The 57,671-nt window shown below is 70.0% G+C and carries 33 protein-coding genes (1 of these 33 running past the window's edge); 11 read left to right on the top strand and 22 right to left on the bottom strand.

Going from position 1 to position 57,671, the window contains the following annotated elements; genetic code table 11:
- From D7X32_RS02085 to serC, 6 genes are all read right to left on the bottom strand, one after another.
- Window positions 1-836: the 5' portion of a C45 family autoproteolytic acyltransferase/hydrolase gene (locus tag D7X32_RS02085; RefSeq protein WP_147449988.1), read on the bottom strand. Its footprint begins 268 nt before the window's first position; 836 of the gene's 1,104 nt are visible here — the first part of the coding sequence; it begins with the start codon at window positions 834-836; its stop codon lies off the left edge, out of view.
- On the bottom strand, window positions 830-1,444 hold the full coding sequence (locus D7X32_RS02080; RefSeq protein ID WP_120600804.1) for a GNAT family N-acetyltransferase: 615 nt from the start codon (window positions 1,442-1,444) through the stop codon (window positions 830-832). The genes D7X32_RS02085 and D7X32_RS02080 overlap by 7 nt, the downstream gene beginning before the upstream one ends.
- Before the next feature lie 4 nt (window positions 1,445-1,448).
- Window positions 1,449-1,691, bottom strand: a complete 243-nt coding sequence (locus D7X32_RS02075) for a phosphopantetheine-binding protein (RefSeq protein ID WP_120600803.1) — start codon at window positions 1,689-1,691, stop codon at window positions 1,449-1,451.
- Window positions 1,692-1,739: 48 nt separating this feature from the next.
- The gene (locus D7X32_RS02070; RefSeq protein ID WP_120600802.1) at window positions 1,740-3,209 is read right to left on the bottom strand and encodes an AMP-binding protein; all 1,470 of its coding nucleotides are present in this window, start codon (window positions 3,207-3,209) and stop codon (window positions 1,740-1,742) included.
- A 228-nt stretch (window positions 3,210-3,437) separates the two neighbouring features.
- Complete coding sequence (locus D7X32_RS02065) at window positions 3,438-4,610, bottom strand: MFS transporter (protein WP_120600801.1); 1,173 nt, start codon at window positions 4,608-4,610, stop codon at window positions 3,438-3,440.
- Between the two features lie 73 nt (window positions 4,611-4,683).
- Window positions 4,684-5,772 carry a 3-phosphoserine/phosphohydroxythreonine transaminase gene (serC, locus tag D7X32_RS02060; RefSeq protein WP_120600800.1) on the bottom strand — a complete coding sequence of 363 codons (1,089 nt, stop codon included), beginning with the start codon at window positions 5,770-5,772 and terminating at the stop codon, window positions 4,684-4,686.
- A 94-nt stretch (window positions 5,773-5,866) separates the two neighbouring features.
- Here serC and D7X32_RS02055 point away from each other — a divergent pair, with 94 nt between their 5' ends.
- The 6 genes from D7X32_RS02055 to D7X32_RS02030 all read left to right on the top strand — a co-directional run bounded on the left by D7X32_RS02055 (window position 5,867) and on the right by D7X32_RS02030 (window position 13,113).
- Window positions 5,867-6,982, top strand: coding sequence for a hypothetical protein (locus D7X32_RS02055; protein ID WP_147449987.1), 1,116 nt, complete (start codon window positions 5,867-5,869; stop codon window positions 6,980-6,982).
- 172 nt (window positions 6,983-7,154) lie between these two features.
- Entirely contained in the window at window positions 7,155-7,496 is a 342-nt protein-coding gene (trxA, locus tag D7X32_RS02050; RefSeq protein ID WP_120600798.1) for a thioredoxin, read from the top strand.
- 71 nt (window positions 7,497-7,567) lie between these two features.
- Window positions 7,568-8,473, top strand: a complete 906-nt coding sequence (locus tag D7X32_RS02045; RefSeq protein WP_158625584.1) for a sigma-70 family RNA polymerase sigma factor — start codon at window positions 7,568-7,570, stop codon at window positions 8,471-8,473.
- Between the two features lie 77 nt (window positions 8,474-8,550).
- A complete protein-coding gene (locus tag D7X32_RS02040) occupies window positions 8,551-9,513 on the top strand; it encodes an SMP-30/gluconolactonase/LRE family protein (RefSeq protein WP_120600796.1) in 963 nt (320 codons plus the stop codon).
- 62 nt (window positions 9,514-9,575) lie between these two features.
- On the top strand, window positions 9,576-10,310 hold the full coding sequence (locus D7X32_RS02035) for a lysophospholipid acyltransferase family protein (protein ID WP_167506426.1): 735 nt from the start codon (window positions 9,576-9,578) through the stop codon (window positions 10,308-10,310).
- Between the two features lie 64 nt (window positions 10,311-10,374).
- A complete protein-coding gene (locus tag D7X32_RS02030) occupies window positions 10,375-13,113 on the top strand; it encodes a serine/threonine-protein kinase (protein ID WP_120600794.1) in 2,739 nt (912 codons plus the stop codon).
- 12 nt (window positions 13,114-13,125) lie between these two features.
- Here D7X32_RS02030 and D7X32_RS46150 read toward each other — a convergent pair whose 3' ends face one another.
- The 3 genes from D7X32_RS46150 to D7X32_RS02015 form a co-directional block, all read right to left on the bottom strand.
- A complete protein-coding gene (locus D7X32_RS46150) occupies window positions 13,126-16,371 on the bottom strand; it encodes a hypothetical protein (protein WP_208752282.1) in 3,246 nt (1,081 codons plus the stop codon).
- Between the two features lie 285 nt (window positions 16,372-16,656).
- Window positions 16,657-17,235, bottom strand: a complete 579-nt coding sequence (locus tag D7X32_RS02020; RefSeq protein ID WP_120600793.1) for a superoxide dismutase — start codon at window positions 17,233-17,235, stop codon at window positions 16,657-16,659.
- Between the two features lie 45 nt (window positions 17,236-17,280).
- The gene (locus D7X32_RS02015; protein ID WP_120600792.1) at window positions 17,281-17,781 is read right to left on the bottom strand and encodes a flavin reductase family protein; all 501 of its coding nucleotides are present in this window, start codon (window positions 17,779-17,781) and stop codon (window positions 17,281-17,283) included.
- Between the two features lie 146 nt (window positions 17,782-17,927).
- On the opposite strand from D7X32_RS02015, the gene D7X32_RS02010 reads away from it, so the two are divergent.
- The 5 genes from D7X32_RS02010 (at window position 17,928) to D7X32_RS47400 (ending at window position 31,289) form a co-directional block, all read left to right on the top strand.
- On the top strand, window positions 17,928-20,285 hold the full coding sequence (locus tag D7X32_RS02010; protein WP_120600791.1) for an AAA family ATPase: 2,358 nt from the start codon (window positions 17,928-17,930) through the stop codon (window positions 20,283-20,285).
- 332 nt (window positions 20,286-20,617) lie between these two features.
- A complete protein-coding gene (locus tag D7X32_RS02005; protein ID WP_147449986.1) occupies window positions 20,618-28,399 on the top strand; it encodes a hypothetical protein in 7,782 nt (2,593 codons plus the stop codon).
- A 12-nt stretch (window positions 28,400-28,411) separates the two neighbouring features.
- On the top strand, window positions 28,412-28,939 hold the full coding sequence (locus D7X32_RS02000; protein WP_147449985.1) for a hypothetical protein: 528 nt from the start codon (window positions 28,412-28,414) through the stop codon (window positions 28,937-28,939).
- Window positions 28,936-29,715 carry a hypothetical protein gene (locus D7X32_RS01995; protein ID WP_120600788.1) on the top strand — a complete coding sequence of 260 codons (780 nt, stop codon included), beginning with the start codon at window positions 28,936-28,938 and terminating at the stop codon, window positions 29,713-29,715. The genes D7X32_RS02000 and D7X32_RS01995 overlap by 4 nt, the downstream gene beginning before the upstream one ends.
- On the top strand, window positions 29,715-31,289 hold the full coding sequence (locus D7X32_RS47400; RefSeq protein WP_120600787.1) for a formylglycine-generating enzyme family protein: 1,575 nt from the start codon (window positions 29,715-29,717) through the stop codon (window positions 31,287-31,289). The genes D7X32_RS01995 and D7X32_RS47400 overlap by 1 nt, the downstream gene beginning before the upstream one ends.
- A 44-nt stretch (window positions 31,290-31,333) precedes the next feature.
- Here D7X32_RS47400 and D7X32_RS44820 read toward each other — a convergent pair whose 3' ends face one another.
- From D7X32_RS44820 to D7X32_RS01925, 13 genes are all read right to left on the bottom strand, one after another.
- On the bottom strand, window positions 31,334-32,401 hold the full coding sequence (locus tag D7X32_RS44820) for an alpha/beta fold hydrolase (RefSeq protein ID WP_147449984.1): 1,068 nt from the start codon (window positions 32,399-32,401) through the stop codon (window positions 31,334-31,336).
- 279 nt (window positions 32,402-32,680) lie between these two features.
- Window positions 32,681-32,902, bottom strand: coding sequence for a hypothetical protein (locus tag D7X32_RS01985; protein WP_120600786.1), 222 nt, complete (start codon window positions 32,900-32,902; stop codon window positions 32,681-32,683).
- Window positions 32,899-33,630 carry a hypothetical protein gene (locus D7X32_RS01980; protein WP_147449983.1) on the bottom strand — a complete coding sequence of 244 codons (732 nt, stop codon included), beginning with the start codon at window positions 33,628-33,630 and terminating at the stop codon, window positions 32,899-32,901. Before D7X32_RS01980 ends, D7X32_RS01985 begins: the two co-directional genes overlap by 4 nt.
- A gap of 1,219 nt (window positions 33,631-34,849) precedes the next feature.
- Window positions 34,850-37,021, bottom strand: coding sequence for a hypothetical protein (locus tag D7X32_RS46145; RefSeq protein WP_120600784.1), 2,172 nt, complete (start codon window positions 37,019-37,021; stop codon window positions 34,850-34,852).
- The gene (locus D7X32_RS01970) at window positions 37,018-38,628 is read right to left on the bottom strand and encodes a hypothetical protein (protein ID WP_147449982.1); all 1,611 of its coding nucleotides are present in this window, start codon (window positions 38,626-38,628) and stop codon (window positions 37,018-37,020) included. The genes D7X32_RS46145 and D7X32_RS01970 overlap by 4 nt, the downstream gene beginning before the upstream one ends.
- Window positions 38,597-38,791, bottom strand: coding sequence for a hypothetical protein (locus tag D7X32_RS45260; protein WP_158625583.1), 195 nt, complete (start codon window positions 38,789-38,791; stop codon window positions 38,597-38,599). Before D7X32_RS45260 ends, D7X32_RS01970 begins: the two co-directional genes overlap by 32 nt.
- A gap of 4 nt (window positions 38,792-38,795) precedes the next feature.
- A complete protein-coding gene (locus tag D7X32_RS01960; RefSeq protein WP_120600782.1) occupies window positions 38,796-39,983 on the bottom strand; it encodes a phage baseplate assembly protein V in 1,188 nt (395 codons plus the stop codon).
- Window positions 39,980-40,189 (bottom strand): hypothetical protein, encoded by a 210-nt coding sequence (locus D7X32_RS01955; RefSeq protein WP_120600781.1) that lies wholly within the window; start codon window positions 40,187-40,189, stop codon window positions 39,980-39,982. Before D7X32_RS01955 ends, D7X32_RS01960 begins: the two co-directional genes overlap by 4 nt.
- Complete coding sequence (locus D7X32_RS01950) at window positions 40,189-40,530, bottom strand: hypothetical protein (protein ID WP_120600780.1); 342 nt, start codon at window positions 40,528-40,530, stop codon at window positions 40,189-40,191. The genes D7X32_RS01955 and D7X32_RS01950 overlap by 1 nt, the downstream gene beginning before the upstream one ends.
- A 30-nt stretch (window positions 40,531-40,560) precedes the next feature.
- Window positions 40,561-48,180 (bottom strand): right-handed parallel beta-helix repeat-containing protein, encoded by a 7,620-nt coding sequence (locus D7X32_RS01945; RefSeq protein ID WP_120600779.1) that lies wholly within the window; start codon window positions 48,178-48,180, stop codon window positions 40,561-40,563.
- A complete protein-coding gene (locus tag D7X32_RS01940; RefSeq protein WP_120600778.1) occupies window positions 48,177-51,818 on the bottom strand; it encodes a phage tail protein in 3,642 nt (1,213 codons plus the stop codon). Before D7X32_RS01940 ends, D7X32_RS01945 begins: the two co-directional genes overlap by 4 nt.
- Before the next feature lie 727 nt (window positions 51,819-52,545).
- Complete coding sequence (locus D7X32_RS46140; protein WP_158625582.1) at window positions 52,546-55,071, bottom strand: baseplate J/gp47 family protein; 2,526 nt, start codon at window positions 55,069-55,071, stop codon at window positions 52,546-52,548.
- Window positions 55,068-57,671 (bottom strand): baseplate J/gp47 family protein (locus D7X32_RS01925; protein WP_147449980.1); only part of this gene is annotated, 2,604 nt, incomplete at its 5' end. The genes D7X32_RS46140 and D7X32_RS01925, both read right to left, overlap by 4 nt.

Below are 57,671 nucleotides of genomic sequence, written 5' to 3'. Positions count from 1 at the left end.
TTGAGCAGCTCCAGGCGCTTGCGGGAGCCGTTCCGGCTGAAGATGTTGAGCCGGTCGTGCGGCACCAGCTCTTCGTGGAGGAAGTGGTTCGTCCGCAGGAAGGAGTGGGCCTGCCACACGCGGAGGCGGCTGGGAGTGAACTCGCAGCAGGTGACGCCCTGCGCGTCGAAGAGCGTGAGCGCCCGGGCGCTCGCGCGGCGCAGCGCCCCCAGCCGGTCCACGGCGGACGCGGCGTCGGGCCGTGTCAGGGCCTCGCGGACGAGCAGGTACGGCGGCACGCCGGGCCCTTCCATGTCCGACGTCAGCAGGTTGATGGAGACGCCGAGCCCGAAGCTGTTGAGGCCCAGGTAGCCCAGCAGGCCCGCGAAGGTGAACATCAACACCTCCGGCGCGCCGTCGTGCTCCGGAAGGATGCGCAGGACGATGCCCAGGTCCGCGATGAGGCCGTCCTGGTCCACGGTCTGCGCCATCCGCCGTCCCTGCGCGTCGCGGACCGCGAGCGTGCTGCAGTCCCCACCCGCGGGACCGGCCGGAGCGCCAATCAGCTCACGGCGCAGCTGGAGCAGGAGCGCTTCCTCGTAGCGGATGTCCGCGCCCCGAGCGAGCCCCTGGACCTCCCGGGCCAGCTCCGGCACCTCCGCTTCCAGGACCTGGCGGTGCTCGTCGACGATGCGCCAGATCCGGGCCGCTGAGAGCGGCGCATGGCGGATCCGGTTCACGCGAGCGAAGTCGTCCCGCACGAAGTCCTGGATCTCCTTGCGCAGCGCCTCACCATGCTGCGCGCCCCGCGTCAGGGCATCCCCCGACACGGTCACCTCACGAAGGGGCGTCAACATGGTCCGCCGCCTCCGGTCTTGATGAGGTCGCTCAGGCGCTGCTTCACCCCCGGCCACTCGCCCGCGAGGACCGAGTAGTAGATGGTGTCCCGCCGCCGCCCGCCGGGCATGAGCGTGTGCGAGCGCAGGACGCCCTCTTCCGTGCAGCCGACCTTCAGCAGCGCGCGGCGCGCCGGCTGGTTCAGGACGTCCGTCTTGAACTCCGTGCGCTGCACGCCCTGCTGTTCGAAGGCGTACGCCATCAGCAGCTGCTTGCAGCGGGTGTTGGTGCCCGTGCCCTGGAACTTCCGCCCGAGCCAGGTCCAGCCCACCTCGACGCGCTGGTCGCGGGCGGACAGGTTGCCGAACCGCGTGCTGCCCACGACGGCGCCCGACGCCTTGTCCACCACGGTGAAGGCCAGCGCGGTGCCGGCGCGGGTGGACTCCACGCCTTCGTCCACGAAGCGCTGGAGGTCGTCGCGGGTCTGGATGGAGGCGACGAAGAACTTCCAGATGGCGGGATCGAACGCGACCTCCGCGAGCGCGTCGACGTCCGCCGCGACCAGGGGCCGCAGGCGCACGCGCTCGTCCTCCAGGACGACGTTCCGGTCCGCGAAGAACGCGCTCATGGCCCTAGTTCCCCCGCACGCGGGTGAAGAGGCTGACCAGGTCCCCGACCGTGTCGAGCTTCGCCAGGTCCGCGTCCGTGAGGGTCAGCATGTCGACGTTGAAGCTCTCGCACAGCTGCGTGAGCAGGGAGACGAGGGCCAGCGACGACAGGCCCAGCACGTTCCTCAAGTCCGTCTCCTGCCCGAAGGTCGCTCCCGCCGCGACCTGGTTGAGTTGACGGGTGACTTCCTGAACCACGTTGTCCATGGATGGAGACCGTTCGGCGTCGAGGGTGGGGATGACGGTGGGGAGCGCTCAGGCGCCGTAGAGCGCGAGGAGCTCGCGCTCGTACCGGGCCCAGACGGCGTTCCTGCGGACCTTGAACTGCGACGTGAGCAGGCCGTTCTCACGGGTGAGCGGTTCGGGGGCGAGGAGGAACTTGCGGATCCGTTCGTCCTCCGGGAGCCGCGCATTCACTCCAGCGACGACCGCTTCGACGTCGCCGTGCGCGGTGCCGGGGACGGCGGAGATGACCGCCGCGAGGTGGCTCTGCCCGCTGCCGAAGACGACCGCCTTGTCGATGCACGCGGCTTCCTCGAGCCGGTTCTCCAGCGGGATGGGGCTGACCTTGCGGCCGCTGGACAGCACGACGATGTCCTTCACGCGGCCCGTCACGTACAGGTAGCCGTCCGCGTCCAGGTGGCCCAGGTCGCCCGTCGCCACGTACCCGTCCGGGCGGAACGTCAGGGCGCTCACGTCGGCCGGGACGTTGGCGTAGCGCACGTTCACCTCGTGGGTGCTCTTCACGAGGATCTGGCCTTCGTCGTCGAACCGGACGCTCTTGCTCGGCACGACCTTCCCCACGCTCCCAAGCCGGTCCTGGCCCGGGTGGTTCTTGGAGATGATGCAGGTCTCGTTCATGCCGTAGCCCTGGAAGAGCGGCATGCCCATGGCTTCGTAGGCCTTCAGCGTCGACAGGCTGATGGGCGCCGAGCCCGTCCACAGGTAGCGGATGTTGCCGCCCATCAGCTCGCGGAAGCGCTCCTTCTGCTCCGGGACCGCGGGGTCGAACCCCTTGATGAGGCTGGTGAAGAACTCCGGCACGCCCATGACGACGGTGGGCCGCTCCCGGCGGAGCGCCATCACCGCAAGCCGGTACTGCACCACCACGGCGTCATGGTCGAAGAGGAGCGACGAGTAGATCCAGAACCGCTGCTGGTTGAGGTACAGCGGCAGGAAGAGCAGGAACTTGTCACCCGGGCCGTGGTGAAACATGCCCTGCACGTTGGTCAGCGTGTCATCCACGCTCTTGCGCTTCAGCTCGATGGCCTTGGTCTCACCCGTCGAGCCCGACGTGAACTTCATCCCGATGATGTCATCGGGACCGAACGCGTGCCCCTGGAGCAGTCCCGCGTCGTCCGCGTCTTCCGGAGGCGCGCCCAAGACCTGCCAGGGGGTGGCGCCGTCCGGAATCTCATACGTCCGGCGCAATCCCAGCTCCGACTGGAGTTCCTTCCACCGGTGATGGATGGGATCAAACCCAACAGATACGAAACCACAAGCCAGACATGCCAGGTCGAGCAGGATCCACGCGTAGCTGTTGGCGCCGACAATCCCGATGCGGTCGCCGCGTTGTAGACCCTCGCGCCGCAACAGGGTGACAGCCTTCCGGAGGTCGGACTGGAGCTCCGCCGCACGGCGAACCACCGGACGCCCGCCCTCGTAGAAGAGGAAAGTCCCCTTCCACTCCGGAATCCGTCCGATGACACGGTTCACATGGGGCATGAGCTGCCCCGCGATGTGGCTTGAAGAATCCAGTCTTCCCCCTCTTCCGGCGCTCTCAGCGCTTTCCGAGGGTGTTATGTAGTCGACTCATTCACGGCGAGTCAAGGACTCAACCACGGCGCGGCTTGTCACGAAATGACGCAAAGCGTGACCGAAGAGAAAAGCCATCCAACCCAATACGTCTCATGCACGGCGGCGGCATGTGAGGTCCCACGGCGGATCAGCGCATCACGCGGCGAGTGACGCCGTGCGCCGTTGGACGGCCAGGTAGACGAGGGCCACGGCCAGCGCGCCCATGGGCACCAGCGAGCCCCAGTTCAGGTACTCCCAACCCCGCGTGGTGATCAGCGCGCCCGACGCGAAGGACGTGATGGCCATGGTGGAGTAGATGCAGAAGTCCATCGTGGACTGCACGGTGGTCTTCTCCTCCGCCCGGTAGGCTTCGGTGAAGAGCGTGGTGCCGCCGATGAAGAGGAAGTTCCAGCCCACGCCCAGCAGCACCAGGGCCACCAGGAACTGCATCACGGCGACGCCCGACAGCGCGATGACGATGCAGGCGAGGTTGGCCGCCAGGCCCACCCACATGACCCTCAACACGCCGAAGCGCTTGATGAGCTGGCCGGTGAAGAAGCTGGGCGTGAACATGGCCAGGACGTGCCACTCGATGACCAGCGCGGCGTGGTCGAACGAGTGATGCATCTGCGTCATGGCGATGGGCGTGGCGGACATCAGCAGGTTCATCACGCCGTAGCCCAACGCCGAGGCGGCCACGGCCACGACGAACACCGGCTGGCGGGCAATCTCCCGCAGCGAGCGCCCAGGACGCGCGGGGTCGGGCCGGGGCAGCGCCGGGAACGAGATGAAGCTCATCACCGCCAGCGCCACCAGGGCGAAGGCGACCAGCATCGCGTACGCGCCCGTGAACGGCGTGCCCAGCAGGTCCTTGGTGTAGCGGGCCAGGTTGGGGCCGGTCACCGCGCCCAGGATGCCGCCCGCCAGCACCCAGGAGATGGAGCGCTCTTTATAGGCGGGGCCGACGAGCTCCATGGCCACGAAGCGGTACAGCGCGGCGTTCGCGTTGTAGTAGCCGGCCAGCATCGTGGCGAGCACCAGCAGCCAGAACCGGCCCGTCGCCGCGGCGAAGGCACACAGGCCGGAGGAGGCGATGCCCACCAGCAGCCCCAGCTGGAAGGAGCGCTTGCGCCCCCAGGCGCGCTGGCTGCGGGCCACGAGCGTGGTGGCGAGCGCGCTGCCCACGACGTAGCCCGTCACCGGAAGCGTGGCCATCCAGGGGACGGGCGCCAATGCCAGGCCCACCAACCCGTTCACGAACGTGAACGTGATGTTGTTCAACATGAAGAAGCACTGGCACAGCGTCAGCAGCCAAAAGTTGCGGTTCAAGTAAACCCCCACGGAGTGTGAAGTGTTTCAGGAATCACACTCCGGGCGCAAAGCCTTTTGGCGGCGCGGGGTGCTACCCGTGCTTCTTCACGAAGTCATCCATGAAGGAGACCAGCGTCTTCACGTGGTCCACGGTCACCGCGTTGTACAAAGACACGCGGATGCCGCCCGTGATGCGGTGGCCCTTCATTCCAACCATGCCGGCCTTGGCCGCCTCCGCCACGAAGGCCTCTTCCTTCTTTTCGTCCGGCAGGCGGAACACGACGTTCATGTACGAGCGCGACGCCTTCTCCACGGGAGCCCGGTAGAAGCCCGCGTTGCGGTCGAGGGCGGCGTACAGCAGGTCACCCTTCTCCCGGTTCCACGCCTCCACCTGCTTCAGGCCACCCACGCCCTTGATCCACGACAGCACGTTGCGGCAGAGGTAGATGGAGAAGGTGGACGGCGTGTTGTAGAGCGAGTTGTTCTCCGCGTAGGTCGTGTAGCGGAAGATCTTCGGGATGTCCTTGCGGCCCCGCGCCATGAACTCCTTGTCCACCAGCACGACGACGATGCCCGACGGTCCGATGTTCTTCTGCGCGCCCGCGTAGATGAGCGCGAAGCGGCTCACGTCGATGGGCTTCCACAGGATGTCGGAGCTCATGTCCGCCACCAGCGGCACCCGGCCCACGTCCGGGAACGTGTGCCACTGCGTGCCGAAGAGCGTGTTGTTGCTCGTCATGTGGACGTAGGTGGCCTTCGGGTCCAGTTGGAGCTCGGCCTGGGTGGGCACGCGCGTGAAGCGCTTGTCCTTGTCGAGGGTGTTCGCGGCGATGCGCGGCGTGCCGTAGAAGCGCGCCTCGTCCACCGCCTTCTCACTCCAGCCGCCCGTCACCAGGTAGTCCGCGGAGGCGTCCTGGGTGAGGTAGTTCATGGGCACCTGCGCGAACTGCTGCGAGGCGCCGCCCTGGAGGAAGAGGATCTGGTGGGTGTCCGGGACGGCCAGCAGCTCCTGGATGAGGGCGATGGCCTCGTTGTGGACGGCCTCGAACGCCTTGCCCCGGTGGCTGTGCTCGATGATCGACATGCCCGTCCCCTGGAAGTCGAGCAGCTCGGCCTGGGCCCGCTCCAGCGCTGCCGCGGGGAGACCGGCGGGGCCGGGATTGAAGTTGATGACGCGCATGGCAGAGTCCTCGGGGAAGTGAACCGCGCCGCCATTCTCTCCCGCGGAACTCCGGGGGGCCACCAGCAATGTGGGCGGTCAGGAGCAAGCCCCCATGCCCCGAATCATGTCCCTCCGTCCCTGGTGCGCCGCCGCGACCGCGTTGGCGCTGGCCGCCTGTGGGAACTCCAACGAACCGTCTCCGCAGGCGTCGGAGCTCGTCTCCTGCCATGAGCGCATCCGGGTGCTGTCGGCGCATGATCGGCAGCTTGCTTCCCGGGCAGACCACAAGTCGCAAGCCGCGCGGGAAGCTCCAGATGCGGAGCGGTTCGTCACCGCGATGAGGGCGTCACGGGAGGACGGGACCGCGTTCGCCTGCGGATTGACCCGCGCCTGGGTCACGGAGGTCTTCGAGGGCCTGGAGCGGCAGTACCCTGAATACAGACATGACGACGGCATCGACGGTTCGCGGGCCGGTTACACGGTCGTGCACGGCGATGAGCTCGCCGGGTTCTTCCAGGCCCGTGCGGGGCGCGACGCGACGACCGTCTACCACGTGCGCCATACCGGCACGGAGGACCATGTCTTCACCGTCGAACAGCTTCCGGCGGGCTCCGGCTATCGCATCTATCAAAGCTATGTCAGCGCCTACAGCTTGAAGGCCTGGCTCTCCGAGAGCACGTCGGGGCTCTTCGAGGCGGACACCGGCGAGCTCATGATCTGGCGGGGGCTGCAGTCCGCCGTCAACAGCCAGCTCGCGCGGGTCAGCGGTGGGGCTGCTTCGCTCGACAACCTGGACGCCGTCCCCGCCGGGTTCGCGTTCGCCCGGCCCTATTACGAATACGTGCGCGACTACGACGAGGCGGCGGTGCTGGCGAACTTCGAGCGGGCCTGGACCCGGTACGGCCAGGGACGTGTCCTGTCTGCTGAGACGTTCTTCGGGGACTACCTCCTCAAGCTGGCCCGGCTGGAGACGTACTTCCGCCAGAACGACCACCTGGGGACTGCGTTCCCGGAGGAGATCTGGAGCACGTGGATCGAGCTGTACGCTTCTCCCAACCCGCTCCACTTCCCGGAGCTCCCGAACAACTTCATCACCGACCTGCTGCTCGCGGATCGCGACTACCGGCTGGAGGTGTTGGAGGTGGTGCTGCCCGGTGATGCACAGGCCGTGAGCGCTGCGTGCGCGGAGAATGCTCGCGTCCTGGAGGCATCCCTCCAGGAGCCGTGAGACCTCTCAGGGGCGTGGACTGAGACCCGGAGGGGGCCGTCTTCCACTCTCCGACATTGGTGCCTGGGGTGAGCCTCCAAAACCGTGCTTTTTGGCCGCCTGCCCCTTAGGTTGCGGATCAGGCTGATCGCCGCCCCCACGGGGGCTCGAGCGCAAGGTTCCAGGAGGAAACATGGCGGGCAATGACGTACTCGAACTTGGGGATGCCAATTTCAAGAAGGAAGTCTTGGAGTCGGATGTCCCCGTGCTGGTGGACTTCACGGCCGCCTGGTGCGCTCCGTGCCGAGCCATCGCGCCCGCCGTCGCGGAGCTGGCGTCGCGCTACAAGGGCCAGATGAAGGTCGCCAAGGTCGACGTCGACGCCAACCAGGACACGTCGCAGGAGTACGGCATCCGTTCGCTGCCGACCCTGCTGGTGTTCAAGGGCGGCAAGATCGTCGAGCAGATCGTCGGCGCGGTGCCCAAGAGCCGCCTCGAGGGCGCCATCACGAAGGCCCTGTCACCCCAGGCGTGATTTCGGGGAGCCTCGGGCGCGTTGGCCCCGGGCTCCTTCTTCCTCGGGATGAGGGTGGTAGCGTTCCGGGCGTGTCCCCTGCCCCCACCCCACTGGCCTCCGCCTTCCTCGCGGCCTCTGGCTGCGCGTCGGCTTCGCTTCCGGAGCCCACGCGGCTGGAGGGCCTGCTCCTCGCCTCGGTCGACCGCGCACGGTCCCGCTGGCCCGGGCTGGTGGTGGTGCTGGAGCCCTTCGTCGCGTTCGTCGCGGAGCGGCTGACGTCTCCGACAGCGCTCCTGGAGGCGCTCGCGGGGGACGCGCCTGCCTTCTCCGAGCTGTACCTGGCCTTCGGGTGCCTGCGGCACGACCGCGCCGCGCTCCAGCTCTTCGAGGATGGCTACCTCCGCGACGTCGGTGCGTTCGTGTCCGGAGTGGACCGCTCGCCCGCGTTCGTGGCGGAGGTGCGGCAGCTGCTCCGCGAGAAACTGTTCACGGCCGCGCCGGGCTCCGAGCCGAAGATCGCGGAGTTCACCGGCAGCGGCGCGCTGGGTGGCTGGGTGCGCGTGGCGGCGCTGCGCATCGCGCTCAACCTCAAGCGCTCCGAGGCGCGGGCGGACACCGCGGCGCAGGACTCCGTCGAGTCCGCGTTCGGTGAGCAGCTGGGGCCGGAGCTCGAACACCTGCGCTCGCGGTACCGCGAGGCCTTCACGGAGGCCGTGCGCGCGGCGTTGGGCCAGCTGTCCGACAGGGATCGCACCCTGATGCGCCTCTATCACGTGGAGGCGCTGTCCCTGGAGGCCATCGCGGCGCTCTACCGAGTGCACCTGTCCACGGTTTCGCGCTGGCTCAGCCGCGCCCGTGAACAGGTGGCGGAGACCACGACGCGGCAGCTCTGCGAACGCCTGGGGGTGGGCGCGTCGTCGGTGGACAGCATCGCGGCGCTGGTCGTGAGCCAGGTGGACCTCAGCCTCACGCGCCTGCTGGGCCCGGGGGGCTGAACTTTCGCTGCAAGGGTTTTTCCGGCCGGTGTCAGGGCGTCGAAGGGCCCCTTCCGGGCCTCACCGAGGAAAACCCCATGCGCATCCATCCCTGGCTGTCCGTCGTCACCCTCACCGCCGCTGTCTCCGCGTGTGAGCCCTTCCCGGAGGCCCCCGGCTCCGCCCTGACGGAAGTGCAGCTGCCCGGCGAGGACTTCTATCCCGAGGGCATGGCGTCCTCGAAGGACGGCACGCTCTATGTGGGCAGCCTGGGTACGGGCGCCATCGCCCGCGCCCGGCCGGGAGCGTTGGGTGCCGAGGTCTTCGTCCCGGGCCGTCCCGCCTTCGGCGTCTACGGGCTCGCGGTGGACGAAGCGCGCGACACGCTCTGGGCCTGCACCTACGACGACACACTTCCTCCCGCCCAGCCCTCGCACCTCGCCGCGTATGTCCTTTCCACGGGCGCGCCGAAGGCCAGCCATCCCATGCCCGGTGCGAGTGGCTTCTGCAACGACGTGACCGTCGACGCCGCGGGCAACGTGTACGCGACGGACTCGTTCGCGAACACCGTGGTCCGGCTGGCGGCCGGTGGGACGGCGCCCACGACGTGGGCCGCGGATGACGCGTTCGCGCCCACGGAGCCAGGGGCCTTCACGCTCAATGGCATCGCCTACGACGGCGCGGGCAGGCTCTACGTCGTGAAGAGCGACTCGGGCACGTTGTTCTCCATCGACATCCAACCGGATGGGAGCGCGGCGGCGCCGGTGATCATCCCGGTGACACCGGCGCTGGAGACGCCGGATGGGCTGGAGTGGGTGGATTCGCAGCGGCTGCTCGTGGTGGAGAACACGGCGGGCCAGGCCTCCATGGTGGTGCTCGGGGAAGGCGCCGGTGCGAAGGAGGTGCTCGCCAACGGATTCGGCGAGCCGACCGCCGCCGCGCTCACCGAGGACGGCGCGTGGGTGCTGGAATCGCAGATGGGATTCCTCTTCGGCGCGCCGGGGACTCCGTCCCTGCCCTTCCGCATGTACCGGGTGGTGGTGCCCCCGCTCCTGCCCTGAGCGCGCATGCGTCCGGCCGGTGCCGGTAGGGAGTTCCCTGCATCCATGACACAGTGGGGATTATCCGAATCCTCCTCTCGATCGCGTTCTGGACCTTCCTCGCGCTGTCCAGCGCGGTGCTGTTCCTTGGAGCAGTCCTGCTGTGGGCGCTCACCCGCCCGTTCGACGCGAATGGGCGCGTGCTTCACCTGTACTCGTGCTTCTGGGCGCAGCTGTATTTCTACGTGAACCCGATGTGGCACCTGCGGGTGGAGGGCCGCGAACGCCTGCCCTGGAAGGGCGCGGCGGTGCTGGTGGCCAACCACGAGTCGCTGGGGGACATCCTGGTCCTCTTCGGCCTCTACCGGCCGTTCAAGTGGGTCTCCAAGGCGGAGAACTTCAAGCTGCCGCTCATTGGCTGGAACATGCACCTCAACCGCTACGTGCCGCTCATCCGCGGAGACCGCGCGAGCATCATCCAGATGATGGCCGGCTGTGAGCGCTGGCTGTCTCGCGGTGTGCCCATCCTGATGTTTCCCGAAGGCACCCGCTCCCATGACGGCGAGGTGAAGGCCTTCAAGGACGGCGCCTTCACGCTGTCCATCCAGCAGCGCTGTCCCATCATCCCCGTGGTCCTCACCGGCACCGCGCGGACCATGCCGAAGCACGGGCTCGTCATCCAGCAGGCGGTCCACGCCCGGGTGCGCGTGCTGGAGCCCATCGACCCGGCGGGCTTCGCCGGAGACGTACACGCCCTGCGCGACCACGTGCGCCAGATCATCGTCAACGAGAAGGCGCGCATGGAAGCCGAACGCTGAACGTCACGCGCCAGGCCGCCCTCCGCGCAGCCCTCTCCAACCGCTTGTTAGAGTCTCGTCCACCATGACGGGATGTCCTTCCGAGGAAACGATTCTCGCCTTCGTGGAGGACCGGCTGCCCTCCGAGCAGCGCGCCTTCGCCGAGGCCCATCTCTCACGCTGTGACTCGTGCGGCCCGCTGCTCGCGGCCGTCGCGGCGACGTGGCATGCGGAGGGCCGGCTCGTGGAGGCGGTCCCTCCTCCCCGCGCGTTCGCTCCAGGGGAACAGGTGGGGCCGTACGTCATCGTTGGCCATGCCGGCAGTGGCGCGATGGGTGACGTCTACCGGGCGCGGGATGGCCGGCTGGGACGGGACGTAGCGCTGAAGGTGCTCCCGCCTCGGTTCGCCCAGGACCCGGAGCGCCTGGGCCGCTTCCGGCAGGAGGCTCGCGCGGCGGGAGCGCTGTCCCATCCGCACCTGCTCACCCTGTTCGATGTGGGGACCCACGAGGACGTGCCGTACCTCGTCACCGAGTGGCTGGAGGGCGTCACCCTTCGGACGCAGCTGATGCGCGGTCCCATGCCATTGGAGCAGGCGCTGCGGCTGGGCATCCAGTTGTCACAGGGGCTCGCGGCCGCGCACGCTCGTGGCGTCATCCACCGCGACCTCAAGCCCGCGAACATCTTCCTCTGTGAGAGCGGCGGCGCGCGGATCCTCGACTTCGGACTGGCGCGGCTCACCGAGCGCATCGAGGACGCCGCGCTGACCCAGAGCGGCGCGGTGGTGGGCACCGCCGGGTACATGGCGCCGGAGCAGATCCGCGGTCAGGGCGTGGATGCCCGCGCGGACGTGTTCTCGCTGGGTGCGGTGCTCCATGAGGCCGTGAGCGGCCGTGCGCCCTTTGGCGGTGACAGCCCCGTGGAGCGGATGAGCGCCGCGCTCCGCGATGAGCCAGCCGTGCTGCCGGGGGAACTGGGGATGGTGATTGCCCGCTGTCTGGCGAAGGCGCCGGGCGACCGGTTCCAGTCCGCGCAGGACCTGGCCTTCGCCCTGGAGTCCATCGCGGCTCGCGGCTCGCCCCTCGCCGTGCGGCGCCGCACATTGCCTCGCCCTGCCCTGTTCGCGGTCGCGGCGGCCGTGCCGCTGTGCGTGGCCATCGGGTTCCTGGCGTTCGGCGACAGGCAGGCGGCCCCGGTAACTCAAACAGTGCAGGCGTCCCGCCCGACGTACCGTCCCGTCACGTTCCGCCGGGGCCACGTGCTCAACGCACGGTTCTCCGCGGATGGGCACACGTTGCTCTATGGCGCGGCGTGGGAGGGAGGACGCGCGGAGCTCTACAGCGCGCGCACGGAACGTCCGCTGTCCCAGCCGCTGGGGCAACACGCGGACGTGCTGGCCGCGTCGTCGCGCGGAGAGCTGGCGGTGTTGCTCGAGCCCCGGTTCTTCGACGCGGACCATGGCAGCGGGACGTTGGGCTTGATGCCGCTGGCCGGTGGCGCGCCCAGGGCCGTGCTCGACGGCGTCCTGGAGGCGGACTGGGGGAGCGGCGACGGACCGCTCGCGGTGGTGCGCCGCGTGGGCGACACCTTCCGGCTGGAGCAGCCGCCCGGCACGGTGCGCTTCGAGTCCCAGGGGTGGATCAGCCACGCGCGCGTCTCCCCTGACGGGGCGCGGATCGCGTTCCTGTTCCACGCGCATCCGAAGGACGACCGGGGCGGGGTCTGGGTGCTGGAGAAGGACGGTCCGCCCCGTGAGCTCTCCGCGGACTGGGCGAGCACCCGGGGGCTGGCGTGGGCTCCGGACGGACGCGAGGTGTGGTTCACCGCCTCGCGCACGGGGGCGGACTCCGAGCTGTTCGCGGTCGACCTGCGCGGCACGCTGCGGCCGGTGGATCGGATCGCCGGACGGATGGTGTTGCATGACATCTCCCACGAGGGCGCGGTCCTGGTGGATCATCCGGTGATCCGCACGGGGCTGGCGTTCGGGGACGCGGGGGCGGAGCGGGACCTGGCGTGGTCGGACTCGTCGTTCATGACCGGCCTGTCCCGCGACGGCCGGACGCTGATCTTCGCGGAGGGTGCGGAGGTGGAAGGCCCCACCTACGGAGCCTATCTGCGCACCACCGACGGCGCCCCACCGGTCCGGCTGGGCGACGGCATTCCCATGGCGCTGTCCCCGGACGGCAAGCAGGTGCTGACGGTGCGCTACGGCGAGCCGATGGAGTTCCTGCTGCTGCCCACGGGCGCGGGGGAGCCGCGTCCCCTGTCGCTCGCTCCGGTCGCCACGGTGCTGTCGGCGCGCTGGTTCCCTGACGGGAAGCGGTTGCTGCTGCGCGCGCACGAAGAGGGACGTCCCGCCCGCCTGTGGGTGTTCGAACCCGGCGCCGGTGCACCCCGCCCCATCACGGCGGAAGGCACGGGGTTCGACACGGCCATCTCCCCGGACGGCGCACGGCTCGCGGCGGTGGACGCGGCGGGAAGCCTTCGCCTGTTCTCCGCGACGGGTGAGGCGCAGGGAACGGTCCCCGGCCAGTTCACGGATCAGTGGGTGGTGGGCTGGGACGCGAGCGGCGCGGCCCTCTACCTGCGCAGCGTCTCCCTCCCCGTCCAGGTGTCACGCGTCGACGTGAAGACCGGCGCGAGCACGCCGCACCTGACCATTCCCGCGCGAGGAACCCCGCCGGGGCTCATCTCGGTGATGACGCTGGCGCTCTCCGCGGACGGGAGCACCTATGCGTACAGCTACAACGAGGCGCTCTCGCGGCTGTTCATCGTGGAGGGGCTCGCCGGAGCGCGCCCCGGCCCGGCGTCCCGCGCCCCCTGACGGGCCCTGGCTTCACGCCGCCTGCTGGAGTGGGACCTCGGCCGGCTGGAGTTCGGGACTCCATTCGAGCAAGACCTGGAGCTCCTCGTCCGCCGGTGCGGCCTTCGCGTCGACCACCTTTGCCGTCGAGACCTCACGGAACCCAGCGGCGAGGTAGAGCTGGGCTTCGTCCGCGGACGCCTTCCGGGCCGCCGCCGAGGCCCCCCTCTTCGTACAGATGCGCACCCGGAAGGACGTCACCGGCTCCGTGAACAGCGTGGCGCTGTTCACGAGGAGCTTTCGCAGGAACCGCTCGCCCAGGCCCACCCCCCAGAGGCCTGGCGGGACGTAGAAATCGCACGCATCCCAGCTGAGCCGCGGGCCCTCCTTTTTCACGACGACCTGGGCGACCTGGAGCGTGCTGCATGGGGTGTTTCCGTAGCGGAGATCCAACTCATAGGAGAGCAGATGTCTGGCGCCGCCCACCTCGGCCTGGCGATGTCCGGCATCCAGGTCCCAGCAATGCTTCGCGAAGCCGTCTCCGCCATGACTGATCCGCTCCGCGCCTGCCTCCGACAACGCCATTCCCGAGGGCAGGCCGAAGCGGCTCTCCATGAAGCGCGCGAACTGCCGGGGATGGAGCGTCTGGAGGACGGGCCACCACATCCGGAACAGCGGCGCGTAGGCCCACCGTGAGAAGTAGTTGAGCACGCCCAGGTACAGGGGATGGTTGTAGTGCCGCGCCAGGTCCTCGGAGACGAACAACTCCTCCATCAGCCGGAGGGCCTGACGGAGCACGGGCAGGGCCGCCCCGTGATTCACGGGTGGGGTGGGAAGGGCTTGCTCCAAGGGCACAAGCTCCTTGAACACCTCCGCCCTCAGGCCGTCGCATCCCGGCTGCTGCAACATCTCCTCGACCTCCAACATGCGCTTGGCGTTGCGTTCCAGCCGGGAGTCGAAGCCCGAGGGGAGCGGCAGCCACTCCCTCCGGGCCCGGGCGAACAGCTCGGGTGCCCAGGGCGAGACATCCACCTTCGTCTCCGGCATCTCCCGGACGAGTTCCTCCGCGCCCAGGATCTGGAACGCGGAGAACGCCGCGTGGGCACCGAGCCGGCGATACGACTCCCACTGCGCCTCGTCGTAGAACTGGTTGATCGTGGTGTCATGTGGGAAGGCCGGATTGGCCGTCTTGTATTGGGTGATGTCGGGAGGCTCGGTGCCGACCAGCGAGGGCTTGAAGAGCAGCAGCACACCTGACGTCCCGTCCGGATAGCGCAGGTCGCCCGCGACCATCGGCTGACGTGCGCAGCCCCCCGCGCCGGGCCGCAGGGGTGACAGGTCGATCTCGATCTGGACGCCGAAGTCCTCGCGCACGCGCCGGACCGCGTTGCCAAAGTCCTCGAAGGCCACCGTCGGATCCATGCCGCAGTCGGAGACGACGATGTAGCGGCAGCGCCGGCGGATCAGCTCATAGAGCCCGAGGTTCTCGAAGTGGCCGCCGTCCGACAGGAGCACCTCCTGCCCCTCTGAACGCGACGCGCCGACCAGCTCCTGCACGAAGGGCCATCCCACCAGGACCTTCCTCCACAGCGGTGCTCCGGAGCTATCTGGCGGCCGAGGGCGGGCCAACCACAGGCCCAGCCGGACGTTGAGCGTGGTGAGCAGGAAGGTCACCGCCGGCCCCAGCCGCCGCGACATCGCTCCCATGTGGGCGTTCAGTGCCGCGCCGGAGGCCGTCAGCGCGGACCCCAGCGATGGCGCCTTTTCCTCGCCCCAGGGGGCCCACGTCTTCCCCACGGAGAAGGCCACGCCTGACAGCACGGCGCTGTCCGCCCAGCGGTGGAGGCTGCCAATGGGGTTGCTCGGGTTCAGGTCATTGGCCGCGCAGCAGATGAGGTGGAAGGGACGCTGGACCTTGCCGAGTGCGTCCAGAGGCAGGTCGTCGTCGTCCTGCTCCTCCGTGAGGCGCTGGCCGGTCTGCGCTCCCCGGATCCAAGAAGCGCCCAGGAAGGCCCGAACGATCCGTGAGCGATAGAAGGAGTGGAGCCCCACCTGGTTGGGCGCGAAGAGCAGCAGCGAGAACAGCAGCATCCCGGCGGCACCGAAGATCACCCGGTGATGATGGTCCGCCGGCATCGCCGAGAGCACCGCGCCGCAACCCGCCATGAGCAGGAAGACCACCACCGGAGCCAGGATCCGGACCATGCGCAGGTTCATCCGGTCCCGCAGGGGGCCATCCTGGCCGGCCTGCTGGGGCTGCTGTTGGGCCAGCCTGTTGACGGCCCTGGCGAAGAGCGCGGACAGGAACCCCGTCACGCTGAGGTAGGTCGCCCGAGCCAGGTCATCCTTCGCCTTGAAGGGATTGGGCAGGGTGTTGCTGGCCAGCAGGCCGGCCACGTACATCAGGAGCACGAAGGCGCTCCAGACGCCGGCCATCAACAACAGCCGGCTGATGACGCGATCCATGGCCAGCGTGAGTTGCCGGAGGTTCATCCCCCGGTCGTGCTTCGTGGGAGGCACGACGGGCTGAGCTCCGCGTGAGGCCATCCAGCGGAGGACGACCAGCACCGCCACGGTGCCAAGCCAGGCCAGCGCGGGTGCGAACAGATACACCTTCGAGCCCCAGGCCGCGCCCTTGAAAGCCGGCAGCTGCCACCCCGGGGCCGTGAAGACGGCCATGCCCGAGGGCTTGAAGCAGGCCCACCCCGAGCACGCCACCACCACGGCGAGCAGGCATGACAGCACATAGGGAGTGCGCCGGACCCCCGTCTCGTGCAGCCGCCAGATCCACTCCAGGCCGGACAGCACGCCAGCGGAGAGCACGCACAGCGTGGACAGCGAAAGCCATGGAATGGCGTTGGCCGAGGGAGGACCCAGGAGGAGCCAGGACAGCGTTCCCCAGGCGGCGATCGTCAGGAGGATCAGCGACAGGACCGTCAGGAGCGAGGGAATGACAGCTGCAAGCACGGCGGTGACGAGCCGGCCCGTGTCCACGCTCAGCAATCCCAGCCGGGGGCTCAGGAAGTTGCTGAATTCCCGCAGCCGGCGGATGGCCCCCGGCTCTGGCGACTTGCTGTCCTCCTGCCGTGGGAACAGGGCAGCGCGGGCGTTGGGGTCCTCCGCGCGGCTGCGCCAGGCACTCCAGAAGCCGCCGACGTAGCCCCCTCCAGAGACGGTGGCGAGATAGTCGAAGCAGCCCAGGATGCCCAGGTCATGCAGGCCTTGCAGCAGTCCCAGGTTGAAGGTGGCGCTGCGGATGCCGCCTCCGGAGAGGGCCAACCCGATGCGGCTCCTCCCGGGTTCAGGAGCGGGCTGAAGCTCCTGCTCGACAAGGCATTCGATGCAGGTCCGAGCAGCCTCTTCCGAATGCCCATCGCGCGCGGGCTTTCTCTCAGCCCCGGCAGGCACTGCGGTGTCCTGGATTTTCACGACCGCCCCCCGGCGTGGTTCGCCGCGAGACTAATGCCAAACACCCTGTCGTGAAAACCCACCCTGCCACGGAGAACCGCGCCGCTCCGGACCGTGCCGAGCCGGGCCGCGCGGTTCCCGTTGCTTCAACAGCGACTACTTGAAGTTCGCGTTCACGAAGTCCCAGTTCACGAGGCTGGTGATGAAGGTCTCGATGAACTTGGGGCGCGCGTTGCGGTAGTCGATGTAGTAGGCGTGCTCCCAGACGTCGATGGTGAGCAGCGCCTTCTTGCCGTGCTTCATCGGCAGGTCCGCGTTGGACGTCTTCATGATGGCCAGCTTGCTGCCGTCCTTCACCAGCCACGCCCAGCCAGAGCCGAACTGCGTGGCGGCGGCGTCGGAGAACTGCCTCTTGAACTCGTCGTAGGAGCCGAAGTCGCGGTTGATGGCCTCCGCGATCTCACCCGTCGGCTTGCCACCGCCGCTCGGCTTCATGCAGTTCCAGAAGAAGGTGTGGTTCCACACCTGGGCCGCGTTGTTGAACACGGGGCCGTCGCTGCTGAGGATGACCTCCTCCAGCGACTTGGCGGCCTCGGGCTTGCCCGCGGTCAGCTCGTTCAGCTTGTTCACGTACGTCGCGTGGTGCTTGTCGTGGTGGAACTCCAGCGTCTCCGCGCTCATGTGAGGGGCCAGCGCGTCCTTCTTGTACGGAAGCTCGGGCAGCGTGAAGGGCATCGGGTACGTCCTTTCTGGGTTCAGTGAGGTGCTGCTGTTCGTTCGCTACTTCGGGGCGGGCCCTGGCTCCGGGTGCGCCGTCAGCGCGCGATACGCCCGGTTCCAGTAGAGCAACGGTTCTCCGTCCACTCCCCGCTGGATGCGCTCCACGCGGCCCACCAGCAACAGGTGATCGCCGTAACGGTGCACATCCAACAGAGCGCACGCCAGACCCACCAGGCTGTCCTGCACGAAGGACTCTTCGTCGAACACCAGGCCTTCGGCCTCCCCCTTCGCGCAGCGGATCGACACGTCGCGTTGGGTGGTGGACAACACACTCACACTGAAGCGACGGGCAGCCTCCACACGCTTGAGCGTGCGGGAGGACTGCTGCAGCGCCAGGACGATCAGCGGAGGTGTCAGGGAGAGGGAACTGAAGGAGCTGACCGTCGTCGCCGCGACCCCGTCCGCATCACGGACGGAGACCACCGCCACCCCGCTCGCCCACCGGGACATCGCCTCCCGGAACTCCAGGGCCGATACCCCTTCAGTACCACTCTGAGTCATGTGCCGGTCTCTACCACCCGCCCCGCCACCGGGTCAGCACTTCCTCCAATCCATTGGCGGAATACCAACGCAGTGGCACCTGCCCTCCGGGGCCCTCGATGGCCTGCTCCACCCACCCTCCCTATGCTGGCCGGCTGGAGGCGCCCATGGATCCGTTGTGGGGGGAGACGCTGAGGCGTCTGGATGCGCTGCTCGTCCAAGTGTGTGACCTGGAGGAGGCCCGCGCGTCGAAGCTCCGGGGGGAGCAGGAGAGTGGCTGGGATGCAGTGCGCACCACCGTGCGCCCCTCCACCGCGGAACTCGCCTTCAGCACCGCGCTCGCGGAGACGCCGCTGCTGGGGGCTTCGCCTCCCCTTCCCTTCGCCCGGCTGCGGGCTTCGCTGCGCGTGGACCCCGTGGAGGAGGAGGCACTGCTGCTGCTGCTCGCGACGTACCTGGAGCCGCGCTACCCGCGCCTGTTCGCCGTGCTTCAGGACGAGACCGCGCAGGGCTGGAACGTGGAGCGGTTGCTCCTCACCGTCCTGGGCCGCACGCCCGCTCGCGCGCAGTGCTTGCTGGCGTCGCTGACCGACAGCGGGCTGCTCGTGGGGGGTGGATTGTTGCAGACGGGCTCCGGTGCCTTTCCTCCCATGCTCCGGCCCGTGGACCTGGCTCCCGAAGTCCGTGAGGCCCTGCTGGAGTTGCCCCGTCCCTCCGTGCTGGGGGACCTGCCGCTGGAGTGGCATGGCGTTGAGTCCCTGCCCTCTGGCGGCCGTGCATCCCCGGGCTCCTTCGCCGTCGTGCATGGCGAAGGTGAACGGCTGGGTGTGGCGTTGGGGCTCGCCGCCGAGGCGGGGATGCCGCTGGTCGTCGCCCGGTGGGCGGGGGCTCCGGAGCCGGTCTCCATGGCGCGGGCCCTGTGGCGCCTGGCGTCCGTGCGCGGCGCCTTGCTGGCCGTGGACATGTCCGGCTGCGAGCGGGGGCTGGCGCTCTCCGTCACGGAGACGCTGTCTGGCCTGTGTCAGCGCTTCGGAGGACGCGGTCTGGTGCTCGCGGACTCCGCGCAGCCTGTCGCCGTGCCACACCACGAGGCCCCGGCGCCAGGCTTCGTCCAGCGGCGGACCCTGTGGCTGGAGGAGGCCCAATCCCGGAGTCTGTCATTGACGGCGGCGGACGCGGGTCGGCTGGCGTCTGGCTTTCGAGGCGGGCTCCAGGAGATCCGCCGCGTATTCGATTCGGCTCCAGGCTGCGATGCGGACGCGCTTCGTGCCGCTGCCTCGCGGCTCGTCCAGGTGCCGCTGCGCCATGGCTACCGGCTGGAGGCATCCCGGACGTTCGCGGACCTCGTGGTGCGTGACACCACTCGCGAAGCCCTGGAGCGACTGTTGTTCTACGTGGCCCAGCGCGACCGAGTCGCCGAGGAGCGGGGCCTGTCACGCCGCTTCCGGTTGAACACGGGCCCGGTGGCCCTGTTCTCCGGACGCTCCGGCACCGGGAAGACGCTGGCCGCGGAGGTCATCGCGCATGCGGTGGGCCGGCCGCTGTACGTCGTCGACCTGTCGCGGCTCGTCAGCAAGTACGTGGGCGAGACCGAGAAGAACATCGACGAGGTGCTGTCCCAGGGCGAGCGCGCTGGCGCCGTGCTGTTCTTCGACGAGGCGGACTCGCTGTTCTCCGCGCGCACGGAGGTCAGCAACGCCAATGATCGCTTCGCCAACCTGGAGGTCGGCTTCCTCCTCCAGCGCATCGAGCGCCACGACGGCTTGATCATCCTCGCCACCAACCTCCAGACCGCCATCGACGAAGCGTTCCTGCGCCGCTTCCACGCGCGCATCGAGTTCCCCTTCCCCGAGGTCGAGGAGCGACGCCGCATCTGGGAGCTGATGCTTCCGGAGGGTGTGCCACGCGCGGAGACGCTCGACCTGGCGGGCCTTGCCCAGCGGCACCGGCTGGCGGGCGGCGACATCCGCAACGCCGCCCTCAAGGCCATCTTCCTCGCGGAACAGGCCGGGGCGCCGTTGGCCCAGGAACATCTGGAGCGCGCGGTCGCGCTGGAGCTGTACGAGCTGGGCCGGCTCTCACGGCGTCCAGAAGCGGATGCTCCCTCGGACGCGGGGACACGCCTGCGCCGCGTGGCGGAGGTGTTCCAGGAGGCACTGGACTCGCAGTTGAGACAACACTTCCTCAAGGAGATCCACATCCTCCACGGCTCTCCCACCCGGGAGGCGCTCGCGGGGAAGCGGCCCGCCGTGTCGCTCGCGCTCTACCGGCTGGCCGTCACCCAGAACGGTGCCCTGCGGCTGGGGCTCATCGTCTCCGCGTGGTCCAACCGAGCGGAGGAGGAACATGAGCTGCTCGGCGTGCTCCATGGGCTGCTCACACGTGGCCTTCCGCACGAGTTGGATGGCCGCAAGCTCACACCTCGCGTCCAGGAGAGTTACGACTTCGACCTGCTCCACCGCTTCTGGAGCAGTCATGGACATCCCATCCGGGCCTCCCTGGTTCTGGACGTGGAGATGACCTAGCGTCCTTTTCACAGATGGTGCGGGGGGGAACCGTGCGCATCCGTGATCAGGGCTCGAAGGCCTCAGCCAAGGCCACGATCCGGAAGAACTCCGGGCGCACTCCCTCGTCCTCCGCGACCCTTCCCCGTGCGCCAGGAGTCGTACCCCGGGGCCCTTCTTCGTCCAATCCCGCACGCGAGCTGGCGGCCCGGCTCGCGTCGCTGAAGGGTGCGAGCCCTGCCCTCCACGGGCCCGTGCTTCGCGATGCGGCACACGACCAGGAGCGCCGCTGGAGCGACCCTGCGTGGCGGACGCTGGGCGGGCCCCGCTCCCATCTCTTCGACCCGTGCCCCGTGCACCCACCCGAGGTCGCACTGCTCTCCACGCCCGGTGCCGTGGAGGCGGAGCTGGGCATCCACGGGCTCGCGCCGCAACCGAACACCGGGCTCGCGCAGGCGGCGGGCGCGTCCCAGCCCGCGACCCTCGCGCAGCAGGAAGAGGATGCCCGGCGGCGTGCGGCGGCGCGCATGGCGGTCCTGCCCCCAGGCTCCGCCGAACAGCTCGGAGACACCGCCGCGCGGCTGGCGGAAGCGCGCGCTTTTGACCTCACGCCCGCCGTGATCCCCATGGAGAGCGGGCTGGGGGGCAGCACGTCACCCACTCCCGAGTGGATTCAAGACACCCCCATCGATGCGCCCAGCGCGGGCGGCGAAGCAGCCACGCCGGATCAAACACCCGAGCCCGCCGCCATCCCCGCGGGGACGGCCCCCGGCGGCATGGACGACGCCGCGCGCATCGACACCCTCGTGTCCGCGCTGTCGGGCCAGGGCGACGTCCCCATCGTCATCCGCCCGGCCTCCAGTGGCATGGGGCCCGGAGCCTCCGCCGCGCAGCCTCCTCCCATCCAGACGGATGCCACGGTCGATGCGGGACATCCCGAGGAACACCCTCCGGTGCCCGTGCCTCCGGGGGCGATGGAATGGCAGAAGCAGCTGGCCACGGCTCACGCGCAGGGCGTCCAGGGCATCAAGCGGGGCCTCGAAACAGCACCGGATCCAACGGGCGCCATCACGGTGGAGCCGCCCTCTCCGCTTCCTGCTCCGCCTGCCGCTCCCGCCGTGGAAGCGCCGGTCTCCACGGGCCCCATCCCCGCCCCTCCGGCGACGAGCCCGGAGGCGGATCCGGTCGCCGCATGGAAGGGCCGCATCGCCAGCACCACGGCGAAGGTCCCGGAGCCCCACCTTCCTCCCGCGCCCCGCTACACGTTCAAGATCACCCAGGCCGCCGTGGATCCCAACGCGGTCCGCGCCGCGCGCCTCAAGCAACTGGAGGACGAGGGCAAGAAGGCCATCACCCCCGCGCAGCAACCGAAGGACCTGCCGGCCATCCCGGACGATCCCACCGGCAAGGCGTCCTCGCTGGTGGATGCGAAGTGCGAGCGGAAGCTGGAGGTCCGCACCGCCAAGCTCCCCGACCTGCGGAAGAGCCCGTTGGGACACGTGCCGGAGATTGGCGCACAGCTCATGCGCGACGACGGCGGGCACATGCTCATCAAGGGACCGCTCGGCGACATCGTCTACAAGCCCGGCGGCCCCAAGCCCACCGACCCGGAGAAGCTCAAGGACTGGACGCTCCTCCAGAAGAAGATCACCGCCGCGGCCGACAAGCAGAAGAAGGCCAAGGTCCAGCCCAAGGAGCCCGCGAAGGGCATCACCGTCCTCGAACAGGCCGCGCCCGCGCCCATCAACGTCCCCGACTTCGCGCGCGTGGACATTGGCGACGTGCTGGCACGGCTGCTCGCCGCTCCGGACAAGTACGCGGATGCCTCCGTCCAGAAGGCCCGCGAGGCCTACGTCCCGGGCGGCCTGGACGCGTCCTGGGGCGTCGCGCTCATCGCCGCTGAGCGCCCCCTCTTCGCCGCCGAGCTCCAGCGCGTCGCGGACGCCGCGCAGCTCAAGAAGGAGGACCTGGACGCGAAGGTGGAGGCCCGCCGCAAGCAACTGGTGGACTCGCACACCGCCACCACCGGCACGCTCAGCAAGGCCCACGAGGACGCGAAGAAGAGCCTGGAGGAGAGTGGCAAGACATTCGCCGACTCCCTGTCGCGCATGCGGGCCTCGCTCGACGCGCAGTCCGAGGCGAAGGCCGCCGCCATCAAGGGCGGCGTCGACCTGACCGAGGCCCGCCGCAAGCGCGATGCCCTCATCGCCGCCGTCGACACCAAGGTGAGCAACTGGGTCGTCCGGTACGACCAGAACGGCAAGCGCTTCAAGGAAGCCTTCGCGAAGGCCGCGAGCGACCAGATGCGCGCCTACGAGCTGGCCGCGCTCCAGGACGAATGGGAGCTCAAGAAGGACGCCGGCGATGATCCGGTGAAGCTCAAGGCCGCCACGGAGGCGTACCGCCCCACCAAGAAGTGGCTGGACGACCGCCGCAAGGAGATTGGCGATGTCGTCGCGAAGGCGAAGCGCGACATCGACCAGGGCGTGGAGCGCTACCAGCAGGAGCTGCGCGACGCCGGCAAGGAGGCCCGGGAGGTCATCCGCGACTGGCACGCGAAGCAGATCGGCTACGAGCGCGGCTTCTGGGACCGGCTGCTCGGGTGGATCATCGACTGGCTGGCCGCCGCCCACGACGAGAGCCGCGCGTGGGAGGCCGCGCGCGCGGCGGAGAACAAGACGTCGCTGGATAAGAACATGCTCTTCCTCGCGGAGGTGCGCCTGCGCCAGGGCGAGGAGCTGGACGCGGAGTCCATCAAGGGCAACAGCGCCCTCAGCGAGGAGCAGAAGGCCATCCTGCTCTCCTACTACGGCAAGGGCGGCAAGGACCCCGTGCAGGCGCTCGCGGAGGGCCTGGCCGTGCGCATCACCGGCCAGCGCAAGAAGCCGCTCCTGGAGGCCCTGGAGAAGGAGCTGCTCGCCTCCACCGACCTGGAGCGTCTGAAGACCGTCGTCGACCAGCAGGAGCCCCTCTTCAGCAACCGCGCGCGCAACATCAGCCTGAAGGTCTGGGAGGGCGTGGACCAGTGGGGCACGGACGAGAAGAAGATCTTCGACGCGCTCGCCAACCTCAATCCGTTGCAGGGCCACTACATCGAGCTCCTCTACAAGAGCGAGCACAACGAGGACCTGCGCGAGCGGCTCAAGAGCGAGCTGGACGACTTCTTCAGCACGACCACGCACGACTGGGACAAGGCCGAAGCGCTGCTCTCCGGCAACGCCTCCAAGGCCGCCGCCGTGGAGCTGAACGACGCCATGGAGGGCACCTTCTTCGGCCTCGGCTGGGGCACGGATGAGGACGCCATCCTCACCCTGCTGCGCGGCAAGACGCCGGAGCAGATCGAAGCCATCAAGAAGGCCTATCAGGCGAAGTACGGCAAGGAGCTCGTCGCCCAGATGGACGACGAGCTGCGCAGCGGCGCGCTCAAGACCCACGACGTGGACGAGATGCACGCCCTGGTGGAGGGCCGCACCGAGGACGCGCGCGCCATCGAGATGGACCGCGCCATGCGCGGGGGGTGGTTCTTCGGCCTGGGCACCGACCGCAAGGCCATGGAGGGCGTCTACGACCGAATCCGCAAGGAGACGGAGGCCGACGCGCAGCAGTACGGCTGGGACTCCAAGACGTTCCGCGCGGAGCTGCTCAAGCGCAACCAGGCCATCGACGCGTCCTACGAGAAGCAATACGGCACGGACTGGACCGAGCGCACCGCCGGGGAGAGCGCGCTCAGCGCCGCGTTCCACGACGAGATGCAGGGCGCCGACCTCAAGCTCATCGAGGGCCTGCGCGACGACAAGGGGCTCCAGGTGGATGCGGCGCGCATCCGCATCGAGCACACCAGCGTCTTCTACGCGGACGACAAGGTCATCCGCGACGCCATGTCCGCGGAGGGCAAGCGGCAGATCGCCGACGCGCGCCGCGATGGCTACCTGGACATCCAGGAGCGGTTGGACATCGAGCGCACGCTGGACGAGGCGAAGGTCAAGCCCGCCAGCGAAGGCCCCCTCACGGAGGAGGACCGCCGCAAGGGCCGCATCAGCGAGGTGGAGTTCCTGGACAAGTGGAGCCCGGAGAAGGTCCAGGCCCGCATCGCGAAGGAACGCAAGGAGGTGGACGGCAAGGCGAAGGCCCAGGCCCAGGCCGACGCCCAGGCGAACATGAAGGCGCTGGCGGCCGAGTACGACAGCGCCTACGTGGAGGGCACGCACCTTCAGGCGACCTTCGAGCAGGCCGTCCTGATGGACACGTCCGGCGCGGACCGGGACGCCGTCGCTTCACTCCTGAAGAAGGGCTACCTCACCGACGCCGAAATCGTTCAGTACGCCGTGCAGGGCGTGGGCACGGACGAGGACGCGCTCAAGGAGGTCTTCGCCGGGAAGACAAAGGCGGAGATCCAGGCCATGGCCGAGGAATGGGCCAAGGACCACCCCGCCGACCCTGGCGACACGCGCACGCCCTTCGAGCGCTTCCGCGCGCGCATCGACGAGGAGCTGAGCGGGCGCGAGGCCTTCGACATCCTGGACATGGTGGACTACGGCGAGCCCGTCACGCCCCGCGAGAAGGCGGACCGGGCCTGGCGCCGCGTGCACTTCGAGGCGCGCTCCACCAACGGCATGGCGTCCTCGGAGTACCAGCTGGTGCTGGACCAGGCGTCCGCGCTGGATGCCGAGGTGTCCGCCCTGGAGCTGCACGAGCGGATGCGCCCCAAGCCCGGGGACAAGAACTACACCGCCGACGGGCTGCGCAAGTGGCAGGACGACTGGGAGAAGAAGGCCGAGCGCGTGACGATCCAGGCGGACCACGCCGACGAGTCGGTGAAGATGCACCGCGAGCAGGTGGACTTCGTCACCGACCGGCTGGTGACGGTCCTCTCCGCGGTGGTGATGGCGGTGGTGGTCATCATCGGCGTCATCGTCAGCATCTTCGCTCCGCCCGTGGGCGCGGGGTTCTGGGCGGCCTTCGGCGCATTCATGGCCAGCACGCCGGTGTTGGTGGGCATGGCGGTGGCGACGGCCGCGGTGACGATGCTGACCAAGGCCGCCCTGAAGGGCAGCGCCTACGGCTGGGAGGAGGCCGCCACCGACGCGGGCGTTGGCGCCGTGGACGCCCTCGCCTCCGCCGCGACCGCGGGCATGGGCACGAAGCTGCTCAAGCTGGGGTTCCTGGCGCGCATGGCGGAGGAAGGCGGCGTGCTGGCGCGCATGACGGCGCACGGCCTGGCCCAGGGCGCGGAAGGCCTGGTGCAGACCGTGCCCTCCGCGTTCCTGGGCAACGTCCTCAACGACGAGAACTACAAGGGCGGCAACGCGCTCTTCAACGTGCTGGCCGGCACCGCGATGCAGGCCGCTCCGGGCGCGGTGATGTCCGGGGGCCTTGGCGCGCTGGGTGGCATCTCCAAGCCCCACGTGCCGCCGCGCACCCAGGACCTGCTGAACTTCCGGGGCACGCCCAAGGAGCGGCTGACCCTCTTCAAGAAGTGGAAGGCGGAGAACCCCGCCGGGAACATGAAGGAGTTCCTGCGCGAGTTCGACGACGGCCTGCTCAAGCAGCTGTCGGGCGACTTCGACCGGAAGCAGCTCCAGCGCGCGATGCGCATGGAGCTGCTGGAGCACATCCCGCCCGCGCAGCGAAAGGCGTTCGCGAACACGCCCATCGAGCTGCTCTCCGAGGCGGACTTCGAGGCGCTCACCGGCAGCAAGTCCGCCCAGGCCGTCACGATGTTCCGGCGCGGCAAGCCCACCATCCTCGTCAAGGCGGGCGCGGACCTGTCGGAGCTGGGCGAGGAAGGCCTGCACCTGCTCCAGCGCCACGACAAGGCCACGCGCGAGCTGGTCCGGTCGCTGGACGAAACGGCCCTGCGGCACTGGGACAAGCTGCCCATCGAGAAGCAGTTCGAGCTCTACCGCAAGAAGCTGCGCCTGGAGATGGCTGCGCAGGAGTCGCTGCTGGCCTCGCTGGAGGGCAAGCGCGGCGTGTCCATGGATCCGGCGGTGGCCACCCGCCGCATCGAGCAGGGCGAGAAGACGCTGGCGAACCTGCGCCAACGGATGAAGGAGGTGGATGCCTTCACGCCGGTGGAGATGGCGGAGTTTGGCCAGGGCGTGCGCTCGAAGCCGCAGTACCTGAACGAACCGCCGCGGCTGTTCAGCAAGAAGGAGCTGCCCGTCCCTCCACCGGCTCCGGAGGGAAAGCCACTGGAGGTGGAGGGACCCAAGCAACTGGAGCTGGAGTTCCCCGCGGCAAAGCCGCCGGAGGTGGTGGTCCCGGAGACGAAGCCACCCGCGGTGGAGGCGCCCAAGCCGACCGGCGAACCCAAGGGGTCCAAGGGGAACCTGGCCGAGGGCGACTGGCCGCAGACGTCCCACGTCCATCCGAACGAGGACGTGGGCCCGTACTCGCTCCAGCGGCCCGATCTGGATGACCCGAAGATCGGCTTGATCGAGCGCACTCCGCTGACGGAGGCGCAGCTCAAGCGCACCACCCAGAAGCTGGAGCCGGGGGAGACGCTGGCCCAGGTGGGGCCGGCCTGGGAGGAGCTGAAGTTCGTCAAGAAGCGCCGCGTGTACGAGCGGCGCTACTACCGCCTCGTCGAGAAGACCGACGCGAACGGAGAGAAGCACCTCTTCGAGGAGATCCTCTCCGCCCGCTCGGGAAACCGCTGGGAGACGCGCGGAGACTTCCTCCGGCGGGAGGGCAACGAGCTGGAGAAGGGCGCCTCCCTCCGGTTGACCGAGGAGAACCTGGGCGACCGGCTGGGGCCGGGCAAGGAGTTCCAGCGCGTCACCTTCAAGCCCAAGGGGGAGCAGGACAGCGGCTTCGACGAGCTGCTCTTCCAGTTCGACGATGGCGTCAACCCCACCAAGGCGGACATCCACATCGTGGAGGTCAAGGGGGGCAAGGACGAGCCCCGGTTCCGCAAGTTCACCTCCACCGGCGAGAACCTGCCCCGCAACTTCGAACTGCTGCGCGAGGCGCTGGACAACGAAGCCTGGACGCAAGCCCACAAGCTGGGGCCAGAGCACATCGCGGCGGTCAAGGCCGCGCTGGATGAGTGGCGCGTGAGAATCGAGCTGCGCGTCGGGCCCAAGACGAAGATGCCCCCCCAGGCGCTGGCCAATCGCGTCGAGCGGGTGGCGAGTGCCTGGCGCGAGCTGGATCTGCTCACGCAGCACCTGCCGCCGGGCGCAGAGGACCTGGCGCTCGTCAAGCAGCTCCAGAAGGACCTGAAGGCGGCCCTCAAGACGAAGAACGTCGACATCGCGGAGGCGGCGCTCAAGAAGGTCGAGGCCGCCGTGAACGGCGCGGAACCCGGTGCCGGACTCTTCGCGAAGCATGGGCTCGAACCCGGTCCCCGCCCTCCCCTGGTGCGCGGTCTGGATCCCAACGAGGTCGCGGGCACCATCGTCCGGATCGACGAGCGGTTCATGCCCCCTCCGCCCGTCGAGCCCGCCACGGTGGAGAACGTGCTGGACGCCGTCACGGGGCTGGACGAAACCAAACGGGTCCGCACCCGGGCGCCGGGCGGCCGGGTGCAGGGATGGGGAGGCTTCGACATCACCGAGTCCCTCCAATGGAAGACACGGAAGTTCCAGGCCTTCGAGCGCGCGCAGTTGCGCGACATCCGGGACCGGCTCGTCCAGATTCCTGAACTCGACCCGCGGCGCTTCAACGCGCTGCCCCCCTTGGAAAAGGAGCTGGCGCTGCGCGAGGCGGCGGAGGCCACCTTCGAGGCGCTGGGCATCCCGAAGTCACGGCGGCCGGACGTCCTCTTCAAGCGCCTGCGCGGAGACTATGGCTACATGAGCTGGAACTTCCGGCGCCTCAAGGGCGGACGGCTGAAGCCGTACCGGAAGCGGGGCCAGCTGGTCATCGCGAAGGGGCTGACGGTGGGCGAAGCGGTGGGCACCATCGTCCATGAGAGCCGGCACTACTATCAGGCCTATCAGGCGTATCAGCAGTCGCTCGGGCGGCGCAGTGCGCATCCGCTCTCGGCGCTGTGGGCGGGCAACCTTCCTGGCTCCGGCGGCGCGTACCACATCGCGGGCCCGCGCTACTATTCACAACCCATCGAGGTGGACGCGGAGACCTTCGGCCGCCGTCTCATCGATCTGCTCCCGGGGCGGTGGCCCCCATGAGGAAGAGAAGCCATGCGTGGTGCTCCGTCGAGGACAGTCACCTGCTACGTGTGCGGTTCGAAGTTCACCGTGCACCAGAAGCTGGTGGTCACGAAGCGCGACACGGTCGTGCAGCCCGACCCGGACGCGTGCCCGTTCTGCGACACGCCCCTCAAGACGATTGGCCCGTTGGGCGAGGGCGAGGCCAAGGGACTGGTGCTGCTCGCCGCGGGCTTTCCGGACGAGGTCAAGGCCTACGGGAAGCCCGAGGACTACCTGGAGGAGTTCACGCTGACGGAGAAGGACGTCGACACACTGGTGGAGCTGGCGGAGGGCTTGGACTTCGCGGCGTGGGCGCAGGACAACGCGGAGCGGCTGGCGCGGCGAAAGAATCCGCGTGTGCAGGCCGTGTCGCGCTTCCTGCCCAAGCTCCAGACGCAGATGGAGAACGGAGCGCTTCCCGCGCGGTTGCGGCAGGCCGCGGAGCACGTCAAAGATGTGTACCGCGCACGGCGGAAGCGCCACCTCGCGATCTTCGAGAAGCGCCAGAAGCAGCAATGACGGGCGACGGAGGACGCATGGCGGAGCAGCCGGACATCAACCCCTGGAGCCCGCTCTTCGCGGACGGCCGTGAGGGCGCGGAGGCGAAGAAGACGCTGACGCTCCTGACGCCTTCCGCATTGAGAAAGGTGAATACCCCCGCGCAGGAGGCGGGGCCCCTGAGCAACACGCTCAGCCGGGCGCTGGTGTTGTGCGGCCCCACGGAAGGCCGGGCGCTGGCGGAACCGCTGTCCCGGATGGCCGGACCCGCGCTCCAGCAGGTCGCGAAGGATTTCGACCAGCTGCGGCCCGAAATGATCATCAACGTGCTGTCGTTCGTGAACGCGCTGGAGTGCGTGGGCGTGGTGGAGGGGCTGCTGGCGGGCTCGCCCGTGGAGGCGTGGTTGGAGGCGCTGATGAAGGCGCGCGGCACGCTGCACGAGCAACTGGCGTACCGGTGTGGATTGGTGGCGCTGGCGCTGGGGCCTCCGGAGCTGGCGGCCCGGTTCGTGGGGGGCGGGAAGCTGACGGAGGACTTCACGCCGGGGCGGACGTTCGGATTCAACGTCCAGGGCTTCGTGCGCTACCTGGCGACGGCGCGGCTGCGGAAGGCCCCGGCCGAGGACGTGCGCCCGGCGTGGGAGGCATTCGTGGAGGCCTTTCCCCTGAAGCGGGCGGCGGACACGCTGGACTGGAAGGACCTCTGCTGGGCGGCGCGGACCTGCGAAGCCGGGTTCGAGCATCATCCGGTCGCGGAGGTCATCGGGCGCCTGCACGCGCGCGTGAAGCCGGCCTGATGCACTCGCCCACCCTCGTCGCTCGGCCGGAGGTTTCGTTCGAGATGCTGGACCGGGTGCTGGAGGCGATGGGCTGGTTCCTCCAGTCCGAAAGCCAGACGCCTCCGCTCCTTCCGGGCGAGCCGGAGCTCGCGGTGTACGTGCACCGCGGGACGGACTCGGCGATCCATTACACGTTCAACCCGGTGCTCCGGCTGCGGGTGCTCGAGTTCTCCGGACGCAACGCGGTGGGGGAATGGGCGGCCGTGCGCAAGGTGGTGCCGGTGATGGAGGCCCCGGCGCTCGCGGCGCTGCTGACGTCGTCGGAGACTCGGGAGGTGCTGCTGGGGTTGCTGGCCACGGAGGCGCTGCGCGAGCGCGCGTCGCTGGAGCGGGTGGCGGCGCTGCGCTTCCATCCGGAGTTCAGCGTGTCGCGGACCGCGGAGCGCGTGCTGGCGTCGCTGGTGCCTGACGGGACGGAAGAGGCATTCGAGCAGCTGAAGGCGGAGAAGGCGGCGCATCCGGACCGCTCCGTGCTGTTCGCGCACCTGCCGGGTGAGGAGCAGCGGCGGCAGGTGCTGCGCTGGCTCATCCACGATTACGCGGCGTCGAATCCAGACATCGACGCGGTGCTGAACTCGGCGCTGGTGGACGCGGACGCGGAGGTGCGGGTGACGGCGGTGATGGCCGCGGCGCGGCTTCAGGCCCGGGCGGTGCTGCCGGCACTGCGCACGGCGCGGATGCCCACGTCCACGCGAGAAGGCGCGGATCCGAGGGACCGGCAGTTCTACTCGAACCTTCGGGACCTGGTGGCCCAGGTGCTCTCGGGACGGCCGTTGCCACCGGAGGGTTCATCGAAGCGCGAGCGGATGGCGCCGTTGCTGCGCGCGCTGTCAGGGCCAGCGGACGTGCGGGACGACCCCACCCTGTTGCTGCATGCGCTCACGACCCCTGTGGATCCGGGACCGCGTCCTGGGGCGCTGCCGGAGGCGCTGGTGGAACGGGAAGGCACGTACCGGTTGCGCCGCTCCGGGTTGGAGGCGCGCTGGGTGCCTCCGGTGGAGCACTGGCTGGGGACGGGGCCGACGCTGCGGCGCGTGACGTCAGCGGGGTACTTCGTCGCTCGGGTGCCCGTGAGCCGGGCCGCGGCAGCATGGGCGCTGGCGGCTTCGCAGGGGCCGGTGGGTTCGGCGGGCCCGGACGCGGAGGAACCGTTGCCTTGCACGCGTACGGAGGCGGAGCAGGTGTGCTCGGCGCTGTCTCGCATTGAAGGCGTGGCGCTGCGGCTGCCTTCCAGTGAGGAATGGGAGATGGCGGCCCGTGGACCGGATGGGCGTCTGTTCCCCTGGGGCAATTCGATGCGGGACGACGGGGCCTCGCGCGCTTCGCCTTGGGGCGTGGAGAAGCTGGTGGCTTCGCTTCCGCAGTGGGCTCACGGAGGCCTGCTGTGCGGAGGGCGGGAACAGCCGCTGTGCTCTTCACGTCGCGAGGTTGCGTCGGAAGATGCGGTGACGATCGGGGCCTTGCGGTGGATGGTGGGCGGAAGCCCTTCGCAAGGGGCCGTCTCCCCACGCGAAGCAAATTCTAATTCATGAGGTGCAAGCCGACGCGGCTTCAGCCTCGTCAAACGAGCCTTGGATTAGTTGAAACGGCCTTCGCGTGCGGCGCTGAACGGAACGCGATTCTTGAGGTACACGTCAACAATGGAGTGGGTGCTCTCAAGGCTGAGGTCAAGCTTACTGCCTTCCCGGAAGTGGTGCACAACCGCGCCCTTGCCAGGGTCTTGGTCCGTGTTCTTTCCCAAGCCGAAATTGGACGCGACCGGATCCGCATCATTAACGTAATGCACATACACAGGACCACTCGGATAGGATTTCGCCGCCCCACCAAAAGTTTCCACTTTCAACTGGGCCATCTTCTTATTCACCTCGAACGACGACAGCCCATCCTCAATTCTCAATCGGCGAGCAACATCCCGTAGCGCACGACTGGTGATGATGGCGCCTTGGCTGTGCGCCATCAGATGCACCGATCGACCAGCCTTCAACTCTGCATGGACGGTGTCCGCCAGAGTGTCCACAGCAGGATTCCTGCCCCTGCCTAGCTTGTCAGCAATTGACTGACCGAGGTCAGGCACAATGCCCCGGGTTGAATTATGAATGCCAACAGCCTTCAAATTCGTTGTATCCGCAAGGCTCTGCAGTGTGCGAATCTGCCCGTTCCGGTCATTAAGGATGCCGTTGACGTAAATGACGGTTCCCGATGGATTCGGATTTTTGCGAGGCATGACTCCCGGAACATCCTTCAAAGGGATGCCCGGTGGAAATGACTGTCCGCGCGCACCAACAAAGTGCCCGTCAAACTTGATGTCCGGCTGATTTCCGAGCCCCAAATGCTGCGGGATGAGCTTGGCCTTGTCAGGGGCTGATCGAATAAATTGATCAAGCCCCTGACCGAACTGCTTGCCGCCTTCCACCATCATATTGCTGTAGGCGCCAGCCGCTTTGACCATTGGGGTCCGTATCTTCTCAGGGGTTGAGCGTACGAACTCATCAACCTCCTGGCCGAACCGCTTGCCACCTTCGACCATTGGTTTGCTGTAGGTGCCAGCCACTTTGCCAACCGCGTTCTGCACCTTGTCGGCCACGACATTGCCATTCGCACGGACTGGCTTGAAGAAGGTCAGGCTGCGCTCAATGAGCTTCATGAAGGGCCTTTGATTCTTTGATGGGCACTGCATCCCTATTATCGCGGAATTCGCTCTGAATCGCGCCCCCAAGGCTTCTTTCATGGACCGTGCGTGTCCCCCACCTCACAAATCCATGCAGGTGCAGCGCGAGTTCGAACAGCTTCATTGTGAAGCGCGTACAGATGAAAGTGCTTGCCATTCCACACCGCCAGAGAACCCCAGGTGGCTTGCTCAGGGCGGCGGTGGATTTGAAGGGTTCCCCGTCCTTGCCTCAAAGGAAGAGGCCAGACTTGAGAGCTATTTCTTCGGCATCCGGATGCTGGGGTTCGACGGGACGCGGGGCGCGCTCTTCGCCTTGAAGCTGCCTCCGGCCGCGGCCTTCATCGTGGGCCCCGTGGCCGCGCTTCCCAACTGGCCGCGGGGCGTGTCGGTCTTGGGCTGCTGCGAGGGCGCGATGGATTTGTTCATCGTGGGTTTGCGCTCGGGCGTCTTCCGCGTCTGGGGCGTCATCGTCTTCATGGCTTGCCTCCTGAAATGCGTCCGGCGGGGATTCCTTCCAGCTTGAGTGACACACCGGACGGCGCTGGGACTTCCAATTCCACCAGGCCTCCAGGGCCGGTGAGATGGACTTCCGAGCCGATCTCCAGCCGGCAGCCCACGGCAGGACGCCCCGACTGATCCTGGGCCAGCAGCCTGCGCCGGTCATCGCTCACCACGACCACGGGTCGCCTCAGCGCGATCTGCACCTGGGCGATGAAGACGCCGCGTTCTCCCTTCACGCTTGCTCGGACCTGGGCCCGGACCCGGGCGACTTCGGGGGCCTTGCCTTCGGGCGGCTTCGCGAGAAGCGTGGCCTTGGAGGACGGCGGGCCCGGGAGCACCGCGCCTTCCCAGAGCGCTTCGAACCCTTCATCCAAGCCCACCGCCGCGAGCGACAACATCAGCCGCACGGGCTCCGCTCCGATCCAGAGTTCTTCGGGCGCGACGATGGCCACTTCGGGATCCAGTTCGACGTTGGCGATCTGGGACCAGCGCTCGGTCAGCAGGTCCGCGAGCCAACCGGCCTCTTCGGGCGACATGCGCTCCAGGGCGTTCTTCACGTGGCCCGGGTCCGCCAACCGTTGGAGCGCCGTGGCGCCGTCCTTGAACCGGGCGTTCTCCAACAGTCCGTCGAGCTGGCTGGGGAGAAACTTCGAGAGGGAGCGCACCAGGTGCTCCAATCGCTGTCTGGGTGGAAGGCCGCTCATCCGCGTCTCCTCCACAGGGAACGGCCGGACATCCGGCGCCGCAGCCGCTGCTCTGCCTGCTGGAGTACTTCGAGGTCCCTGGCCGTGACGCGGCGACCGTTCACGAAGAAGGCTCGCGCGCCGGTGTCTGTTTCGAGCGCAGGTGCTTCGGCCCACAGGGATTCTTCATCCTGTGCATCCGGTTGGGGGGCTGCTTCGACTCGCGGCGGAGGAAGCAGCGTCTTCACTTCGATGTGCACCGGCCCAGGTGAGTGGCGCCCTGCCCTTCGTGCCGGAGGCCGAGCGGGTTCCACCTGCGTGTCCCGTTCCGCCGGTATGACACTCGGTGCCGAGCGCTCTTGGGGTCGGACGAATTCTTCGTGACGACGTGGCTTGAGTTCGTCGCGAAGCGGTGGGGCCTTTCGAGTGTCCGGTGTCAGCGGGCGGTCTGGAGTGTGGAGTGGCCGTCTCCATGGCGGTATCCGTGCAGGCGGGACCGTGGGCTCTACAGATGAAGTCAGTGGCGCTTGCGCGATGGCTCGTGCGACGCGATGGCGGCGCGTGGAGGGCTCCGGGACCCGTGCGCTGACTCGTGGGCGTTCGGTGCTCCTCTCCGGAGAAGGTCTCGGCACCCGAGTCCTTCGAGAGACGGGTGCCTCCCTTGGCGCTTCGACAGTGGCGGGCGCTTCAGGGGCCTCGTGTCTCGTGGGCGTGGTCCAGTTGCCGTCCTGTGAAGAAACCGCCTGCGCGGCCTGGATGAGCGGCCGGGACGGGCGTGGCTCCGCGACCTCTGTGTGGCGCGAAGGAGTGCTGTCGACAATGGGGACGGCGAGCGTGGGACGCGGGCTCACATCCTGGGTTCGCGTCACGGTTTCGGCCGTTGGCCTTGTCTTCGGAGTCTCTACCGACATGCCTTCGGGCCTGGGAACGCGACGGCGGATGGGCGCGATGGGTTCCGTTACAGCGGGGGCTACGGCCTGAGCAGGCGGCCTGAACGCTTGTGGCACCACTTCTCCAGGCTCCGTGAATCCCATGGACCTGGGCCCCGACGTGGGCGACGCGGTCTTCACCCCGCGGCCTGGCTCCCCTCCCCGCCTCTGCGCACCTGGAGTCGGCAGTGACGGCGGCAGGGGCGGATCCACCTTGAAGTCCCCTGCCTCCCCTCGCTCCAGCGGATGGAGCACCCGGTCCAGCTCCGCGAGCAGCGCGGCCACCGCGAAGAGGTCGTCTCTTGCTTCGCTCATGTCGCGACTCCCAGCCAGGACTTGAGGACCGTGGTCGCGGCCCGCAGCTCCGGATCCCTCAGCACCGTCTTCGTCACGCCGCTGTCCTGCACCGTGATGTTCGCCGTGCCCGGATCCAGCTCGATGGGCAACATCACGCCCGTGGCGAGGCAGGGGCCTCCGAAGCCCTTGAAGTCGCGCCGCAGCGTCACGTCGCGCACCAGCGCCTTCGGCATCTGGAGGTCGCGCAGCGTGATGACCACGACCTCTTCATCGTCCTCGCAGCACAGCGGCGTGGGCGTCGTCGTCACCTCGTCGTCCGCTCTCGCCGCCGCGCCTGTGCGCACGTCCACCGTGTCCACCTGGGCCACGCCCTGCCACCAGGTGCCTTCGTCGTCCGCTCCTCGCACCAGCAGCAGCTCGCCCGGCCTCGCGACCTGCACCGGCTTGCTTGAACCGGAAGTGCTCGCCAGGGGCACCCCGTCCAGGAACAGCCGCGTCGCGCCCACCTCCACCGGCGGCAACAGGTTGAACGTCTGGCCTGGATACGGCTCCGCCACCACCGGAGGCACCAGCCCCAGCGCGCCACCACCCTGCCCCAGGATCAGGTTCAGCTTCGCGCCCAGTGCAATGGCCTCCTGCACCACGCCGTCTGATTGCGGCCCGGCAGCCGCGTGCCCGTCCAGCAGTTCCTGCGTGGAGATGAACACGGCGCTTCCAGTCACGGGCGCGCCACTCCTCACCAGCCCGGCGACTCCCGGCAGCTTCGCGTCCGTCGCGATGGAGACGTTGAGTGGCGCGATGAGCAAGCGCTTCTCTCCTGGCGTGCCGCCCTTCACCTCCCAGCCCAGCACCAGCGCCAGCGTGGGCCGGTCCCCTCCCACGTTCGCCACATGCCCCGCCTGCACCAGCCCCAGGTCCACCGTGGGCGTCACCGACAGCGCTGTTGCCTGCGTCGGCGTGTCCTTCACCAGGGCCACCGGCCCCACCAGCGGAATCCCCGTGGACTGCCCTGCGAGCACCCGCGTCAGGCTGTCGCAGAACGGCTTCAACACCTGCCGAAGCAATGGCGCCAGCGCGGCCCGGTTGCGCGCGTCGAACCACTTCTGGCGGAACACCCAGTGGAAGCGCAGCGACCACTCCAGCGTCCGGAGCATCCGCAGCGAGCCGTCCGGATACGCGAGCCGTGCCGCCACCGCTTCGTCCATTCCCTTCCCCGCCTCGATGTCCAGCGTCGTCAACTCGTTGGACAGCTGTCCGGGGATGCCTGGTGAGTCCGCCCTCCGCAGCGTGGTCTTCAGCGACGCCAGCCCTGACACGGACGCAATCACGGTGCGCGGCGGCTGGAGCGCCGTGGCCACCGCGCCGTAGTCCGTCGCCGAGGCCTGCAACGAATCCGCTGCGCGCTGGAGCGCATCCGTCAGCTCGGGGGTCGCGCCCTGCTCCCCCACCTTGGTCTTCGCATCAAGCAACACGCTCCGGTCCGCCAGGCACTCGCTCTGCCGGATCGCGGCGCCGGAGGCCACCGGGTCGAAGGCGCTCGACGCCGACGAGACGCTCAGCCCATCCAGCACGCTGCTGAGGGACACCGTCTCCGACGTCGTCGTCAGCTCCGCTCGCCTCGCGCTGCGCAGGCCCGTCCAGGTCCCCAGCTCCGCGACGCCGCTCTCCGCGGCATCCTTCCGCTGGTCCGTGGTGAAGAGCCCCGCGTCGATGGCGTCCTCCACGGTGCCGCTCACCGTCAGTGGCCCGAAGTCATACGTGGGCACTCGCACCGCCACCTCACCGCCGTGCTTCTCGTCGCGGAACGCGAACAACGTCACCGTGCCCGCGAGCAACGCCGCGCCCGTGAGCTTCCCGTCGCTGTCCGTGCCGATGGTGCCCGCCGCGAACTCCAGCTCCTCCACTCCCGGCAGCCGGCTCTCACTTCCCACGAGAGACCCGACGGACACCGAAGGCAGTCCTTCGCCCCGGGGCGCACTGGCCAGCGCTGGCGCCAGCGCGATGCCCACCGCGCGACGGCGGGCCCGCTCGATGACGTTGAACACAGGCAGCAGCGCGCACACCGTCTGGACGTGCGGCGCGTCCTGCTCCGCCACGCCGTCCATGCGGTCCAGGAACGCCTCCAGCTGCTTCCAGGCCGCCTGCCAGGCGTCCAGCTCCATGCTCAGGCGCTTCACCGCGCTCACGGGCCGGTTCCTTTCTTCGGCGTGCCCGGTGTCGGCGTGGATGTATCCGGTGCGGGCGGCTGCGGCCCCGCCGGGCGCTCCGACGCTCCAGGTCCGCCAAACCCCATCGCCAGCGAACGTCCTCCCCGGCGCTGGGCATGCTTCGTGGAGAGCATGCCCTCCGCGATCTCCTTCTGTTCCTCCACGTGCGCCTTCGATTGATCCAGCACCTCCACCAGCGTGGAGCGGCTCCGCTCGGCGGCGGCCTTCAGTTCCTCTGGCGTGCGGCCCACCGCGGCCACGAAGTCCGCGGGCGCGTTCTCCACGGCGTCCACGAACTTGTCCGCCTTCTTCTGGGCCTTCGTCTTCAGGTTGCCCCAGGCGTCCTTCACCTCGTCCGCGCTCGCCTCCAGCACCTGCGCCGCCTTGCTCTCCTCCAGCGACTTCTTCACGTCCTGGAGCGTGAGGTCTCCCGACGCCAGCTCCATCGCGGCGGACAGGCCCAGCAGCTCCCAGAGCATCGCGGCCTTCGCCAGGTTGGGGCCCGCCGCCAGCAGGCAGATGCCGCCCACGTAGCCGCCCGGCGGCCGGTTCGTCGCCGTGAGGAAGGCCTGCTTCAGCCCCGCCACCCCGCCCGTCGTGGACACCGGCAGCGCGTACATGCCCGCGGACTTGAGCGCGTTCAGCAGGTCGATGATGGCCTGCACCGCCTGCGCCAGCTTCATCAACACCTGCACCTTGTCCTGCATCGCGGCGGCGAGGCCGCGGAGGAGCGCCGCCAGGTTGTCCACCGCCAGCAGCAGCGACTTGAGCGCCTCCGGGAGGATGAGCAGCTTCTCCAGGTCCGGGAACAGGTCGCGCATGCGCGCGGACTTCCAGTCCGGCTTCACCGGCCTGCCACGCGCCCGGCTGCGGCGCGGATCCAGCGCACCCTTGGGATACTTCTCGAACGCCTTCTTGAACGCGCTGATGTTGAGCAGCTTGCCCAGCAGGTACAGCGCCTGCCGGAGCGCATCCAGCGACGGCGCCGCCATCACGATGAACACCGCCTGCACCGGCGCTCCGTCCGTCACCGTCGGGCGCGAGTCGTCCCCGGGATCATCGAACGACGCGACGAACCGCCCCGCCCAGCGCGCGAAGCCGTCCGGCGTCACCGGCGGACGCTCCAGCGCGAAGCCCGCCTTGAAGTCCTTGGGGAGGTTCGGGATGAAGCCCGTCTCCGCCAGGTTCGTCTCCGTGGGGCCAATGCCCGGTGCGTCCGCGTAGAGGTACGCCCCCGCGTTGAGCAGGTCGTTGATGATGTCCTTGAGCAGCGCGTAGGCCGCGAGGATGAGGGCCCGGAACGGATCCGGCAGCCCCAGGAGGATGGCCGCCAGCGCCTGGAGCAATGCCTGCACGAACTGGAGCACCGCGATGATGATCTGGAGCGGCGGTTTGACGATGCCCACCAGCTGCTCCAGCCCCGGTGGCACACCGATCACCAGGGGCCGCCACGCGGGCCCGGCTCCGGCCTCGGCGCCGGTGGGGCCGGTGCCTTCCGCTTCCTCCAGCGCCTTCGCCAGCTCCTCGCAGCAGACCTCCAGCGCGCCGTGGAGCTCAGCGATAGCGGCGTCGTTGAACTCGGCCACGCGCGTCCTCCCGGGTGCGTTGTTCCAGCTCCATCAGCTTCTCCAGCCGCTCGGCGTCCTGGGCCACGCCCACCGCCGCCGCCTGGAGCAGCAGGGCCTTCACCTCTTCCAGCCGCTCGCGCAGCACCGACGCCTCCAGCGGACTCCAGCCGGGCTCCTTCATCGCGTCACCCCACCGGCATGCGCTTGACGAAGCCGAAGTAGGACCAGTCCAGCATCGGCGTCATCGCGGCCCAGACGTCCAGGAGCGGCCCGTACGCGGCCACCGTCATCGGGTTCACCGCCTTGAGGATCTGCGCCAGCATCGTGAAGTGGATGGCCAGCCCGTCCCCCAGCACCATCGGCGAGATGGCGGTGATGCCGCCCACCTGGCACACGCCCAGCATCGTGTTGATGGACACGTTGCCCATCAGCGCGTCGATGGAGACGGCGTTGACCGACGGGCCCGGCATGTCCGGCATCGCCGCGGCCACCTTCACCGCCTTGCCCGCGGCGATGCTCACGTTGCCGCCGGACGTGACGCCGAAGCCGCCCACCGCCGTCTCCTGCGACGCGCCGGACACGATGCGCGTGTGGCCGCCCTGGATACGGTCCTCGCGCGGGCCGCCCACGATCTCCTTCAGGCCGCTGCCGCCCACCGTGCGCGAGTAGCCCGCCACATCCACCTTCTCCGTCAGCGATCCCGTCACGTGCAGCGACACGTCCCCGCCCACGGCGCGGGTGTGGCTGCCGTCCACCGTCTCGTCCTGCGCGCCGCCCACTTCCAACCGGTCGTCGCCGTCCACCTCCGCGGAGCGGTTGCCTTCGTTCACCGTGCGCTCGTTGCTGATGAGCCGGTCCAGGCCTTCCGCGGACAGGATGACGCGGTTGCCCTGCCGGTCGTGGATCTCCACGCGCGCGGACTCCGGCCGGTCGTCCAGGACGATGTAGTGGCCCGTGGCGGACTTGAGCATCCGCACACCCGGCACCGCGGACTGGGGCGGATAGTCGTGCTTCGGGACCTCGCTGACGTCCGGAGCCACTCGCGCGGTGGAGTCCGGCTGGCCCAGGTCCGCGAGCGCCGGCTGTCCCCACCACATGCCGCTCCAGATGGGTTGGGACAGGTCACCGCCCTCGAACTCCACCCAGACGCCCGCGCCCACGTCCGGCACCACGAAGAGGCCCTGGTCAGGGCCCGCGTAGGGCGTGCACGGCATGGCCCAGCCCGTGGCCACGTCCCCCATCAAGCGCGGCACCACGCACTGGATGCGCCCCAGGTTGAGGGGATCCGAGACGTTCGTCACGTAGCCTCGGTACTTGCCGAAGTAGCGGCTCTCCGTGCGTTCGATGAGCTGCTGCAGCAGTTGTTCGATCATCGCGCGCTCCCCAGGTCGTTGTCCTCGTCGTACTGGCGCACGCCGGAGACGTCGGACAGGTTGATGTAGACGGGTGTGATGCCGTCCGGCCCTGTGAGGTGGACGACGTCGTCGATGAGCTCCACCACCAGGCCTACGTACACCTGGCCCAGCGTGGTGAAGAGGTAGCAGCGCTGCCCCATGCTGGCTTCGAGCAGCTTGCGCATCACTCCTCCAACTTCTGCACCAGCCGCGTGGCCAGCTTCACGCGCGTGTCCACCCAGATGCCCACGTCGCGTTGGCGCTCGGAGGCGAGCTTGCGGCGCGCGGCGCGCACCAGGTCCTGGAGCGTCGCGGGCACCGTGGGCACCGGCGGCAGGCGGGAGATGCGCACGTCCAGGGCCTTGAGCACGGCGGCGTCCAGGTCCAGCTTCGCGCGCATGCCGTCCAGGTTCGCGAGCGTCGCGGCCTTCGCGTCGGGCGCGTCCGGCGTGGCGGAGAGGGTGACTTCGGGCAGCGCGGTGCGCTGGAGGGCGACACGGCCACTGAGAGCGAAGGGGTCGGGCATGGGGGTGTCCTCGTGAAAGGGCTTCCAGCGCTACGGGTTGAGCTCCACCACCGCGTCGGCTTCCTGGACGTGCACGCCGGAGGTGGTCGCGTTGCCGACGGCCGCCACGCGCGAGCCGCCCAGGATGACGACGGAGTGGGCATACGGATCCGGCGGTGGCTCCAGTGGCAGGGGCTGCACGCCCGCGTCCTGCACGGGCTTGGGGCCCTTCACGCCGCCCGAGTAGAACGAGTCCGCCAGCACCTCGTGCAGCACGGACACGTTGAGGATGCTCTCCTTCACGGTGGACGCCGCCGAGTCGATGCCGAGCACGCTCTTGTCCACCAATTGGAGGGCCTTCTTCGGGTCGCCCTCCGACGCGGCCAGCACGGAGCGCACCTGGCCCTGCACGTCCTCGGGCTTCTCCGCGTGCATCGCGACGCGGTCCACCAGGTCGCGCAGCGCGCTCGTGGGCGAGTCGTCCGTTGGCACCGCGATGCCGTAGAGCGTCCGGGCGCCCAGGCGCACGTCCATGGTCGCGGGCAGCTTCGAGCGGATGTCCTCCACGGTGGGCGGGTTCAGCACGGCCTTGGTGGGGATCTCCGCGCGGGCCTGCGGCTGGGGCGTGGGCGCGGGCGTGGTGACGAGCTCCGCGAGCAGCGTGGAGAAGGCGTCGCTCGCCACGTCGCGGCGGCGCTGGAGGCCGCCCAGGAGCAGCTCCTGGTCCAGGGGCACGCCCAGGGTGGAGCCGCCGCCCACTGGAATCTGGAGCGTCAGCTTGTCGGCGGGCATCGTCCACTGGGGGCGCACCACCGGCCGGGGCGGCGTCACCGTCTCCGCGCCCAGCACCACGTTGCCGGTGAACGTCACCGGCGCCTTCTCCACGCGCAGGACGACGACGTTCACCGCGTCCAGGCACTGGCACCGGTTGCCGCTGAAGACGGTGGAGTCCGCGCGGCGCAGGTACACCGCGCCCACGCCCCCCTCGCTGCGCAGCTCGTTGCCGGACACGGCGGCGGAGATGACCGCCCCGCCGTTCCCCAACAGCAGCAGGGCGGGCCCTCGAGCGGTGATGTCATTGCCCTCCACCTGCACGCCCCGCTTCGCCTTCACCAGCGGGCGCGGGAGGATGGGGATGGGCTTGACGAGGAAGTCCACCAGCGCGGGCCGCACCAGCGCCGCCGACGCCGTGAGATAGCGCGAGGCCGCCGCGCTGGCGCTCAGGGCGGGCGCGAAGTCCGCGGCCGTCACCGCGAGCGCGCGGTTGAGCACCGGCCCCGAAGCGAAACGCTGCTTCAGCGAGCCGATCTGCACCAGGTCCTCCACGCGCGGCACCGAAGCGAGCGTGGCCACGGCGGACGGCGCGGGCTTACCGGGGACGGTGCGGCCGTCCGAGCCCGGCTTGGGCACCGGATCCGTGGCGAGGAAGGGCACGCGCGACAGCTTCGCCACCAGGTCCGGCGGCAGCGTGTCGGTGACGACGAGGACGCCCGCACCACCTCCCCCGCCGCCCTCGTGGCGCACGGTGTTGCCGCGCACCACCGTCTCCCCCCGCCAGTCGATGGCCACCTCGTGGAGCACCGCCTGCGGCAGTGAGTTGCCGCTCTCCAGGAAGACGTTGCCCTTCACCACCAGCTCGCCGGAGCCCACGAAGGTGGCCACCGCCTGCCCCAGGCCGGGCTCGCCCGCGGTGGGCAGCCCCGCGCACGCGAAGAGGTGGTTGCCGGAGACCACGGTCACGGACAGGTCCGGCAGCATCCGCAGGCCCGCCACCGCGCAGCCCTCCAGCCGGTTGCCCTCTATGTCCAGCAGCGAGCCCGGATCGGTGGGCGCCTCCGTCAGCAGGTGCCCAGCGGCCCCCAGCGCGGTGATGCCGGTGACGGTGTCGCGCACGGTGTTGTTCGCCAGGCGCACGCGGCCCTGCACACCCGACACGAAGAGGCCGTCCGCGGGCAACGGGAAGGTGTCGAAGACGGGGTCCACCAGGTCGCCGGGGTCCGGGGCCTCGCCGCGCGCCAGCTGCTCCAGCGATTTGCGCAGCACGTTCAGGATGCCGTCCAGCTCCTGCATTCCGGTGACGACGGCGACGAGCGACGCGGAGACCTTGTCGGCGCGCTGGCGCAGGTACTCCTGGAGGCGCGCGACGCGCGACGCATCGTCCTCGGCGGGGTCCAGGGCTTGCTCCACTGCGCGCAGCAGCACCGCGGCGGCGTCCAGTTCGGCCGTCACCGCGCTGGACTTCGCGATGGCCTCCGCGGCGGTGGTGGCGGGCTCATCCACCAGCAGGTGCAGGGCCTGGCGCGCGGGCGTTCCGCCGTCGCCGCCGTTGAGGTCCGTGATGGCTGAGGTCACGCGCTGGAGCGCCAGCGTGCGGAACTTCCCCTGCACGCCCGCGATGTCCAGCACGCGCTCGTAGTGGGAGATGTAGAGCTGCAGCGACCCGGTGAGCACCGGCCCCGGCGCGAGCCCGCGCACCGCCAGCACCAGCGCGCCCAGGCCGGAGACCCAGCGCTCCAACGGCTCCGCCTTCACCGGTGCGGGAGAAGGAGGCATGGGCAGCACCGGGAGCACGTCCAGCGTCTGCACGCGGATGCGGTCCAGGAGCCCCCGGGCGATGGCAATCTGCTCCATGCGCTGCTGCGGCTGGGCGATGGCGGCGAGCACCGCCTGATGCGCCTGGAGCGACAACGTGGACATCTCCGCGTCGCCGCTCACCAGCTCACCCAGCTGGCCCACCGCGGTGCCGAAGGCGCGCAGCTGTTTCTCCACCGTGTCCTCGGATTCGGTGACGAGCCCCGCCGCCTGCCGGTCCAGGTTCGTGGCGTACAGGCCGATGGTGGCGGTGCGCCCCTGCGCCGCGACGCGCGCCGCGTCCTCCGGCGTGACCTCCACCGAGGGCAGCTGGCCGGTGGTGAAGTCCAGCACCTGCTTGAGCGTGGCGCGCATGCGATCCACCACCGGCTGCACCTGGCCGCCGGTGCGCTCCACGTCGCGGTAGTCCGCCTCCACCTGTGAGGCGAGCGCGGGGTGGACTTCCTGGAGCTGATCCGACAGGGCCTCCTTGGACAGGCGCAGCTGCACGAGCACGTCCGTGTTGTCCTTCGCGCCTCTGGTGCCGGGCTGGAGCGGAAGCTGTTGCAGCGCGGCGTTGGCGAAGGTGCCGATGATGGTCTTCTTGGGACCCACCGCCTGGCCGATGACGGGCTGCCGCGCGCGCTGCACCTGCGCCTCGCGCAGCTGCGCCACCTGGCTCAGCGCCCCAGCCAGCGTGACCAGGGCGGGCAGATTGTCCGGCGCACCCTGCACCCGGCCCAGGGCCTTGATCAGGACCTCCTTCACGTTGGTGGGCAGGCCCTGCACCAGCGAATCGAGGGCACCCTTGATGCGGTCCGCCGTCTTCGCGACGGCGTCCTTGCCGGACACGGTGGCCAGGTCGAACTGGGCCACCATGTCCCACGCCTCCTGGGACACGTCGTCTGGCGCGGTGAAGCTGGAGGCCCGCGCCAGCGACGAACGCACCGCGTGTGACGTCTGGGTGTGGTCGTTGAAGCCCTGGGCGGCGCGCATCTCCGCCACGTCATGCACCAACGCGTCGAGGACGGAGGCGGGCGTGCTCCCCAGGTCCGTCAACTCCAGCGCCAGGGTGTCCAGGGGCCCGTACAGCCCCCGGCCAATCTTCTGGCGCCCATCCTCGTTGGCGCCCGTGTACTGCAACACGGTGGAATACATGCCCACCACGGCGCCGTGCACGTCGGCGCGCTCCGGGCGGACGGTGGCGTTCGTGACACTGAGTTGCTGGAGCACCTGGGTGATGGGCGGCAGCTTCACCGGCCCCGTCACGGGCGGCGGCTGCGTCGTCGTCACCGGCGCATGCACGCCGTCCACGTCGTTGCCCTCCACGGTGATGCCGGAGCCGGACACCACCGCGATGCCCGCCGCGCGCACCTCCGCGTCCGGAAGGCCGGGCGCTCCATAGGCCTGCGTCCGGCCCACCTGGAGCAGCCGGTTGCCGCGCACCTGCGCCTCGTCCACGCCCGCGAGCACCACCGCGCCCCGGAGCGTCAGCCGCTCCAGCCAGCGCAGCGCTGCGTCCAGCGGGGCGCGCACCCGGGTCGTGGCGTTGGAGAGCAGCGCCTCCACCAGCGGCCGGGGCCGGGAGCGCGCGTCCGTGCTCAGCGTGCCTTCCAGGCCCGGGTCCAGGCGGGACAGCGCCAGCGTGGTGTCCTCCTGCGACGGCACGTCCGCGAGCGCCACCTGTTCGAAGCGGTTGTCCTCCACGCGCAGGCGTCCCACCGCGCCGCCCGTGCCCCAGGTGCGCACCGCCGCGTCGCCCAGCCCGCGCACCACGTTGCCCCGGATGCGCACATCGAACACCGGGTGCGGACCGCCCAGCAGGATGCCGAAGCCCGGCGTGGCCTCACCGTCGCCTTCGATGCGGTTGTCCACCACCTCCACGTCCGCGGCGGGGCGGCCGTTGGACGCGCCGTCATCCAGGCCGTCCCCCACGACGATGCCGGCCACCACGCCCAGCACCGACGCCGCGGGCACGGCCGGCAGGGAGATCCACGACTCGCGCACGCGCAGCGCCCGGCCGCACAGCTGGATGCCCACCTGGAACAGGCCGTCCGACACGGCGTTGCGGATCTCGTTGCCCACGACGTCCACGCCGTCGCCCGCGACCTGGATGCCCACGGCCGCGGATCCGAGGATCTGGTTCTCCGCCACCACCACGCGGTCCACCGGCCCCGCGAGGCCCCCTTCCGCCAGGTCCTGCACGAGGATGCCCACGTGGAAGCCCTGGATGCGGTTGCCGCGCACCTCCACTCCGGCCAGGCGCCCATCCGCCACGTGGATGCCCGTGGTCGCCTCTCCCAGGGGCTGGAGCCGGTTGTTGATGATGGTCAGCGCGTCGACGAAGAGGCCCGCGCGCGGGAAGGACGCGAGGAAGCGCTCCGCGAGGTATGGGGCATACGGCGCCACCGCGATGCCCGTCGCCGCGCCCACGCGGTTCTCGTCGATGACGATGCGCGCGCAGGTGCCCGTCACCAGCACGCCCGTCGCCTCCGAACCGGCCTGGTTCGCCTGGATGTGGCAGCGGCGCAGCGTCACGCCACTGGAGTCCGCCAGCGTCACCACGCCGTGCGGCAGCGCCGCCAGCGCGTCGAGCAGCGGCTTCGCCTCCGGGACGTCCTCCAGCGGCTGGCCCGGGTGCTGGCGTTGCAACTTGCGCAGCTGCACCAGCGTGGCCACCACGGAGCCCGCCGCGCGGCCCTGGCCGGGGACGATGGCCTTGATGCGGTCCGCGACCACGTCCACGAAGTCGGCCTCGGCGGACGGGTGCTTCACGTCGTCCTCTTCCAGCACCCGGTCGTCGTCCACCTCCACCAGCGGCACGAAGCGCCGGCCGTCCGTCGTGGCCACGCTCGCCTTCACCGCCTTGACGACGGGCTGGAGGCCGCCGCCAATCACCACGTCCTCGAAGGGGGCCTCCACCAGCTTGAAGTCCTCGATGCGCACGTCGCCGTCCAGGCCGCAGCGGTCCATGAAGAAGGCGCCGCCGGAGCCCTGGGTGCGCAGCTCGGTGGCCTCGCCGTCGCCCAGCAGGTGCACGGAGGACAGGTTGCGCAGCAGCACCGGGTGCTCCAGCTTGTAGCGGCCGGAGCGCACGAAGATGGAGCCGCCCTGCCCGCCCATCCGGTCCACCGCCGCCTGGAGCGCCTCATCCCCGGTGATGCCTTCGAGCAGGTCCTGGTCCACGTCGCCGAAGCTGCGCACGCCGTCGCCCACCACCACCGTGAAGACGCCGGGGCCGATGACGCGCTCGGAGAGCTCCACCAGCCGGTCGCGCACCTGGGCGAGCGGCAGGTAGCGCGGGCGCAGGTCCTGGAAGGTGCGCACCGCGCCGCCCGTCACGCGCGCCAGCGGCACGCAGTGGTGCACCGGCCCGTGCACGGGCGCGTCCGTGAGCTGCTCCACTTCACCCCGGGCCGCGCCGTCCGCCGCGCGCACCCGCACGGTGAAGGACCAGTATTCCGTCGCGCGCCCTTCCGTGTTGGCGAAGGCCAGCGTGATGCCGTCGTCGAAGCGGTAGCGCACGTTCGGCACCAGCAGGTCGCCGCTGTCCCACCGGCGCACCACCGCCCCCTGCGCGGGAGTGAAGGCCCGGCCCAGCGTGCCTCCCACCGGGAGCGGCACCGGATCCGTGGTGAGCATGGCGCTCGCGTCCGCCAGCTCCAGCTTGCCCGTGTCCGCCTGGACGCCGCGCAACCGCCGCAGCACCGGCAGCGACGGGCCTTCCGGCTGGAGCCGTGTCACGCGGTCCTCGATGACGACGAGGTCGCCCGCGCGCAGCTTCGAGGCGCTCGCGGGGGAGACCTGGAGCGTCATCGCATCCGCCGCCGCGGGCGCGGTGAGCGGCAGCACCGTGGCGCCGTTGTCGCGCGACCACAGCACCACGGGTTGCGCGCCGCCCCGGAAGAACTCCACGCGGAAGTGGAGGTTGTCGGAGCCCGTGTAGCCCTCGCCCGTGGAGGCGTTCTCCGTGGCCAGGCAGCGGTCGCGGCAGGGGTCCAGCGGCTCCGGCGGGAAGCGGTCCGGCAGCGCGCCCTTCGGGATGTTGGTGGTGAGGCGCGCTCCGCTGGTGGGCGTGGGCAGGACTTCCGCGTCGGTGGCGTTCAGCCCCTGGAGCGCTCGCACCTGGGTGACCAGCCTCAGACGCACGGTGGTGTCCTGGCCGTCCAGCGCGGGCTCCTCCAGGAACGCGTCGTCGAGCTGGGTGGTGGTCTGCTCCCAGCAGTCGAGGAAGAAGAAGTGGTGCCGCGTGCCGTCCGTGGGCAGCGCGGCCAGGGGGTCCGCCTCCGGCAGGTCCGGCTGCGCGGAGTAGCGCAGGTCCTGCTCCAGGAAGATGCGCACGCCGTCGAGCAGCATGCGGCCCGCGCCCGGCAGCGTCCCGTCACCGCCCCTGATGATGACATCGGCCCCCAGCGCCGCGTCCTCCACGCGCAGCGCGGTCACCCACGTGCGGGCCACGGGCGGCAGGCCCAGCACGCCCCAGGACCGCAGCTTCGCCGGGTCCACGCTCGCGAACGCGGAGACAGGGAAGCGCACGTCGTTCCAGCCGGTGGGACGCTGGCCCAGGCCGGCGGAGATGATCGTCTCGTTGCCTTCCGTGTCCGCGACGACCACGCGCAGGTCGATGATCTCGTCGTCAGTGGGCGGCCGTTCGAAGCGCAGGCCGATGACGAGCGAGGAGGCGGTGAAGGAGGTGCCGTCCGAGCGCGGCACGGCCGTGAGGTCCAACGGCTCGGGCAGCGTACGGCGCAGCGCGATGTGGCCCCGGCTGCGCACCACGAAGGGCAGCGTCTCCGAGTCGTAGCGGTCCAGGCGCAGCTCGCGCGGGATGGTGCGCTCGTCGCCCGCGGGCAGCCCCTGCCCCGTCCAGCCGAGCACGTTGCGGATGGGGTCCACGAGGTACGTGTCGACGATGCGGAAGCCGTCGTCGGGCGAGCCCTCGGCGACATCCGCGGAGCGGCGGCGCGCGTCCACGGTGCGCAGCCGCACCTCCTCGTTCCAGTCGGCGTCGAGGCTCATGCGCCCCATCTGCTGGTAGACGCCGGAGAATCGCCGGGCTTCGTCGAAGCGGGACCTGGAGGTGTACGCTTTCACGGTCATGGTCGGCTCATCCGAATGAGGTCGTCCTGGCTGCGGTCGGCGTGGAAGGGCGTCACGCCAATGGGCATGCTGTCGTCGGTGCGTGCGTACAGTTCGCGCTCGTGGCTGGAGCGTTCACCGTGGGCGCCGGGGACTCCGCCGCGCTCGGAGGCGTGGAGCGCTTCGGGGCCGTTGTTGTCGCCCAGGACGAGATAGCCCGGGTCCGTCTGGCGGTTGGACTGGAAGGACACCGAGTGCACCCGCGACTGGTGCGACACCGGCGGCTGTCCGCCGCGTGCATGGAGGCTGTAGCGCAGCCAGCCCAGGTCCGGCCGGTCCGTGCGCACCTCACCCGCGAAGGCGCACGACGAGGCCTCCAGAACGCCCGCCTCCGTGGCGCCCAGCACCGTGCAGTGCCGCAGCCTCACGGTCGCGCCCGCCGCGCGGATGGCGACGGCGTCGCGGTCTCCGGCGTCGAAGGTGCAGCCCGCGGCGATGAGGTGCACCCAGGGCGGCAGTTCGATGACGCCCACCATGCAGCCGTAGAGGCGAAGCTCCACGTCGGCGGGAGGCAGCGAACGCCGGGCGCTGATGTCCTGGTGCCCCCCACCTGGCATCCACAGGCCCACCTGTCCGGGCGCGCCCAGGTTGCACCAGCGCAGGTCCGCCTGCCCGCGCGCGAGCACCAGCTCCAGCCGCCCCGCGAGCCACAAGCCCGCGAGCCACACGCGCGTGGCCGCGCTGCCGCCGAAGCCCGGGTAGAGCGCCAGCGAGAGGCCGTGCTCATCCGCGCCGATGCAGGGCACCGCGCCGGTGTCCGCGGCGAAGAGGGACAGCCCGCTGTCCAGGCCCTGCGACAGGCGCTCCGGCGGCAGGCGCGGCGAACCGATGAGGCCCAGCACCGGGGGCGCTCCGGACTGGAGCCCTTCCGCGACGGTCGCGACGATGGGCCGCTCCTGGCCTCCGGCCGCCAGCACTCCGCCCGCGCGCTCCGGGGAGATCCACGCGGTGACGGGAAGGCCGGTGCCGGAGCGGTCTCCAGGACGATCCGGCGGTTCGATGAATGGGAAGTCCGGCTCCGCCCACTCGGCGGGCGGACGGCGGTCCGGAGGAAGCAGCCCTGCGCCCAGCGAAGCGCCCCGCCCTACCCGCGCGGAGACGGTGACTCGGCCCACGGGCGCGTCGTCCTGAAGCACGACGCGGCCCAGGCGCGGATCCACGGTGATGATGCCGGAGGCAAGGCTTGGAGCGAGCGTCGTCCACGGGCCCAGGCTTCGCTGGCGCAGCTTGAACGGCTGGCGCCGCAGCCGCCCGGGCACCGAGTAGCGCCGCGCGCCGCCAGCCACGGAGGCATCCCGGGAGTGGTACGCGCCACCGGGCCGCGAATCGAGCGGGAGCGGCTGGCCCTCGCGGAGTTCGATGAACACGGCGCCGTCGTTGGCGACGTTGAAGCGCAGGAGTTCATCCGGAAGCAACGCGAGTTCTGGAAGGAAGGCCAGGTAGCCGCGCCCGCCCAGCGAGAAGACGACCTCCGACGCGGGCAGCGGCGCCGGATCCACGACGAGCACGCGGCCATCGACGTACAGCGCTTCGCCCGGAACCGGAGGGTTCGTGCCGGTGGGCTCCAGCGGTCCCGTGACCCAGGCGCCCTCGCCTGCCGTCAGCGTCATCCGGAGGGGACGCGTCGTGTCCGCCCAGACGAGCGCCTCCACGCCATCAGCGGTCGGAGCCGCCACGAGCATGCCGGGCAGGTTCGCTGTGATGGGCAATGGAGCCAGGGGACGCCAGGCCGGGCTCGCGGAGGCCGGGTCGCAGGACATCACCGGCACGGCCAGTTCGCCCGTCACGGCCTCGCCGCCCAGGAGCATCAGTCCCTGCGGAGTGCTCAGCAGCGTCGCGGCCTTGCGCTCCTGGCGGTTGCGCACCGCATGGGGGCGCCACGGTCCGCCCGCGACTGGCAGCGACCAGAGGTCTCCCGTGGGCGCGCCGCCCAGGTCACCGCCGTAGACGAACAGCCGGCCGCCGCGCACGCACAGGCTGGGAGCCAGACGCGCGGAGGGCTGCCGTGGGCTCGCGGCATCCAGCCGCGTTCCCGTCGGCGTCGCGGAGGCCAGGCCCGTCACCGACCATACGCCCAGCTTTCCTGTCCCATCCGGCGCCACCAGCAACAGTGCGTCTCCGACGACGGCCAGGGACATGCCCGGACCGTCCGGAGGCAGCGCACCGCCCAGCTCCGCCACCTGCCAGGGCGCACCGTCAGCGCTCGCGTCGAAGCGGGCCAGGCGCAGGCTGCCATCCGCGAGGTGCTGCTCGATGCGCGCGACCCAGGGTGCGCCCGACAGGTCCACGCGGACGGCGTTGCCTCGAGGCGGCCCCTGGCGCAAGCCCGCGGTGAGCGTGCGCCACGTGCCATCCACGTCGCGCATGCGCGGCTCGCCGCCCACCCGTTCAACGAGGAGCGCTGCCGTGGTACCGCCCAGGAGCTGGTTCGCCTCCGGCGTGACGGTGACGGTGTTCAATACGTCCGATACCAGCTCCGTGGACAGCAGCACCGTGTCCGAGTTCTCACGCGCGGCGAGCAACGTGAGGCGCCACGTGTCCCCAGGCGACGGCCGGCCGCGATCCGCGAACCGGAGCGTGGGGACGGGCCCAACGGGCGCGGTGGGCAGGGGGCCTCTCAGGAGCGGCAGGGCTTCCGGTCCCACCAGCGGAATGCCGTCGACGGAGACGGTGATGGCGCCCGCGCGTTCGGCTGAGTCAGCGTCCTCAGCCAGCGCGGTGGGGGTGAGCAGCATCGCCGCCGTACGCCCTGTCGTGAGTGACGGAGGTGCGGGCTCATGGCGCGCGGTGAGACCTCCGGTGAGGTCCGCACGCTCCAGCGGCTTGAGCCACACCAGGGGACCATCGCGATCCAGCGGTTCCACACGAAAGCCCCTGTATCCGTTGGGCAAGGTGTGCACGGTGGCCGGGGTGACCTCCTCCAGCTCCACGGGCGTCAGGCGCGCGGTGCGGATGAGGGCCACGTCCGGACGCGCCCAGCCCAGCAGGTCCAGCGTGCGTGGCGTCGCGGCATGGCGGCCGGCATCCGCGCTCCCCAGCCGGCGCAGGGCCTGATCCAGCGTCTCCCCCGGGGCAATGCCGATGATCGGGCCCCGCTCCGGGACACCGTCACGTGGACGCTCGATGCCGGGCGAGCGGCGGGTGAGCGGATCCGCGAGGCCGATGGGATCCCAGACCACCGCGCTGCGGCCGCGCCAGGGCAGCACGTCATTGAGGTCCTGGGTCTCCAGCAGCGAGCGGAAGGACTCATCCACCTCCGCGTCCCACTGGCTGGTGACGGAGAGCACCTCCTCCAGCGACGCGAGCGTGCCCTTCCGCCGGCGCCACGCCACCGCGCGAGCCACCACGCCGCGCTGCACGCGAAGGTCGTCGGTGAGCAGCCGGGCGCCCATGAGCTCCGCGAGCAACGGCAGCGCCTGCGGCCCCGCGCGCTCCACGAAGTGGTCATCCCAGAGCTGCTCCACGGCGCGGGAGAACGCGTCCAACTCCATGCCGAGGACAGCGAGCAGCTTGAGGAACGGCTGATCCGCGAGCGTGGAGTCGCGCGCCGTGTAGAGGCCCGGGAGGAGCTGGATCAGTCGCTGCGAGGGAGGGCTCATGGGGCCTGAACCTCCACGACGAGCAGCGTCGCGGCCTCGCCGTAACGCGCCGCACCAAGCGCCCGAACATCAATGCCGTGCCCCTTCCGCCCGATACGGTCCAAACCTGTCCGACTGTCGGACCGGTTCCCGACGCTCGACTGGAGCGGAGGTCCCCGGCCCCCGTCCTCCGAACTGGTCCGACTGTCGGACAGGTTTTTCCTTCCCGATTGGAGCGGCGGTCCCCGGCCCCCGTCCTCCGAACTGGTCCGACTGTCGGACAGGTTTTTCCTTCCCGATTGGAGCGGCGGTCCCCGGTCCCCGTCCTCCGAACTGGTCCGACTGTGGGACAGGTTTTTCCTTCCCGATTGGAGCGGCGGTCCCCGGCCCCCGTCCTCCGAACTGGTCCGACTGTCGGACCAGTTTCCTCTGGCCGGTTGGAGCGGCAGCCCCCAGCCTCGGTCCTCCGAACTGGTCCTGCTGTCGGACCGGTTTCCTCTGCCCGGCTGGCGCGGGGGGCCCCGGCCTCGGTCCTCCGAACTGGTCCGACTGTCGGACAGGTTTCCGCGGCTCGGCTGGCGCGGGGGGCCCCAGCTGCGGTCCTCCCAACCGGTCCGACTGTCGGACCGGTTCATGCCGTGCACCGCGGCCGGGAGTCCCCACAGGGTTCTCTCTTTCTCAGCCATGGAGACAGAGCCCATGTCCGTGGGCCTGGGGCGGGGGCCGGTCCGGCGCATCGAGGCGTGGCTCATAGGTCCTGCGCCTCCTCGTAGAACAGCGCGACGCCGTCGCTGTCGCCGGACGGCGGTGCCCACGCGAGCAGCTCGCCGGGCGCGGTCACGATGCGTTCGAAGAGGGCTGGCGGCGTGCCCTCACGGTGCAGCCGCTGCACCACCACCGAACGCAAGCCGCTGATCCCCGCGAGCGCGCCGTACACGTCTGACAGTTGCAGGTCCTGTCCCAGCTCCACTCGATCCGGATCCAGCAGGCCCAGCTCACGCTCCGGGTCGCGGTCCACGCCCAGACGCAGGCGCGTCTCCTGGAGCACCGCGACCGGATCCGCGCCCTTCACCACTCGCAGCAACACCCGCAGCCGCACATCCACGCGCTGGCGGTTGGTCAGGTGCAGTTCCACCTTCGGCGCCACCCGTGCCGCCAGATGCGCGTGCAGCGCTTCCAGGTCGGACGCGCCCAGGGCCGCACCTTCCGGTCCGGCCACCACCACCCTCAACGACCGGCGGCGCACGGCATCGCGGAACACGTTCGCGCGGTGCACGCCGTCGAACACCAACGTCAGCGCCCGCACATCCGGCAACGACACCGCGCGGTCCATCGCGCCCACCGTGGCCGGCCCTCGCACACGTGCCAGTGCTGGTGCCTCCGGATCCGTCCCACCGGCGAGTGGCAGGGGGTTGAAGGTCTTCTCCACGCAGGGGTGCGGAGTCGCCATCGCCAGCAGCCGCAGCGCGGTCCGGTTGCCACCCGTCCCGCGCCCCACCCGGTAGCGGACCCGCACCTCCGCGGCCAAAGGCAACGCCGAGCCGTGGTCCTCGCCGCCGAAGCGCAGACGCGCGGCACCGGCTGGCAGCGGCTCCACCGCGAACGCCAGTTCATCCGGCGCGGCGTCCAGGAGCGAATCCACCGGATGCCACGCGCGCCCCCCCACCGTCAGGGACACCTCCGGCCGGCGGCCTCCAGCGTGGCTCGGGTCGCGCAACCACGTCACCGGCCCATGGAGCAGCGGCACCGTGCGCAGGTCCAGCGCGGGCACGGCGACCTCTTCCACCGTGGAACCCTCGCTGACGAGCGTGTTGTTGCCCAGCAGCACCACTCGATCCAGCGAGTACGAGCGCGACAGCGGCGGCTGGAACGTCACCTGCGTCATTGGCGTGCGCTGGCCTGGCGGAATCTCCGTGCGGACGCGCAGCACGCGCAGCGCTTCGCGGTAGAGCCGCTCCGTGCCCTTCGCGCCGCCAGGGCCCAGGCGCCCTACGTCCTCGGCCAGCACCAACCAGTCCCCCGGACGCACTGGTGGCTCCTGCGAGGTGAGCCCGGACGCATCCGTCAGCGGCAGCAGGTAGAGCGAGTCCGTCGCGGCACCCGCCACGCCCAACGGCCGTGCCACACCCGACTCCGCGCCGAATGCGAGGTCGGCCCGGTTCAGCGCCTCGCTGCCCTTCAGGATGACGAGCTGATCCCGCGCCTCCTGGATGAGGCTGTTCACGAAGGCATCCAGGAACGTGACCATCTTGTCCAACCGGACGGCGTGCACGGCCGGGTCCTCGTCCGCGCACGGGGCCAGCGCCTCTTCCAGCGCGGCCAGTGCCTCCGCCTGCCGCTTCTGCAGATTGCGAAGCTGGCGGGCGAGGATCTCCTGCGACTCGGACAACGCACCGATGGGGCGACCGGGCGGCGGCACCGCCTGGGCCACGACCTTCTGGGCCTCGCACAGCTCTTCGCAGAGCGCGTCCAACGTGCTCTTGCACGCGGCATCTCCACCCAGGTCCAGCGTCTTCATCAGCGACGCCAGCTTGCGAGCATCCTGCTTCGCACGCGCCACCCGCCGCTCCTCCAGCGGACCGTGGCGCTGCACCTCGATGCGATCCTGGAGTCCCGCGACCACCGACCCGGGCCCGAAGATGCCGCCCGTGGGAGCGGGAGCACCGGGCTCACCCGCCTCGCCGGAAGGCGCGCCGGTGCCTTCACCCGTTCCACCCGTGCCACCAGTCCCTGTTCCTCCCGTCCCCGTTCCTCCGCCCGTGCCAGTGCCCGTCCCCGTCCCCGTACCGGTGGGAGGAGGCAGGAACGCACGAAGCTCGTTGAGCTCCGGCAGCAGGCGCAGCGGCGCGAGCGTCTCGAAGACGGCGGCGGCCTCTTCCCCTTCCGCCGCCGAGTTCACCGCCGTCCCCGCCGGCAGCGTGCCGCGCACGTTCGCCTTGCAGCGGAAGTGCTGGAGTCCCACCGCCGCGGTGCCCGGGCTCGGCCGATAGCCGATGTGCCCGAGCAGCTTGGAGACGGAGTCCTCCAGCCGCGCGGTGGCGAGGAAGCCCTCCTCCGCCCACGCCTGCTGGTACGTCCACAGCACATGCAGCGCGAGCGCCACGCTGTCGAGCAGCCCGCGTCCCAGGTCCACCGACGAGGGCGCCGCGTACGCGAGCGGATTCCACGTGGGCGCTTCATCCAGCCGGGAGAAGACGATGCGCGCGGACTCACCCAGCCGCGTGCGGAGCTGCTCATGCGTCAGCGCCTGGTGCGTGGAAGGAACGCGGCTCATCGCAGCCCTCCACAGACCTGCACGGTGAGGATTCCTTCCGAGCCCGGCCAGTAGCCACCCCGCGCGGTGGCCACCTCCTCCGGTCCAATCGGAATGACACCCGCCTCCAGCCGCTCCTGCGCGTGGGGCTCCAAGCGGCGGAAGCGCTTCACCCGCACCGCCGTCACGCCCGGCACACGCAGCACCGCCTGATACAGGTCCGCGAGCTGCACGTCGCCGTTCAGGCCAGAGCGGTCCGGATCCAACAGACCGCCATTGCCGGCGATGGCGCCCACCACCTCGTCGCGCACCTGATCCGCCTGCGCATGAGGCGAGGCGTCCACCTCCAGGTCCAAGTCCAGCGGCACCCATCTGGGCGGCAGCGCTTCCACGTCCACGCCCAGCAGGCGGATCTCCTCCAGCCGCCGCCGCACTCCCGCCCACCGACGCAGCAGTTCATCGCGGTCCAGCGTGTCCTCGTCACGCAGCAACACCGTGACGCGGATGACGGTGCGAAGGTCCCGGTCCACGACGCGCGCGGAGGCCCCGGCCACTTCCGGCAGTTGCTGAAGCATCCGCACGTAGTCGTCGACGGTGACGGCGGACAGCGGCTGCGACACTCCCGCCGGTGCGCGGTAACGGATGGAGTCGAGCGACTCCGCATCACGCCCCCCCACGGCAGTCAGCGGATTGTCCACGCGGACCAGCAGGCGCACGTCGTCCATCGACTGGGCCAGCAGCTCGCCCGCGGACGCGGAGCGCTGCGGATCCAACGGCACCTGAAGCAGCCGCGTGAGCACTCCCTCCCCCACGTTGGCCACCGTCCCCAGGCCGATCCGCAGCGACAGTCCGAGCGTCGTCTCCCGGGGCGGCAGCGCCGCGCCGTTGACGCCATCGCCCCAGCGCAGGCTGGAGCCCCCCGTGGGCGTCGCACGCAGCACGAACACCTCATCCCCAGGCCCCTGGACGGACAGGTCGTCCACCAACGTCCAGGGGTCGTCCTCCACGCTCACCTGGAGCTGGGGCGTCCCGCGCCGCGACGTCTCTTCCGGCAGTGGATACCCGGAAGCCTGCACGCTGACCGGGTGGAACGGCAGCGGATACTCGCGCTCCTGGCTGCCATCCACGATGGGGGACAGCAGCGCGCGCCACTGCGCGAGGCTGCGCGCGAAGGGCTCCGCCGAGTCCGCCTCCAAGCCTTCCTGAAGCGGCGTCACCGGCAGCCCGTGATGCGCGGGCACCACGTTGCCCAGCACCGTCGCACGAGGCCCGGGCGCGGGGTCCCCAGGGGCCAGGAACGCTTCCGGCGCGAACCTGCGGGGATCCCACCCGACGAAGGTCGTATCGGTGGCGAGCGTCACGGACGTCACGCGCACCACGTGCCCGCCCTCGCCACGTCCCCGATAGAGGATCAGCCACCGGCCGGGCTCCAGCTCCGGATAGAGGCCCGCGAGCATGGCGCCGGTGTCGCCCAGCTGCACGGACTCAGCGAGCGTCACGACCTCCAGCCGGGGGAAGTACGACAGGGGCGACTCGGTGACGAACACCAATGAGTGCTCGTCCGTGGAGACATTGGCCACCAGCGTGCCGGCCGGAATCTCCAGCACACCGCCCCCGGTGAGGAACTCCAGCGCGGTGGTGCCCGGCGGAAGCACCGGCAGGTGCAGCTCATCCAGCCGGGCCTTCACCAGCGCCGCGAGCGCCACCGGATCCAACCGGAACCGCAGCATCACCGTGGCGGAGAGCCCCGGGTCCGGCACGGAGTCCAGACCGCGCGCGTGGTCCTCCACGGAGCGCCGCAGCCGGGCATCCTCCAGGAAGCCCTCCACCACCGCGCGCTCCTGCTGATACGCCAGCGAGTCGAGCTGCGCGGCCACGGCCTCCAGCAACATGGTCGTGAAGTCCGCGGGCCCCCGGTCCTCCCACGGCGCCATCACCGTGCGAGCCCGCTCCAGCATCACCGCCAGCAGCGACTGCGCATCACGGGCCCGGTAGTCCACCAACGCCCCAGGCGCTGGCCGCTCCGGCGCCGCGAGCCAGGGTCGAGGCTGCGGATCCCGCACGTCACACCCCGGCACCACGTCCGGAGCCCACGCGCCCACGAACGGTGCCGGGTCACGAGGCCCATCCCCCGGCACAGGCACCGCGGCGCGAGAGATGGCCGCATCCGGCACCAGCCGCAGGTCCACGGTCTCCGGGGGAGGCAGCCCTCCAGCGAGAAGCACCGGAGGCACCTCGGGAGCCCCGGGCGTCCGGTACGGCAGCGGCCCCACCTCCAGGAACGGCAGGCCCGCACCCTGCGCGAACAGCGCGGGCGAAGCGGCCAGCTCCGCGTCCGTCTCCAGCACGAAGGGCGCCCCCACGATGGCCGTGAAGAGCGAGTCGTACGCGCGAATCTCCCCGGGCCCCAGCCGCAGCCCATGCGCATGCCGGTGCCACGTAAGCTGCGCCAGCAGCAGTTGTTCCGACTGGAGCCAGCCCGCGTGCACCGACGTCCAGGCCTCGGTGCGCCGCACCAGCGCCGTGCGCAGTCCTCCTTCCAGTTGCAGCGCGGTGCCGGTGATGACGAAGAGGGAGCAGTCCTCGACGGCAATCCCCCCCGGCGTCCCCACGTCCAGCAC

This window comes from Corallococcus carmarthensis (genome assembly GCF_003611695.1).
In the GTDB taxonomy this organism is placed as follows: domain Bacteria; phylum Myxococcota; class Myxococcia; order Myxococcales; family Myxococcaceae; genus Corallococcus; species Corallococcus carmarthensis.
Note: the sequence above shows the minus strand (reverse complement) of the source record. Positions and strands in the feature narration are given on the sequence as shown.

What these genes read in the sequence shown, in the direction of transcription:
- D7X32_RS02075 (WP_120600803.1), bottom strand. Translation starts at nt 1,691, where the DNA reads ATGGACAACGTGGTTCAGGAAGTCACCCGTCAACTCAACCAGGTCGCG.
- D7X32_RS01955 (WP_120600781.1), bottom strand. Translation starts at nt 40,189, where the DNA reads ATGCGCAAGCTGCTCGAAGCCAGCATGGGGCAGCGCTGCTACCTCTTC.
- trxA (WP_120600798.1), top strand. Translation starts at nt 7,155, where the DNA reads ATGGCGGGCAATGACGTACTCGAACTTGGGGATGCCAATTTCAAGAAG.
- D7X32_RS01960 (WP_120600782.1), bottom strand. Translation starts at nt 39,983, where the DNA reads ATGATCGAACAACTGCTGCAGCAGCTCATCGAACGCACGGAGAGCCGC.
- D7X32_RS01945 (WP_120600779.1), bottom strand. Translation starts at nt 48,180, where the DNA reads ATGACCGTGAAAGCGTACACCTCCAGGTCCCGCTTCGACGAAGCCCGG.
- D7X32_RS01995 (WP_120600788.1), top strand. Translation starts at nt 28,936, where the DNA reads ATGACGGGCGACGGAGGACGCATGGCGGAGCAGCCGGACATCAACCCC.
- serC (WP_120600800.1), bottom strand. Translation starts at nt 5,772, where the DNA reads ATGCGCGTCATCAACTTCAATCCCGGCCCCGCCGGTCTCCCCGCGGCA.
- D7X32_RS02015 (WP_120600792.1), bottom strand. Translation starts at nt 17,781, where the DNA reads ATGACTCAGAGTGGTACTGAAGGGGTATCGGCCCTGGAGTTCCGGGAG.
- D7X32_RS44820 (WP_147449984.1), bottom strand. Translation starts at nt 32,401, where the DNA reads ATGAAGCTCATTGAGCGCAGCCTGACCTTCTTCAAGCCAGTCCGTGCG.
- D7X32_RS47400 (WP_120600787.1), top strand. Translation starts at nt 29,715, where the DNA reads ATGCACTCGCCCACCCTCGTCGCTCGGCCGGAGGTTTCGTTCGAGATG.
- D7X32_RS46140 (WP_158625582.1), bottom strand. Translation starts at nt 55,071, where the DNA reads ATGAGCCGCGTTCCTTCCACGCACCAGGCGCTGACGCATGAGCAGCTC.
- D7X32_RS02070 (WP_120600802.1), bottom strand. Translation starts at nt 3,209, where the DNA reads ATGCCCCATGTGAACCGTGTCATCGGACGGATTCCGGAGTGGAAGGGG.
- D7X32_RS01940 (WP_120600778.1), bottom strand. Translation starts at nt 51,818, where the DNA reads ATGAGCCCTCCCTCGCAGCGACTGATCCAGCTCCTCCCGGGCCTCTAC.
- D7X32_RS02010 (WP_120600791.1), top strand. Translation starts at nt 17,928, where the DNA reads ATGGATCCGTTGTGGGGGGAGACGCTGAGGCGTCTGGATGCGCTGCTC.
- D7X32_RS02080 (WP_120600804.1), bottom strand. Translation starts at nt 1,444, where the DNA reads ATGAGCGCGTTCTTCGCGGACCGGAACGTCGTCCTGGAGGACGAGCGC.
- D7X32_RS02000 (WP_147449985.1), top strand. Translation starts at nt 28,412, where the DNA reads ATGCGTGGTGCTCCGTCGAGGACAGTCACCTGCTACGTGTGCGGTTCG.
- D7X32_RS01950 (WP_120600780.1), bottom strand. Translation starts at nt 40,530, where the DNA reads ATGCCCGACCCCTTCGCTCTCAGTGGCCGTGTCGCCCTCCAGCGCACC.
- D7X32_RS45260 (WP_158625583.1), bottom strand. Translation starts at nt 38,791, where the DNA reads ATGAAGGAGCCCGGCTGGAGTCCGCTGGAGGCGTCGGTGCTGCGCGAG.
- D7X32_RS01980 (WP_147449983.1), bottom strand. Translation starts at nt 33,630, where the DNA reads ATGAGCGGCCTTCCACCCAGACAGCGATTGGAGCACCTGGTGCGCTCC.
- D7X32_RS02030 (WP_120600794.1), top strand. Translation starts at nt 10,375, where the DNA reads ATGACGGGATGTCCTTCCGAGGAAACGATTCTCGCCTTCGTGGAGGAC.
- D7X32_RS02055 (WP_147449987.1), top strand. Translation starts at nt 5,867, where the DNA reads ATGCCCCGAATCATGTCCCTCCGTCCCTGGTGCGCCGCCGCGACCGCG.
- D7X32_RS01985 (WP_120600786.1), bottom strand. Translation starts at nt 32,902, where the DNA reads ATGAAGACGATGACGCCCCAGACGCGGAAGACGCCCGAGCGCAAACCC.
- D7X32_RS02040 (WP_120600796.1), top strand. Translation starts at nt 8,551, where the DNA reads ATGCGCATCCATCCCTGGCTGTCCGTCGTCACCCTCACCGCCGCTGTC.
- D7X32_RS02020 (WP_120600793.1), bottom strand. Translation starts at nt 17,235, where the DNA reads ATGCCCTTCACGCTGCCCGAGCTTCCGTACAAGAAGGACGCGCTGGCC.